Here is a 57,671-nt window from a genome sequence, read left to right as displayed (position 1 = left end):
CTGAATAACAATGTACCAATTAATAAACTTGAGAGAAATCCTTTGACTCTTTTTCGTTGCCACTTTTTAATCAATAAAATCAACTCCTGATCATTGGTACTCATTTAATTCGTAGATGATATGATCTAACTTTATTTTACAATATTTTTCATTAAATTAAATATTAATTACTAGATCCATTATCTTTAAATTCAATAAAATAAAAACGATCATCTATTTCGTTCGGATTTTCATATTCTATATACTCTTTAACAAAGTCCAATCTCACTTCTTGGCCCTAAGATTGATAGCAAAGCAATTTCATAAGTAATTGTCAATCTGCAAACAGCCCAAAATAGGTGCCCTCAGGTACAATGGGCAAACCCCCAACATAGCATATTACATAATCAGATCAAACAAAGGAGAAGATCCTTAATGTATCCTTATCATTGTGTACCTTCTAGCTATATCCCGAATGAGTATCGTCAGTTACTTCCATCCCAAACCTTAAATTTTCCATTTGGACAGCAGGACTTGGGGGTTGAGTGGCATGAGCAAGAGGGATCTTGGAGCGGCTTGTGGCGCCGGCGGGGAAACAGCAATATTTTTGACGCAAGATGGACGATGCCTGGTACGAATGCAACACCAATCACAGCAGTTTTGACAATTTATATCTTCGGTAATTTTGTGTATGTTCAGCGTCGGAACAGCAGTGATGGCAATAACTGTGACTACACCGGCACTCTCTCCTCAGATGGACGCAGGGTTTCCGGTACGTTTAGATGCAATCAAGGCGGAGGTACTTGGACCGCCACGATTGTAAGACGTGAAAGGCCCCGTCTAGGACGAGTTTGGTACGAACAAGAAGACGGCTGGAGCGGGGTATGGACGCGCCGAGGAAACAGCAATATTTTTGATGCAAGGTGGACGATGCAAGGTGCGCAGGATATTACAGCTGTACTGACGATCAATATATCCGGCAACAACGTGCAGGTGTTACGAAGAAACAGCAGCGATGGCAATAACTGTACCTACACCGGCACCCTTGCTGCAGACGGCAGAACCGTTACAGGAACCTATACCTGTACGCAAGGCGGCGGATCTTGGAGAGCAACGATCACTTTTTGATTTGTTGAATGGACTGAGACTGTCTGTAATTCTTCCAAATACAAAAAAGGACCCATTATTCGTTGGGTCCTTTTTTGTTAACCTCTGCCCTTTCCTGAAAATCTCACTTAAATGTATCCGGGTATTGGGCTAACGCTAACTGATCTTCGATCGGAAACACATCGCTTATCAGTTTATAGCTTAATTGAATGATCCTTTCATTATCCAATGTTGTATACGGTTTGAAATGACATTCGATAGATCCTTTAAGTGTATTATCCAGCGATAAGCAGCGAATCGAGGCGGCATGGGAAAAATCGAAGTTTTTGAAATCAATGGATTAGCGGATTTTTAGGTTTTTGATGTCAAACACAATACGCTTTAGAAGCAAAAATTTTACATACAAGCAGCTACAGAAGCAGACCGTGTGAATGAACCTTAAAAGTGATTGAACCCTTTAATTATAATTGTATAATTGTTATAACAGTTGAATAAGATGATAAGGAGGAATTCTAATGAATAGGATGATAGAGATGGAGCGAAAAGTAACGAAGTTCGGTAACAGCTTAGGTATCACCATGACGGATGCTTTGAAGCAAATTGGATTGGAGCAAGGCGATACAGCGAGTATTGATGTTAATCCTGCAACAGGCGAAATCCTCATTAAAAAGTCAACAAAGGTTTCTCTACCTGAAGGGATTAGTGTAGACTTCATGGATACTTTGACAGATGTCATTGAAGAATACGATCAGACATTACGAGGACTGAAAGACAGATGACGTCCACTCGTTATTTATCCGTTCAAGAAGTAATAGCTATTAACGTAGCTATGATTCAACGCTACAGCCCAGGTGAACAGATAGGAGTTAAAGAACCTGGGTTGCTTGAATCAGCAGTGCATCGACCTCAGCATTCCATTTTGGGCAAAGATGCATATCCTACTATAATGGAGAAGGCTTCGGCTTTATTTGAATCTTTGGGTCAGAATCACCCTTTTCACAACGCTTAAACGGACCGCTTTTACAGCACTGGTCATATTTCTGCGTTATAATCACCTGCAATTCAAAATGGGTCCCAAGCAAGCCGAAGATTTTACGGTTGACATGGTAAACCATCATATCGACCGTCAACAAGTAGTTAAGATTATCGAAGCTCATTCTATTAATCTACTAGAATCATAGAACACAAATCCCATCAGGATATCTGGTGGGATTCTTCATTACCTATAGGTGAATGATAATAGTGATTTTCCAGAATTAGCATCGATGACAACATTGAACTGGTTATACGTTGGGGCTTCCTTCCCTTTCATTGCGTGTCCTGTACCTTTTATATCGAAAAATGTAACAATGTATACAGGTGTATTTAACAAAAAACCATCCTTCTTTAATTGGCTGTTACGAATTAACGCTTCTTCGGTAAAGGCATTCATAAATGGATAACTAAAAAGCTGATATTCCGCTTCTATTGAGCTAGCTTCCTTAGCAAACTTGGGACTTTTAGCTGAAGCAATGTTGATCGCTTCTTCTACGCTTACTTTTGGAGCAAATAAAGGGGGACTTAGCTTCATTCCGAGAAACTTTAATCGATCCTTGTCATGGAGAGTTATCACTTCAGATGCTGTGGTCGCATCATATGTATTTATATCAAATGGAACGTCTACTTGCTGTATTTCCTCTACAGCTTGCAATGATATGTCACTGGTCTGAGCTAAAGCAGTTCCAGGTGCTTTTAATACAACAGCAGCTGAAAACAGAAATGCGAAGAATATATGGGTGCGTTTCATTATAATAACTCCCTCTGTAACCATGTACTGATGATCCAGTCTATTATAAACAACAGAAGAGAATCTCATTCTAATGCTTCAATACAAATGTCCCCGAGCAATCTGATCTGGATCAACAAGATTCCCCCAACCAATCCTTCACTTGCATACTTAGTGTGCTCTTTCCGGCACCATTAGTTCAAAGAAAACGGTCATAAGCGGTTTAATGTCATCAAACTTGTTTCCTTGCACGTCTTCTCGTATACGTTTGTTATTTTTTATATAGTAAATAGACGCACCTAAATCTTTAGCTTAACGTACATGTTGGTTTGCTTTTTTTTTAAAACTTCTTGGAGTTGTTCTCGATTAATAACCATCTAAAATTTCTGAAGATCTCACTTAAATGTATCCGGGTATTGGGCTAACGCTAACTGATCTTTGATCGGAAACACATCGCTTATCGGTTTATAACTTAATTGAATGATCCTTTCATTATCCAATGTTGTGTACGGTTTGAAATGACCCTCGATAGATCCTTTAAGTGTATTATCCAGCGATAAGCAGCGAATCGAGGCGGCATGGGAAAAATCGAAGTCTTTTAAATCAATCGAGCGAATTTCCTTATTGCCATAATCGTTATAGTGGATTATTAAGTTCTTGATGTCAAACACAATACTCCAATAGGTGAGTGTGGACGGAATTCCGTCACCGATCCAGCTCCAATCTACGGATGGCTTCACCGCAATATCTTCTAACACACAAAATGCTTCTTCTACCGAAAGAGGCGACGTGTTATCTAATCGGCACTTATCCTCCACAAGGCGATAACCTAAGGTAAAACGGTCAAGAGATGTGACCTTTCGGGATAATTGCGGAATTGGAATATCTTGAAATTGATTGGCGTACGCCAATGATTTCTCGAAGCTCGTATTGGTAAGTGAAAAATAGGGTGCATCCTGAGTTACATGTGCTCTTCCCTCAATAAATTCGATAATTGCTGTCTGACCCGTTGCATCTGCAATCATATAGTGGAGTTCATACAAGGTTTTTTCTAACCTGATGTGATCTAGATGATAAATTACTTCTTCTACGGAAGCATATTGATCTAGCTGATATTGTATCCATTGCAGTTCATTCAGGGCAGGTCTGCTGTCCGTTTGCGGATATAGCCCGTCTTCATGATACATCATCGCAATCGTGAGTCCCTTCTCATTCATCCCGTTCATCGGCAACTCACGGCCAAACTGCGTAAAGGTAATGTTTCCATACTTTGTTTTCCAGCGAACCCCTCTCGTCCCGTCAGCCTTGAAAGACTCTTTCATAAGGTCCCTCGTACTTACAACAATTAAGCCATGTCCATAGTAAAAATCGTAATTGTGCCCCAGTAACATCACTTCTTCATTTTTCATCGCAAATGTGGTACACATCTCTCGATTCCCTCCAATAAAAAAGCTTCCTGATCATCAAATTAACAGGTTGTTAACTTGAAATTTACCAGAAAGCCGTTATCGGTTTTTGATTCTGATTGCTACATTGTTATCGAATGGAGAATGATATTTCCATATGTGAATTTTCATGGAATGGTCCTTTAAAATCTGCTCCGTACCTTTCAAGAAGAAAGTCTTTTGTTAATTCATATGATTGATAAGGGATGCGATAACGATACAAAAAATGATATGTATTTATAATTTTCTCTTCTTCCCCCATGAACAATCTGCCCTTATGTGAATAGGTCACTACTTTTGCATACTCAATACACTTTGCTGTCATTCCATTCGGCACATAAGCCGTGTCATAAACCTCCACTGCGATTAACTCTTTATATTTGGGAATATCTCCGGAATAATCTATTCCATAACAGATGCGAAATATGGTTTCGTTTACGATGTTACGTATTCGCTCTGCTTCCTTTAAAAAAAGCTCCATTGCGTCAACGACACTATACGCCTGCTCATCTGTCATTTCCCGTTCTATTCCTATCAGCTTGAGGTCCTGTATGATCTCAACCTTCTCGTTTACAACAATTTTTCCGTTCATACTCTTAATATCAAGTCTGAGAGAATCCACATTCATCTTGCCTGTTGCGCGCAGCGCCCAATCCACATTATTGGTTTTTCGAAATGCAGCTGGGGTACAGTGGAACAACTTTTTGAAATTACGCGTGAATACTTCCTGTGAGTTAAATCCATATCTTGTCGCTATGGTTAATATATCATCATTTGTGGTACAGAGGTGCTCTGCGGCCTTGCTCAACTTCCTCTCCTTCATATACTCATGAACTGTCATACCCACAATTGCTTTGAACAGACGATAGAAATGAAACTTAGAAACGTGAGAACTGCGAATTGCCTCATCGACATCGGTATCATCTTCAATATGTGTCTCGATATATTCAACAACTTTTTGAATACAATGAAAATAATCCAATGATCGTTCTCCTCTCTCACTGTACGTCTGCTATATATGTAAATACAACAACAATTCAACTTAATATAGCCCATGTCAATACTACTACTATACCGGTGTAGAAAAAGGCTGAATACAACTTGTCTAAATGCCTGTACGTTTCCTTGAGGCTGCTCAGCACTAGAAATAGTATAGATAACAGTAGAAGTATAATCCCTAATATTCTTAGAAGTTCGATCAATGTATGCAAAAGAATCATTCCTTCGTATCGTCATTAATTCCTGTTAATCCTGTTATGATATCCTAACAATAGAAATAGGAGCCGTGCTGAAAAGAGCGTATGAATGACACTGCATATCTTAATCGGTAATAACAAATTCACACTAGTCATCAGACTGCCTCAACAGAATTTCTTCCCACTCGCCATTTAAAGTTTCTTTGAAGATATGAAGATTACCCTCATGCTCTCCCATAATAAAGTTGAATCCCGTTTCTGTCCAATCTTCAATAACGGATAGACTACCATTTGATTTAGCTGAATACATAAAACTATACTTTCCATGTACTAATGTAATGTCACGTGCAACTGGATAAAAATCGTACCAGAACAGCTCATCTGTTTTCTGCCCAAGAATACCTGCATCCCCACCTCTTGAAAAATGGGAGCTGCTAATTTCAAACCTGAAATCCAACCAATGTAAGGGGTTTAACGGGAATTCATAATGATGATCAGGTTCCACTGTGATATATGACTTTTCCCAAACAGGATACTGAACCCGCACTTTTTCTTCGATGATCTCTTTTGCCGTTACTCGAAATACTAGGTATATTAGTACGAATAGTATTGAAGTTATTACAGGTGATTTAGATTTATTGCTTAAAAGCAAACTCCATACAAGGCCGATAACCAATGGAAACCATATCCACGGATCACCTAAAGTAATAGCTCCCATAATAAAGGACTTATCGCTAACCGGATAAAATGCTGGTATATCATGCCCCATGTAGTCTAAAAACAAATGTCCAAATAAGACAGACAAAATCGAAGATCCCCAAATTAATTTAAATGATGCCTTTTTATAGAACTGTTTTGTCAAATAAGCCACACCTAACGCTAGAAAAGGGGCAATCAGTACCGAATGGGACCATGGAGCTGTACTTCTATCCCCCAAAAAATCAGGAATTATCCCACAAAGGGCACCTGAACAGAGGCATACAACACGGTCTTTCCAATTGTTCTTTGGCAAAAAGCAGTATGCAATAATTGCCCCCAAAAGTGCATGTGATAAGACATGAAAAAACAAATATAGATAAGGATCCATTGGAACTGCACCTTCTTTGATTTACTGATTAGCATTATGCATACCACTTTCATCTTCTATATGCTCTATAACATAGAAGATATTTCCTACTATATTATTTTTTCAGCATATCCTCTTTTCCTTCAGAGCTGTCAATGAAACATCATTCAGAAGATGTTCACCGTCTATTTCTTTGTCTTCTAACGTTACCATTAAAAACTCCATCAACAAAACCAAAAACCACCAATCAGAACTTCTGGTTGGTGGTTCTTTAAGCACTTTAAATGAAGTCGAGGGGGAGTCGAACCCCTGTCCGAAGGTAAGCTTCTTAGCGTGCTACTTCTAGCACCATTAGTTCCAGCGAAACTATCATAATCGGTTTAATGTCATTCATGGTATTCAAATTCCTGACGTTGTCCGGATTCATCAAACACAATTTCAAACTTGTTTCCTTGCGCGTCTTCTCGTATACGTTTGTTATTTTTTATATAGTAGATAGAAGCACCTAAATCTTTCGCTTGCTTACGTGCATGTTAGTTTGCTTTTTTTAGAACTTCTTGGAGCTGCTCTCGATTAACAATCGTCTGAAGTCCCTCCGTTCCCATTGAGTTTCAACGATTATATCACAAACTAAAAAACCACCAACCAGAAGATCTGGTTGATGGCCTTTGAGTACTTAGAAAATGGAGGCGAGGGGAGTCGAACCCCTGTCCGAAGATAACGCCACATAAGCTTCTACGGGTGTAGTCACAGTTTTGATGTCACCCGAGTAGCGCCCCGTAACCGGCTCTACGTTGGGTCAGCCTGTTTGTCTTCTTCAGCTAGCCGCAGGCGGAGACTAGACAGCGTATCCCACTAAAGTTGGGCCCTCATCCCGGTACATGGGCGATACAGAGCGAGAGCACGCACGCAGGTTATTAAGCTGCGAAAGCGTAGTTGTTTTGTTGTTTGCCGTTTAATAGGCTTTAGCGTTGATGAAGCGGACGCGTCCCCACTACCCGCTACTCATGCTCGAACTATCCCCGTCGAATCCAAAAACGCCCCCTTGTTATAAAGGGCCTCCTGGATAGATCGGATCAATAAGAGCACCAGTAGATCTATTCCGCATCCTTCCCCTCCATGGTAAAAGGATGACTAGAAGCAATTGGTTATACCAGAGCACTTGTTCTCTCTCGTACATCCTTAGTATATCACAAAAGTATATATAATGCGACTTACTCCAATCTATAACTTGCAGGTAAACAAGGAGAGAGTTGGAAAAGCGCGTCATACCTAACCTATTCTGACCAGCTGCAACAGAGCTAACTCAGACATTAAATGTCACTTCATTCGTTCAAAAGCACCGCTAAATCAACTTACCGAGCAACCTTCTGCTTCTCGCGCAGTGCACGCTGGATATCACGCTGTGCATCCCGCTTCGCGGCGGTGTCACGTTTATCATATTGCTTCTTACCTTTACCCAGTCCAAGCAGCAGCTTCGCATATCCATTACGAACATAAATCTTCAGCGGTACGATGGAGTATCCTTCCTGTTTCGACAGACCCAGCAGCTTGTTAATCTGTGCCTTGTGCAAGAGCAGCTTACGCGTACGTGTAGGATCATCCGGGTTATTGCGGTTCCCTTGCTCGAACGGGCTGATATGCATGTTATGAATATGGATCTCGCCGTTCCGAATGGTCGCAAACGCATCTCCAATATTCGCACGCCCATTCCGCAGAGACTTAATCTCTGTCCCAGTCAGCACCATTCCTGCTTCATACGTATCCTCGATGAAATAGTCATGGGAAGCCTTCTTATTCTGCGCTAATACCTTGCCGTCATTCTTCTTCGCCATGTTCTCTTCACCTCTTCGTATCGTATTGTAGCAAGCACTGACGGTCATTTTGTCTATAAGACTGCGGGAAATAACAATCATTTCCGGACTTCATTGTATCAAATTCTATGATGAGAAATCAAGGTAACAAACCCCTATATGCGTTGTACCCCGCTGCCAACGGTTTGAAGCACTTGCACTTCCCCATCTCGCATTGTAAAAAGAACACTCGGCTCAAGCTCCGGCTGAGCTTCACTGTACTTATTTAGCAGTCTCCAAGGTTGAACAGACCCCATATTCCACGCTTCCTCGAGCGTACACAACCCCTTGCGAACCAATCGGCTGATTCCTTGAATCAGCATTTGAGCCGATCCGGCAAGCAACTCCGGCTGAGCGGTCAAATGAAGCTTTCCTAATTCCGTCAGTGTTACTCTTCCACCAATATGCGTCTTATAATCCCCTGCCGGTAAACCCGCCAAATGGGCCGCATCGCTGACAAGTATGGCCTTTTCCTTTTTTACGCGCATAATGACCTTCTGGACCGCATCCGGCAAATGAAATCCATCCGCAATAAAGCAGGTGTATAGCTCATCAGCGGCTAGCTGCTCCCATATGTAGTTGGGATGTCTTGGAAGTATCAGATGTGCGCCATTGCCAAGATGAGTAGACATGAATGCCCCGGCTCTTACGGCCTCAACAATCTGCTCACTGCTCGCCGCTGTATGCCCTACGGATACAATGATTCCTTCCTGCACACACTGTTCTATAAACAGCTGGCTCCCAGCCCACTCGGGTGACATCGTCACAATCCGGATCATCCCTTTGCCAGCACTCTGCAGGCGCTGAAACAGATCTATATCCGGTGCAATCACACATTTCGCTGGGTGTGCTCCCCTGGGGCCGTCCTCCCGTGAGATAAAAGGACCTTCCAAATGCACCCCCGCTATGCTCCTCCTTGTGATCTCATTTACTGAACAGGCTGCCGCAATTATTCGCAAGGACTGACTCATTGCTTCTTCACGGTTTGTAATTACAGTCGGGCAGTATTTCACGACACCAACGGCTTGTAACAGTCTAGTTACTTGGTGAACCTGCTCCACCGTAAGATCTGGGCTATTAAAATCAATACCCATGTATCCATTTACCTGCAAATCCACAAGACCTGGCGCGAAATAGACTGTTTCACTATTAATACCTGCGAGAGCAGTATTGTTATCTTCAGTTATCTCCACCTTGATTCGTTCCCCAGTGGCATAATGCACAGCTTCCGTATATCGCGTGTTAACCATCTAGACTAACCTCCTTCTCATATAAAAAAGCGTCTTAACGACGCTCGATAACATGGAAAATTAGCTGTAAAAGGCTACGTCTCTGCTTAAATACACTCTTTTATTTTAAAGGGGGTTCATGTTCATTCATTTCACCCCAAGCTGCCAAATCTACATACAAAGTACACCTCGGATGTGTTCTTAAAATGCTGGCCGGACAAGCTTCGCTAATCTTACCGTTCACCGTGTTATATACCGCCTGCTTCTTTGTCGGTCCTGGCACCATACAGAACAGCTCTGTTCCGGACATGAGTGCGGGCACCGTCAATGTAAGCGCATGGGTGGGTACTTCGTCGAAGCTCGGAAAGCAGCCATCATTCACCTGCTGCTGCCTGCACGCCTCATCCAGCTCCACCGGCTTCACCCAAGCCTGATCTGCAAAATCAGCCACCGGAGGATCGTTAAAGGCAATATGGCCGTTCTCACCAATCCCCATAAATACAAAGTCAATCGGTCTCTCCCTCAAGAGCTCCTCATACCTGCGGCACTCCACTGCCGGTTCTGCCTTCCCGTTTAGTGGGTGCCATGCGTTTAGCCCCGGTTCTGCCGCCTGTATGACCCGCTCCTCTACAAATCTGGCAAAGCTTTGTTCTGCCGTCCGGGACAACCCGATATACTCATCCATATGAAAAGCCTCTACCCTGCCCCACTCCACATCGGCTGCTTCCATAAGCGCTTGCAAAAATTCATTTTGCGATGGAGCTGCGGCAAAAATAACTCTCACCCGCTCCTGTGTGCGTAGCCGCTGCTGTAAAGAACGAACGGCCTCTGCGGCAGCCGCCTTCCCCATCTCTTCGCGTGTTGCATATACGCTGACCTTCAGCTGATCTGCATGTGTTTGAAATACTGGTGTAATCATGAGCTCACTCACCCTCTCACCCGCCTTTCTTCCTAACAGCCTATTTCGGATTCCATCTCAATTTTGCATTCCTGCTGCTCCCCTACACCATTGAAAAATGCTCTTTGAGCTTAATCTCCTGCTTCAGACGTGAGGATGCATACGTCCCCAAAATGATCTCCAGCGAATGCCTTCCCTCTGTCCCCGGTACCACCGGTGCACGTCCTTCACGCACTGCATAAGCCAAATCGCGAAGCTGCTCCCGATGCCCGTCTGGAATGACGGCAAAAGGGGCAAACTCCGGCAGTGTAACCTCTGCTCCATCCAGTTCAAGCATCACGATATCATCCTCTTCAATGATCAGTGTGCCCGTTTCTCCATATAGCTCTAAACGCTGACCCTTCCCTTTATAAGCGGTTGTCGTAATCTCCAGTACACCCATCGCACCATTTTCATATTGGAGCAGTGAGGTTACCGTGTCCTCCACCTCAATATCTCGCAGTACATTTCGGGCTCTTCCCTCAAGCGAAGCAACTGGGCCTGCCAGCCACTGGAGCATATCCACGGTATGTATGCCCTGATTCATCATGGCTCCGCCTCCGTCCATCGCCCATGTTCCACGCCATCCCGCACTGTCATAATAAGCCTGACTCCGATAGATCTTCACGTAGGCGGAACAAAGACTCAGCTTGCCAAGCGCGCCAGAGGCAATGAGCTGTTTCGCGTACTGTGCTTGCGGTGACATGCGGCGGGGAAATACGGTAGCAAGCAGAACTTCCTCCTGTTCACAGGCTTCAATCATGCGCTCTACGCCTTCCATCTGGATCGCCATCGGCTTCTCGACAAGGATGTGTTTACCCGCTCTTGCCGCTCGAATGACCTGCTCCTCGTGCAGTCCACTGGGTGTGCAAATGGATACCACTTCGATGTCGGGCCTTGCTAATAACTCATCCAGATTCGAGTATGCTGCTGCGCCATATTGTGCAGCGAATCGAGCGGCTTGATCCGGGTTCACATCACATACGGCCACAAGCTCTGCCTCCGGTAGTTTTGCGATCTCACTAGCATGAACCTCCGCAATAATTCCGCAGCCCACAATCCCATATCTCACAGGTATTATTCCTGCTGACATAACCCGCTCACCCTTTCCTTATATGTTCCTTTTTAGAGTAAACAAGGACCCGCTCTGCCTGCTCATCTGCCATTAATGTGGCTCTTGTAGCTGCCAAGAGATCCTCATGCGTAAATTCATGCGGCTTCCCCTCAATCCGGTTTATAAAATCCTCCACGATACGAACAGGAGGCATACGCAGCGGCACTTGCTGCAAGGGCTCCTCATGGGTCATCATGAGCAGTAGCTCCTCTTCACCATCCAGCTTCGCTGCCGGATCACCTGCGAGCCTAATTTCGGCGCTCCCCAAGGTGCCCGTCACGAAGATGCGTCCATCTCCCCAAGTCCAGCATTTTTCCGGGGCATGCCAATCCGCATACAGCTGAGCGCTGACTCCGCCATCCAGTACGATTTGAACAGCGGCCGTATCGTAGAAGTCTGGATACTGTGACAAGATTCTTTTGCCCATTGCAGCCTGGATGCTGTGAATCTCTTGACCGGTCAGCCAGCGCAGCAGATCAAAGTCATGCACCAGCAAGTCAACAATAATGCCTCCCGACTCCTGCTTGTTGAAGTGCCATGCAGGACGGGTCTCCGGCCGCAGCCGATGCGGCTTCCGCATGGTGATACTCATGATCTCTCCCAGCTCACCATTCAGCACCATTTCGCGCAGCGTATATAATGAAGGGCGATAACGCTCTGTTAACAGTATTCCTAGCTGAATATTCCCTCTATTGATTAGCTCCTCAAGCTCGTTATACCCCTTCCAGTGAACAACCGCTGGCTTATCCAGCATCAGATGCTTGCCGTATTTCTCACATTGGAGTGCGATCTCCAATTTGAGGTTATTCACGGCAGAGCTCCCTATGATTTGAACCTGCTCTTGCTCAAGCAGCTCCTTACTGCTGTCTACAAGTTGCAGCTGATACTTGGCCGCCAGCTGAGTGGCCAGTGCCAGATCACCTGGTTCACATATGCCCGCACACGCATAACCCAGCTCCAGCATCTCCTCGATAAAAATCGAGATATGCGGATGCTGACAGCCGATCACCGCAAACTTCTCTGCCTTTCCTGATCCAGGCAAGCCTCTTACAGATGACATCATACCTCTCCTTTCCGCTAAGAGATCTTTACAAAATGTCATGCTCCAATACGCGTAACTCTACTGAATGCTCCCCGTCCTCGCCCTCTACCTTTAGTTGCACTTGCTTTTTACCAATATAAACTGCAGCTTCACTTTAGCTCTTTTAACTTCCCTATGCTGCTGCTACTGCTGAATCCCTCATCTCACCTGTGCTACTTCCCAAGTGACTCCTGAATCTAGCGGCTTTAGTAATTTCTCCTCAATATTCGCACTTCTTCTTCAACCCTGATTCTGTGCCTTCACCTCTGCCATCAATCTTTGAATCTCCTTCAGGTCATAAGCGAGGCGCTCGACCGCAGGATAAGGCGCTGCACATTCCAGCGTAATCCACCCGCTATATCCGCTCTGATGCAGAGCCCCCAGCAGCGGAGCGTGATCTACCTCGCCTTCTCCCAGCCGGCACTGCATGAATGCCTCATTCCCATGGCGAGTCAGATTGACAAACGTCCCTTCCTCACCCGCAGCCGCCATTCTCCGCTCATCCTTTACATGGACATGGCAGAGAGAAGCACCGAGCTGCTGAACCGATTCAGCCCCATAATCAACATCGGAGATGTACATATTGCCTGCATCATGGATGAATCCCAGCCTGTCATCCCCTGTTAATCCCTGCAGCTTCATGGCGCTAACGGCGTCCTCTATCAGCGTTTGGTTATGAATTTCAATGAGGATTTGAACCCCAGATTCCGCCGCCTCTTCTACGCAGGCTCGCAAATACCGGGCTGCCTGCTCATAATGATGCTCCTCTGCCTTAAATGCATTGGGGGCACCCGGAAACACACGAACATAAGGGACACCCATTACACTTGCGATCTGAATAAGCTGCCGAACATCTTCTAAAGCAGACTTACACTCCTCCTCCGTCAAGTTAGAGAAGTATCCGACATATCCTGCTAAGGCTGGAATGGCAAGTCCCAGCTCCTCTGCCCGCTCTCTCACTTTCCTGACTTCCTGAAGCGGCACATCCAGCGGAAGATGAGGTGATCTGCAGGCAATCTCAATACCATCAAAACCAAGTTCAGCCGTAATTCTCATTGCTTCCGGAAGGCTGTACTCGATCAGGGTCCCACTGAAAGCCGCGACGGGAAATAAACGGTCGTGAGACACAATGCCATCCTCCTGCGTGTCAGTACGCAGCTGCGAGTGAGCACGCGGTGGTGGACTATGATGAGATGATTTTGTCTTGTCCTGACCGTCTCGGCTAATCTCGTTATGATCCAACCTTTTTTTCCTCCTTACGGGGCAACATTCAATCCCGCATTATTTAATGCCTGAAGCCGTATGGTTCTGCACGAAGTACTTCTCCGCAAACAGGAATACGAGCAGAATCGGCAGCAAACTCATCAGCGCCGCAGCGACCATCAGCTGCTCATTGCCGACCCATTGCCCTTTGAGACCCAAGATGCCGATCGGCAAGGTAAACTTATCGCTGGAGCTCAAATAAATGGACGGTGCCAGGATCTCATTCCATTTGGTCATGAATGTAAAAATGGAGAGTGTCGCGAGCGACGGCAGACTCAGCGGCATATAAATGCGCCAGTAGATCCGCAGCGGGTTGGCTCCTTCCATCTTGGCAGACTCCTCATACTCTCCCGGTATGCTGAGGAAAGCCTGCCGCATCAGAAAGATGCCGAACGGCTGGGCAAGCCATTCAATTACCCACAGCGGTGTAAGTGTATCCAGCATGTTCATCGAGTTGAAGATGATAAAATGCGGAATGATGATAACCACTGGAGGGATCATCATCGTGCCGAGTACAAACATGAACAGAACGTTTTTAAAGGGAAAACGGAGCCTGGCAAAGGCATAACCCACCAGTGAGCAGGACAGTAAGGTTCCGACCACAGACAGAATGGCAACAATGAAGCTGTTCATCGTCTGTGTGCCGAAATCGCCCAGCTTCAGTACCTCCGCATAGTTGGACCACTGAAAGTCTTTTGGGAACCAGGTCGGCGGTACGGCGGTGTATTCTGCATATGTTTTTAATGAATTCAGAATCGCCTTAACAAAAGGCACCAGCATAATGAGCGAGCTGATCATGATTGCGATATAAGCAATGATTTTACCTGATTTCTTACGAGAGGTTTTCATGGGTTGACCTCCTTCCTATAGGAAGACGCTTCTTCTCATTTAAATAAGACCTTATTAGCTGCTAATCTGATTAGATCAGTTGTAATGCACCCAGCGGTTCTGCAGCTTCATCTGCACCAGCGTCAGGCTGAACAGGATTACGAACAGCACCCAGGCAATAGCCGAGGCATATCCCATATGCAAGAACGAGAAGCCCTCACGGTATAGGTAGAGCATAAGCACAAGACTGGAATCACGCGGGCCTCCTGCTGCTGCAATGTCCCCGCCGCCTGTCATGACATAGATCTGCTCAAATGCCTGAAACGTGGAGATTGTACTGAGTATGATGACTAGAAACGTCGTCGGCGAGATCAGCGGCACGGTGATGCTCCGGAATTTGCGAAGCACACCTGCACCATCCATCTCAGCAGCCTCGTACAGCTCATTCGGGACATTTTGCAGACCTGCCAGGAACAGCACCATAATGTACCCTATACCTTTCCAAACGGCAATAATGACGAGCAGCGGAATAACCCAGTTTTCACTGTTCAGCCATTGCTGCGGCTCAAATCCCCACTTCACCAGCAGGGAGTTGGCAAATCCGAACCGAGGATTAAAAATCGCATCCGCAACATACAGGATGACCGTCCACGAGGAGATAACCGGGATAAAATGTGCCATTCGGAACCATTTGAGTCCTTTTAGCTTCTGATTCAGCATCACAGCCAGAACCAGGGCGAGAATCGTCTGCAGCGGCACAAATAAAATGGCAAAATAGATCGTATTCCACAGCGACTTCCAGAACAGCGGCTCGTTAAACAGCTTGTTATAGTTCTCTGTCCCGATCCACTGCGGCGGGGTCAGCATGTCATAATCGGAAAAGCTGAAATACAGGGAGACAAGTAGCGGGCCGGCGACGAACACGACGAAATGAATAAGATACGGGGACACCATCAGGAGTCCCCATCTTCCTTCCGATCGCAAGTAGCGGCTGCGGCCCGCGGACTTTAGCTTATGCCCTCTCTTGGGCACGGCTCTCGTCGATTTGCTCAGTGTCATCCGCGGCAGCTCCTTTGGCTTCGTTATTTCTCATAAAATGCATCCAGCACATCCTGAATTTCTCCATTAGCCTTCGTCAGTGACTCATCCACCGTAGCATCACCAAGGAAAGCACGCTCTGCATTCTCATTGAATTTGGATACCCACTCTTCCCATACCGCATTGGTATCCAGTGTCCCTGCAAATTCAAAGCTGTCGAGGAACGCCTGACGATTCTCAGGCTTCTCCCCAGCGGTTAAGAACACGTCGGAGTTAGCTACTGACTTCTTGACCGGAACGGCCTCCCCAAGCGCTGCCCATTCCTTCTGCACCTCATCCTCCGTAGCCCAGAACTTCATCCATTCCCATGCTGCAGCAGCCTTAGCCTCATCGGCTTTCGCACTGATGACCCATGAGTTCGCGATAACCGGAGCAAAGCGTTTGCCGTCCGGACCTGTCGGCAGCACGGTGACATCATAATTCAGTCCCGCTTCATTAGCTGCCTGAACACGGGCATAAATGCCGATTCGCATCGCGGCTGACCCGCTCGGGAACACAGCCATCGCACTTTGGAAGCTCTTCAGATCCACGGGATCGGTGAAGATGCCTTTTTGCATACCATCGACGATCCAGTTCATCGCCTCTTTGTTGCCATCGGAGTCTACAATTGACTGTGTGCCGGTCTCGTCGAGAATGCCGCCGCCGTACGATTTAAGTACCGTGAACCAGCCCTCGGTTATGCTGAAAAAAGTAAGTCCGAACTGACTAACGGTATTCGCATCGAACCCTTCCTCTGCAGCAGCCTTTCCGCTTCCATCTACCGTCAGCTGAGTCGCAGCTGTCTTCAGATCTTCCCAGCTCCACTCCTCTGTCGGATATTCGACTCCGGCTTTATCAAACAGATCCTTGTTATAATACAGGACCCCGATTTGAATGCCTTGCGGAATGCCCCAGTATCGTCCATCTGCATCCTTGTTGAACTCCAGTCCGTAATAGTCATCCTTGTTCAGATCACGGTCAATCCACTCGGTTACGTCCTTCAGCGTGCCTCTCTCGGCATACTTCATGACGAGCGCTCCGTCCGACAGCCAGACATCCGGTGCTTTGCCTGCGGCAATCTGTGTGTCGAGCTTCTGATAGAACTGACCATACGGCGCACTCTGCGTATCTACTTTAATATGCGGAAACTTGGCAGTGAACTTCTCGATCAGTTCCTTCATCTTGGCGTCGCTCTTGCCATCAGAGTAATATCCCAGCGTGATGGCTACCTCTTCCTGTGCCGTTTGCCCATTGGTCTCTGGATCTGTGCCAGCTCCTTCACTGCCTCCATTCGTGCCTCCTCCACTGCAAGCTGCCGCGAATACAGAGAACACAAGCAGCATACATACGAGTACGGACACCTTCTTACGCTTGACCATTTAACCGCCCCCCGCTATAGTAATTCCATCCACATCTTATATTGTAAATATTGTAAGTGAGGGAGGAATGGTTAATTCTACTCTAGTTGTCTTTTCCTGCACTCACCTGATTCACATCGCAAAGAGAGGTGGTTCATATCTTATCCAGCCTGTCTATTAATAAGAGACTGATTGCAATCAGCCTGATCTTTGTCTGTCTGCCTGTAATCATCCTCGGCTCCTATTGGTACAATGCATCAACCCGCACCATTGAAGAGTCTGCCATCGCATCCAACGAACGAATCGTGACTCAAACCAGCGAATATCTGAATCTATATATATCTAATCTGGAAACTTCAACCTACCCCTTTCTATCGAATCCGCATATCCAAACCCTAATCAATCGTTCCAGCATGACCCCTTATGAGTACTTGAAGCTATCTGATGCCATCGAAAAAGGACTGTTCGCCCAAATGCTATATGGACGTGATGATCTGGTCGGGCTCTCCGTTCTTGCCAAGAACGGCATGCAGGTCAGTGATTACAGCCGCTCAGAAGAAATGCTCGATATGCGGAGCATCAGGCAGCGTAATCGGCTGCTGTTAGCGGACATGGATCAGATGGATGATTTTCATATGACGGGGATCCGCTATATTGGTTCAGAGCCCGTGCTGACATTAATCCGAAAAATACCGAGCAGTAAAAGCTACCTCTATGAGGGACTGCTCGTGGTTGATCTGAATCTCGATCAGATTGCCGGTATTTGCAGCAACGTATCCAGGGAGGACCTTCACCTGTGGATTGCCGATATGCAGAATAACCGCATCCTGTATCATCCGGACAAGGAACGAATTAACGATCTCTTACCTGCGTCCCTTGCGGAGAAATTCTCAGCTGAGCCTGCCGGCTTAATACATGAATACGAAGGCAACAGCGAAAATATTTTATTATATGAGGAGGCCACTCTCTCCAAATGGGCGGTGGCACTGGAACAGCCTAAGAATGCTATCGTGTTTGAGCTCCTTAATCTAAGATCAACTACCGTATATTTGTTTGTCGTTATTATGCTGGTGACACTTCTCGTTATGGGCGGATTCTCCTTACAGATCAGCCGCGCCTTATCACTGCTCCAGCATTTCATGAAACGCATACAATCCGGTGATTTTTCTACCCCTATCACCCGTATGACTGGACGCAAGGATGAGATCGGCGGGCTGTTCCGCAGCTATTCCCATATGGTGGGGGAGCTCAAACGACTCGTGAGCGAGGTTCAATCCGCCAAGCTCAAAGAGCGTGAGCTGAGTCTGAAGCAGAAGGAATCGGCGCTTCACGCGATGCAATCCCAGATTAATCCTCATTTTCTGTACAATACACTTGAAGTCATTAATGCCCATGCCATCCTCGACAACCAAATGGTGATCAGCCGAATGACAACCTCCCTCGCCGATCTGTTCCGCTATAACCTGAAGAATGCTCATCAGATCGTTACACTTCGGGAGGAGATCGGGCACTTAAGGGCGTATTTGGATATCCAAAAGGCGAGGTATCGAAAATTAACGGTCGATATCTGCATTGAAGAGTCAGTAATGGATCAAATTCCGCTGGTTCGGCTGACACTGCAGCCGCTCGTTGAGAATGCATTTATTCATGGCTATCAGCACCACCGTCTGCCGCCTTCCTATATCGGTCTGACCGGAACAGTGGATACGGACGGGAATTATATACTGCGAATTACGGATCATGGTAAAGGAATGGAAGAGAATCGAATGGAAATGCTGAATCAGTACTTCCGTAATGGTGAGGAATCCAGGGTGGAATGGGAACCACTGCAATCCAGCGGAATCGGGCTCACCAGTGTTCATGAGCGGCTTAGGCTGTCCTTTGGATGTGATTACGGGTTAACCATTCATTCCTCCGGTCCTGCCGGTACCGTCATTGAGATTAAACTGCCACTCCATCTACAGACGGCCCGTCCATAACAAATAAGGAGGGATCTTGAATGTATAAAGTCATTATCGCGGATGATGAGTACATGATTCATGCCAGTCTTGCGAAGCAGGTGGAGTCCTCTGGACTCCCGTATCAAGTTGTTGGTGAGGCTGAGGATGGACAGGAAGCACTCCTGCTGTTATCTGAGCAGCCTGATCTGATTGTAACAGACATCTGCATGCCAGCGATGGATGGACTCACGTTCATCGAGCAGGCCAGAGCAGCTAACCCTCATGTGGTGTTCCTCATTATTTCTGGCTACAGTGATTTCGAGTATGCCCGGACTGCACTGCAGCTCGGTGTGGAAGATTACCTGGTGAAGCCGGTAAGCCCTGACAAATTCAAAGCAGCACTTGAATCGATCCTTCACAAAATCGAGTCCCGCAAACAGCAGCTCCTACACCAGAAGCAATGGGTTGTTCATCAGCTGGAGCTGCTGAAGAAGCTTGAGAACAGCATATGGAAACTGGATGAGACAGCCGCTCATCAAGCAGCTGTCCACCTTCTGGATCAAGGACTGCTGCAGGATGCACCTGCTGTACCTCCGAACATGATCATCGATCAGATCAAATCAGACCTGAACGATATGCTTAAGACACGGGGAATTGATGTAACTTATCTTCTTTCAAACAAAAACGCAGCGATTCAGCTGGATTCCTCCGAACCCGAAGCCGCCTTTCTTCAATATGTATCACTTCTCTTAGACCAGATTAAGCAAGAACGTAATTTTGGCTCACGTAACCAGATTCTAAGAGCAATTGCTCATACGCGGAAGCACCTTCATGCAAGTGACCTCTCCGTACAGCAGGCTGCAGATATGGCGGGTATGTCCACAACCTATTTTAGCAGGCTGTTTAAGGAGGAAACAGGGGTGAGCTATGTACAGTATGTCATCAAGCTGCGAATGGAGGAAGCTAGAATACTGCTTGAGCAGCAGGCCTGCAGCGCATCCGAAGCGTGCGAACGAACGGGGTATACGGATTATCCCCACTTCAGCAAGACGTTCAAACGGCATTATGGGATTGCCCCCGCCGATTATATGAAGCATCACCGCAGTTTATAACCGCAAGGGGAAGGCTCTAGCATAATCCCTGCCTACAGGAACCTATAAAAAAAGGCCAACCAGATATCTCTGGTTGACCTAATCATAGCTTATACAGATTCCCTATTTCTTTTTCTTACGGACAAATGCGGCCATGCCGTTTCCGCCGCTTTTCCCTTTAGGCTTACGCTTGCGCTTGCCGGAGCCTTCTCCACCATTAGCTGGATTGCCGCTTGGCGCCTGTGCAGCTTGTTCACCAATGAACACGCCGCTCTTCGACGTTTTTTTCTTGCGGCCTTTACCCTGGCCTGAATGTCCACCACGTCCGCCTTCTCCGAAGCCGGTAGAGGATCCGCCTGGTGAGCTGTAGCCGCCTTTACCGGAGCCAAAGCCAAAGCTCTGTCCTCCGCGCGATTCCGTACCGGAAGCTCCCTGCTGTCCGCCTCTGCCGCCATTTTTGCCGCGGTTTCCACCGCCGCTCTTACCGCCGCGGCTGTCTCGTCCGCCTTGATGACCGCCCCGGCTGTCTCTGCCTCCGCGGCCCTCACGGCCTTCACGACGGGAGCCTCCGCCAAATCCCGAACCTGGACCGCGCTCCTGCCGAGGCTTCATATCTACCATTTCAAAATCAATGGTGTACTCATCCATATTGACCCGTGCTACACGGATCTTCACTTCATCCCCGATACGGAATATCTTCGAGGTCCGCTCGCCGATCAGAATCATGTGCTGATCATCAAAATGATAATAATCATCGGTCAGCATGCTGAGTCGAATAAGGCCTTCTACCGTGTTCTCAAGCTCAATGAACATGCCGAAGCTGGTCACACTGCTGATCATGCCGTCAAACTCTTCTCCGACTTTATCCAGCATGTACTGTGCCTTCTTCATCTTCTCGGTGTCACGTTCGGCCTCAACGGCTACACGTTCCCGCTCTGAGGACTGCTGAGCAATGTCGGGCATGCGGCTCGCCAGGTACTCCTGTCGGTTCTCTGGAAGCGCGCCGCCATTCTCGAACACTTCTCGCATGACACGGTGAATTACAAGATCCGGATAACGACGGATCGGTGACGTAAAGTGGCTGTAGAATTCCGCAGCCAGACCAAAGTGTCCGGACATTTCCGAATCGTATTTCGCCTGCTTCATGGAACGAAGCATCATCGTGCTGATAACCGTCTGTTCCTTCGTACCTTGAATATCTTCAAGCAAAGACTGAAGCGCTCTTGGATGAATGGAGTTGCCACGACCCTTAACGTGGAATCCAAAGTTCGCAGCGAAGCCCAGGAAGTTCTGAAGCTTCTCCTGATCCGGGTCCTCATGGACACGGTAGATGAACGGCACCTTCAGCCAGTGGAAATGCTCTGCTACAGTTTCGTTAGCCGCCAGCATGAATTCCTCAATGATCTGCTCGGCCACCGTACGCTCTCTCTTGACGATATCAACCGGCTTGCCTTCCTCATCCACGAGAATCTTGCTTTCTTCAAAATCAAAGTCTACCGCGCCCCGGCGCATACGCATGTCACGCAGCTTCATCGCGATTTCCTTCATCAGCTTGAAGTCGTCGACCAGCTCGCTGTACCGCTCGATCAGCTCAGGATCTTCTTCCTCCAAGATTTTGTACACATTCTTATAGGTCATACGTTCTTTGGTTTTGATCACACTGGTGAAGACCTCATGGTTTACGACCTTCATCTGCTCATTGAATTCCATCACACAGGACATGGTGAGCCGATCCACTTGGGGATTCAAGCTGCATATTCCATTGGATAAACGGTGCGGCAGCATCGGAATAACCCGGTCCACCAAGTAAACGCTGCAGCCCCGGTTATACGCTTCCTGATCCAGCTTGGAATTCTCGCGTACGTAGTAGCCGACATCCGCAATATGAACACCCAGACGATAATGACCGTTTGGCAGGCGCTCTACGTTGACCGCATCATCCAAGTCCTTCGCATCTTCTCCGTCAATGGTCACAATATTCAGTCCACGCAAATCTCTGCGGCCCTGCTTAATAATCTCATCTTCCGTAATGGAATCAGGGGCCTGTTCTGCCTCTTCTAAGACTTCGTCCGGGAATGCCTCAGGCAGCTGGTGCTTGCGAATGACGGACAAAATATCGATGCCCGGGTCATCTTTATGACCTAGAATCTCGATGATTTCTCCTTCTGCAGCAGCCCGTCCCTCGGGATAGCTTACAATATTGACGACGACCTTCTGGCCATCTACCGCATTATTAAAGCCCGTCCTCGGGATAAAAATATCACGATTGATACGTTTGTCATCTGGAATAACAAACCCATATACCTCCTGGCTCTGAAACACACCCACGACTTGTACTACGGCGCGCTTGACGACACGAACGACTTCACCTTCAAGCCGCCCGCCTTCAGGTCCCTTGGAGGTTACACGAACAAGCACGGTATCTCCATTCATCGCACTCTTCAGGTCATTTGCATGAATATAGACATCCGGGTGCTCACGATCCTCGGGTATGAGAAAAGCAAAGCCCTTCGCGTGAGCCTGCAATCTTCCCTTCACCATCTGCATGCGTCCTGGCACACCGTAACGGTTCGTACGGGTCAAGACAATTCTTCCCTCGTCCTCCAGCTGATTCAGCAGCTTCAAGAACGCTTTGAACTCAGCCGCATCTTCGATGCCGAAGTGCTGCTCCAGTTCTTGATACGTCATCGGTTTATAGGCCGTCTCCAGCATAAAATCAAGTAATTGTTGTTCAGTTATCATTTAGTTCACCTCTAGGAAACATAAGAGTAGGCCTTTATGTACTTTGTCAGTCTTGATATCATTAGTAAAATCTTACCCTAGTATACACGAATTTAATCCAAGTATGGATTTCTCATATACTCAAATGTGCACTTTGGTCGAGAAAGCTCTTAGATCAGGCGAATAGCCCTAATTACAAAAAACCTTCGTTCCTCTGAGGAACGAAGGCTCTAAACGTCCAAGTGTTGAATTATTCAAATACAGCTACGAGAATCGCAAGGATCATAAACCCTGCTGCGAGACCAACTGTAACCCGTTGCAATACAAGTTCCAATCCGCGTGCTTTGGTTTTGCCAAATAGATGTTCCGCACCGCCGGAGATGGCACCGGAAAGACCCGCACTTTTACCTTGTTGAAGAAGAACGACGACGATTACACCGATGGCGAAAATAACGAGAAGCAATTTCAAAACGATATCCATAACTTCCACCTCCTATACGAAATGTGCGTAACTCCACGCAGTAAACAATATTTTTATTGTACCATACGCTCTGCACATATACAATCCGAAAAGTCCTTAAGCTTTCAGATCAATCGAATGACCTGAGGTCGGATGCGGAGCACTCTGAGAGAGCATCTGTGCCATTTGTGTGCCCATCACTTCCGCTTGACTCTTCGCCATATTCAGCACCTGAATGGATGCTGCCTGCTTCACGGCTGTCATAGACATAACTGTAGACATTGCTGCGATATCCATTACGCACCTCCTTTCTCTCCTCTATATCGGCAGAACGAACATTAATCTGCAATCGTGCAGCATACACTGGGGTGTAAGCAAAAAAGAGCCGCCCCGATGGGCGACTCTCTGTAATAAGCTGAAAAGCTTATTATTTTTTCAGGTTGTAGAAAGAGCTCAGGCCGTTGTATTGAGCGAGTTCACCCAATTGATCTTCGATGCGAAGAAGTTGGTTGTATTTCGCGATACGGTCTGTACGGGAAGGTGCACCCGTTTTGATTTGGCCTGCGTTTGTTGCAACCGCGATGTCAGCAATTGTGCTGTCTTCGGATTCACCGGAACGGTGGGAGATAACTGCTGTGTAACCAGCGCGTTTCGCCATTTCGATTGCATCAAATGTTTCAGTCAGTGTACCAATTTGGTTAACTTTGATAAGGATCGAGTTACCGATCTTCTCGTCGATACCTTTGGACAGACGCTCTGTGTTAGTAACGAACAAGTCGTCACCAACGAGTTGGATTTTGTCTCCCAGTTTCTCAGTAAGGAGCTTCCAACCTTCCCAGTCATCCTCGGAGCAGCCATCTTCAATGGTAACGATTGGGTATTTATCAACCCAAGAAGCAAGAAGGTCTACGAACTCAGCGGAAGTAAAGGATTTGCCTTCACCAGCGAGTGTGTACTTACCATCTTTGTAGAACTCAGTGGAAGCAACGTCCATACCAAGAAGAACGTCTTCACCTGGTTTGTAGCCTGCTTTTTCAATAGCTTCCATGATCGCGCCAAGAGCGTCTTCGTTGGAAGTGAAGTTAGGAGCGAAACCACCCTCGTCACCTACAGCTGTGTTCAGTCCTTTTGCTTTCAGAACGGATTTGAGGCTGTGGAAGATTTCAGCACCTGTACGAAGAGCTTCCTTGAAGGAAGGAGCGCCTACAGGCAGGATCATGAACTCTTGTACGTCCACGTTGTTGTCCGCATGCTCACCGCCGTTAACGATGTTCATCATTGGAACTGGAAGCTGTTTCGCGTTGAATCCGCCAAGGTATACATACAGTGGAAGATCAAGAGCGTCTGCAGCTGCGCGAGCGACTGCCATGGATACAGCAAGGATTGCGTTCGCACCGAATTTACCTTTGTTTGGCGTACCATCCAAAGAGATCATCAGTTTGTCGATACCCAATTGATCAAGAGCGTCCATACCGATAATTTCTGGAGCGATTTTTTCGTTTACGTTCTTAACTGCGTTCAGGACACCTTTGCCAAGGTAACGGTCTTTGTCGCCATCACGAAGCTCAACCGCTTCGTGTGCACCCGTGGAAGCACCGGATGGAACGATTGCGCGTCCGATTGCACCGGACTCTGTATATACTTCAACTTCTACTGTAGGATTACCGCGGGAGTCAAGGACTTCGCGTGCGTATACGTCAGAAATAATTGTCATGAGTAATTACTCTCCTTTATTCTTCGATTCATTTTTGCTAGCTAGCATAGCATCTTCTATCATTAAACCCTATACGCGCATAGGATTGCAAATCGGTTCGTTTAACAGCTTACTTGCGTCCTGAAATAACGGAATGTCCGGTCATTTCCGCAGGCTGCGGAAGTTCCATCAAATCAAGGATCGTTGGAGCGATATCTGCCAGAATTCCGCCATCACGGAGCTCTACGTTCTCAGATGTCACGATGAATGGAACCGGATTGGTTGTATGTGCTGTGAACGGTCTGCCGTTCTCATCAAATACCATATCCGCATTACCATGGTCCGCTGTAATCAGTGCGACGCCGCCTTTTGCAAGAACAGCCTCTACCACACGGCCCATGCACTCATCGGTTGCTTCTACTGCTTTGATCGTTGGCTCCAGCATACCGGAGTGACCCACCATGTCCGGATTTGCAAAGTTCAGAATGATCGCGTCATGTTTGTCTGCCTCGATCTCCTTCACACAAGCATCCGCTACTTCATAAGCGCTCATCTCAGGCTTCAGGTCATAAGTTGCCACCTTCGGCGAATTGATAAGAATGCGAGTCTCGCCAGGAAGCTCAACATCGCGGCCGCCGCTGAAGAAGAAAGTAACATGCGGGTACTTCTCTGTTTCCGCAATACGAAGCTGTTTCTTGTTGTTCTGAACAAGCACTTCACCAAGCGTATTATCCAGGTTCTTCGGAGAGTATGCTACATATCCTTCAACGGTTTCGCTAAAGAGTGTAAGACATACAAAGTGAAGTCCTTCAGGGAATTTGTCTCCACGATCGAAACCGCGGAAATCCTGGTTAGTAAACACTTGAGACAGCTGAATTGCACGGTCAGGACGGAAGTTCAGGAATACGACAGAATCGCCGCTTTCCACGAGTCCAACAGGTTGTCCATCTTCCTTCACGATGACCGTTGGTTCAACGAACTCGTCGAATACGGATTTCTCGTAGGATTCCTTGACAGCCACCATCGGATCCGTATATACCGGTCCGTCTCCATACACGATCGCACGATAAGACTTCTCTACACGTTCCCACCGTTTGTCGCGGTCCATCGCATAATAACGTCCTTGAACGGTTGCGATTTTACCAATGCCCACTTCCGCAATTTTTGCATTCAATTGCTCTAGGAACTTGATACCGCTGTCTGGGGATACGTCGCGTCCATCGAGGAATGCATGGATGTAAACATCGTGCATATCTTCTTTTTTGGCAAGATCCAGCATAGCGAACAGGTGATTAATATGGCTATGAACGCCACCGTCGGACAATAGTCCGTACAGGTGAAGCTTTTTACCCGTTGTCTTCGCAGCACGAACTGCGCCTACGAGTGTTTCGTTATCGAAGAACTCGCCTTCACGGATGGACTTGGAGATCCGAGTAAGGTCCTGATATACGATACGACCTGCACCGATATTGAGGTGACCTACTTCCGAGTTCCCCATTTGCCCTTCCGGCAGTCCAACCGCTTCACCGCAAGCAGTAAGGGTTGTATTCGGATATTTTGCCATGTAACGATCATAATTCGGCTTCTTCGCTTGAGCTACTGCGTTACCCACTTCTGTGTTGCGCAGTCCGAAGCCGTCCATAATAATCAGAGCTACAGGTTTTGGTGCCGTCATCTTACTTCGCCCCCTGAACGAGCGCGATGTAGGATTCAGGCTCCAGGCTTGCTCCGCCTACCAATGCACCGTCAATATCGCTTTGTCCAAGATATTCAGCTACATTCGCTGGTTTCACGCTTCCGCCGTATTGAATAACAACGGCATTCGCTACATCTTCGTTATACAGACCTTTGATGATGCTGCGGATGTAAGCAATCACTTCGTTTGCATCTTGTGCAGTCGAAGATTTGCCTGTTCCGATCGCCCAGATTGGCTCGTAAGCTACAATCACTTGAGCTGCTTGGTCAGCAGCAAGTCCTGCAAAAGCCGCTTCTGTTTGCACTTTGCAAACGTCCTTCGTTTGATCTGCTTCACGCTCTTCCAATTTCTCGCCTACACATACGATCGGTGTAAGACCATGACGGAATGCAGCGTGAACTTTCTTGTTCACGGTCTCGTCTGTTTCGTTGAAGTACTGACGACGCTCGGAATGTCCGATTACCACGTAATCCACACCCAGATCCTTCAGCATCGAACCGCTGATTTCACCTGTGAATGCGCCGTTGTCTTCAAAATGAAGGTTTTGAGCACCAATCTTGATGTTCGTGCCTTTAACCGCTTCTACCAAAGCCGGCAGGTTCGTAAAAGGAGCACAAATTACGCTCTCCACGCCTTCTGCTTCGACTTTGCCTTTTACCGCTTCGATAAACGAAGTGGCTTCCGGTACGGTTTTGAACATTTTCCAGTTACCTGCGATGACTTTTGTTCTGCTCACCGTTTATCGCCTCCTCAAATCTAATCCATTATTTATCGTTCAATGCCACAACACCTGGGAGTGCTTTACCTTCCATGAACTCCAGGGAAGCACCACCACCTGTAGAGATGTGGTCCATTTTATCCGCAAGATTGAATTTCTCTGCTGCTGCTGCAGAATCGCCGCCGCCGATTACAGTGTAACCTTCCGTTGCTGCACAAGCTTCTGCAACTTCACGAGTACCGTGTGAGAATGGCTCAATCTCAAATACGCCCATTGGTCCGTTCCAGACTACCAGCTTAGAGTTCTTGATCACTTCAGCATATTTCGCACGTGTCTTCGGTCCGATGTCAATGCCTTCCCAGTCTGCAGGGATTTCATCGATGTTAACGATCTTCGTTTCTGCATCTGCGCTGAATTCTTTCGTAATTACGATATCTTCAGGCAGAAGGAAGTTTTTGCCCAGCTTTTTCGCTTTGTCGATGAAGCTAAGAGCAACGTCCATTTTGGATTCATCCAGAAGGGAAAGTCCAATTTCATGACCTTGAGCTTTGAAGAATGTGTAAGTGAGACCTCCGCCGATCAATACGTTGTCTGCAAGGTTCAACAGGTTGTCGATCACATCAATTTTGTCTTTTACTTTAGATCCGCCGATAATGGCTGTGAAAGGACGCTCTGGGTTGGACAATGCTTTGCCAAGTACAGACAATTCTTTCTCCATCAGTAGGCCAGATACAGCTGGAAGATGATGTGCGATACCTTCTGTGGAAGCATGAGCACGGTGTGCTGCGCCAAATGCATCATTCACGAAAAGGTCAGCCAGTTCTGCAAATTGTTTTGCGAGTTCTGGATCGTTCTTCTCTTCTCCAGGATAGAAACGGACGTTTTCAAGCACAAGCACGTCGCCATTGTTCAATTTCTCGATTTCTGCTTTTACTGCTTCACCGACAGCTTCATCCGCTTTTGCAACCGGTTTGCCAAGCAGCTCGGACAGACGGTTTGCAGCAGGTGTCAGACGAAGAGAATCAACGAATTCACCTTTTGGACGACCCATATGGCTCGCAAGAATGACTTTTGCACCGTTCTCAATCAAATACTTGATCGTTGGCAGTGTTTCACGAATACGAGTATCATCCGTAATCTTTCCATCTTCGAGCGGTACATTAAAATCGACGCGAACAAAAACGCGTTTTCCTGTTACTTCTACATCACGTACACTTTTCTTGTTCATCTCCACGTTCCTCCTAAGCGCTATCTACCAAAGCCAATCACCGGCATCTTATGTGCAGTTACCGTCCGGCCTTAAGGTGGACAGCCCATTTTTATTAAACAGCAGCATGATATAAGTAATAATCTCTATATAATGTAATCTTCTATATCCGGTATCCCCGGTTCTCTGGCATTAAAGATAAAATCATGGTGAAGAGGAGACCAAAAGCCTTGTTCTCCTCTTCACCTTATTTTAAATTCCTATCGTTGGTCTTACAGACCTTTGCTTGCAATGTAAGCAGCGAGGTCTACGACACGGTTGGAGTAACCCCACTCGTTGTCGTACCAAGAAACCACTTTAACCATGTTGTCGCCTACTACCATTGTGGAGAGAGCGTCAATTGTGGAAGAAGCTGGGTCGCTGTTGTAGTCGCTGGATACAAGCGGCTCGTCGGAGTAGTTAAGGATGCCTTTCAGCGGTCCGTTAGCTGCTTCTTTAAGCGCTGCGTTTACTTCGTCTACAGTTACGTTTTTGCCAAGCTCTACAACCAGGTCAGTTACGGATACGTTCTTAGTAGGAACGCGCATTGCCATACCGTTCAGTTTACCTTTCAGTTGCGGCAACACAAGGCTAACAGCTTTAGCTGCACCTGTTGTAGAAGGAATGATGTTCTCAGCTGCTGCACGAGCACGACGAAGGTCTTTGTGCGGCAGGTCAAGTACTTGCTGGTCGTTAGTGTAAGAGTGAACAGTTGTCATCATACCTTTAACGATACCGAAGGACTCGTCAAGAACTTTAGCAAATGGTGCCAAGCAGTTTGTCGTACAAGAAGCGTTAGAAATCACTGTATGGTTAGCTGGGTCGTATTTCTCTTCGTTTACGCCCATAACGATTGTAATATCTTCGTTTGTAGCTGGAGCAGAGATGATAACTTTTTTAGCTCCGCCTTTAAGGTGAGCTTCTGCTTTTTCTTTCGCTGTGAAGATACCAGTGGACTCAACAACGATTTCAACACCGTTAGCTGCCCAAGGCAGGTTCTCAGGGTTGCGCTCAGCAAATACTTTAACTTCTTTGCCGTTAACGATCAGCGCGCCTTCTTTAGCTTCTACAGTTGCATTCAGACGACCATGAGTTGTGTCGTATTTGAGCAAGTGAGCCAAAGTGCTTACGTCTGTCAAATCATTGATTGCTACGATTTCTACATCGCTGTTGTTCAGCGCTGCGCGGAATACGTTACGTCCAATACGTCCAAAACCGTTAATACCTACTTTTACCATGAGTAAGTTCCTCCCAAGTTTTGCTTTTATTTTATATATTCAAGACAAGCCTGTTAGGGCCCGTCAAGACAACGAATCAGTGAATCAAATTCTATAAATCTTTAACAATTTCAGCTGCCGCCGCTTCATCAATGACAAGAATATCTTCCTGCCCGAAGCGCAGCACTGCCTGTATCGAAGCTGCCTTACTCTTACCGCCTGCAATGGCGATAACAAGCTCAGTGTGTCTAATGTCCTCCAAACGCATACCTAGTGTCAGCATCGTATGGACGACCTCTCCCTCGTTATTGAAATAATAACCGAAGGATTCTGCCACCGCACCTTCATCACGAATTTCAGTAACCGTCTGAGGCGCCAGCTTGCGCCGTTTGGCCATTTCCATCGCACCGCCTATTCCATGAATCACGATGCGTGCCTTACGGATCATATCCAGAATTTCCTGTATGTTGGAGTCTTGTATAAGTGAATCATAGGCATGATTGCTTAGTAGATCAGGTACGTGCAGCAGCCGATATTGCGCTCCTAGCTTCTTGGCCATCATGGAAGCAATCGTATTTGCCTGAAGCTCCAGACTTTCTCCAAGTCCGCCACGTGCAGGCACAAACCATACATCTCTCTTAGAAGATGACGGGGTCAGATGCTCTGCTATCGCTGCTGTCGTGGAACCGCCCGTTACAGCTACAACGTCTTCATCGTTCATGACGCTGAGAAGCGCCTTGGCACCGGCACGTCCAAGCTCACGCTTGGCATACTCCGAGTTCTCAGAATCACCTGGAACGACAATGACCTTACGAAGTCCATAAGTTCTTCTAATCTGCTCTTCCATCTCCGATAGTCCAAACAGTTCCTTGGCTACCGGTTCAAGCATTTCAAGCAGCTCTTCTCCAGCCTGGCTGATTCTCATTCCCACCGTCTCGATCTCGATGAGTCCTTGCGACTTCAGCAGATCCGTCTCTGCTCTGAGTACACGCTCCGTCATATCCATGGCGTTCGCAAGAGTTCTTCTTCCAATCACTTCCGAGATCATGATCTGGCGTAGAATGGTATACCTCTTCTTCATTACGTCCATGAGATCAGGTAGAAGCTGCTTCTGCACTTCTAATATCGTTCGCATGCTATCCACTTCCGCAAGCTCCTTCATTCCGGTCTCTGAGGTGGACTAAAAATGTCCCGGGTTAACTTTTTAAGTCCCACGTTTATTTTAACGAAATCTGACGTGTGATGCAAGGGGTCCAAAAGTATATTTTACAAAGCCTTTTCCCTTTATTCGCTTGTGTAAAATATCACAATTCAAAAGCTATACATTCATTCTCTCAGCCTTCATTTATTCCCTTCATCTATAGGTTGTACATATATGGCTCACATCAAACTCGATCAAGAGACTCTCTTGCAAATTTTTTTACATTCGGATATAATCAATATTGCTGTCACGGACAGTTACAATATGCGCCCGTGGTCCAACGGATATGACGTAGGCCTCCGGAGCCTGAGATCGAGGTTCGATTCCTCGCGGGCGCGCCATTATTATTAATGGTTCCATATACAATTAACCGATGAAACCGAGCAGGTTTCTTTTTTTATCAAAATAGTTTGACTTTCTTTGACTTTTTGTTTGAAATTGTTTATGATGTGGTTAATACGGAAACAGTGAGTATATGTAGATGTAGTTCCTGTTCTCGTGTCTCGTGAACTTAAACTCTAAATTTTTTTGAGGAGGTTTTTCGCATGAGTTATATTCCTATGGTCGTAGAACAAAGCAATCGCGGTGAACGCGCTTATGACATTTATTCCAGACTGCTGAAAGATCGCATTATTTTCCTTGGCAGTGATGTCAACGATGTCGTCGCTAATTCCATCATTGCTCAAATGCTGTTCCTAGCTGCGGAAGATCCAGAGAAAGATATTCATTTATACATTAACAGCCCAGGCGGTTCCATCACTGCGGGTATGGCGATATATGATACGATGCAATTTATTAAGCCCGATGTCTCCACAATCTGTATGGGTATGGCTGCTTCGATGGGTGCTTTCCTGCTTAACGCAGGTGCGAAGGGCAAGCGTTTTGCTCTCCCTAACAGTGAAGTCATGATCCATCAGCCGCTTGGTGGAGCACAAGGTCAAGCCTCTGATATTGAAATTCGCGCACGCCGTATTCTCAAAATGCGTGATAAGCTGAACCACATTCTGGCTGAACGTACAGGACAGCCGCTGGAGCGCATTGAGCGTGACACAGACCGCGATAACTTCATGTCCGCTGAAGAAGCGAAGGCATACGGTTTGGTTGACCAAGTTCTGGAGTCTTCCACACCTGAACAAGGTCTGTAAGACATAACAAAAATCCTCGATCCTGAAATTCAGGACCGAGGATTTTTTATTTTTCTAAATTCCATGGGGTAAAAAATTTTACTTCAGCTCATACCGAACCGTCAGCTGTGTAGACAGCTTGATCTCTCCGCTCTCAATTGCTGTATTGGCGCTGTCTTGACTCGAAGCAGCAGACTGCAGTTCCATGGATTCCTTGTAATAAGCTACCGGTTCATCAATACTTCCCTGGCTGACACTAAGAACGATACCCAGCTGACGCTGTGCGGCATTTGCGATCGCTCCCGCTTTAAGCTTCGCATTCGCCATCGCCTTGTCTATCACTTGTGTTTCAAACGCTTCTGTATCTTCGATGGAGAACACAACATTATCGATCTGGTTAGCCCCTGCATTGGTCGCAGCATCCAGCAGCTCACCGACTTTCTCTAAGTTACGATAAGACACTTTAAGTGTGTGATAAGCGGTGTAGCCTTTAATTTTCTGTCCGTCTTTCTCGCTGTAAGTATAATTGGGCTGTACGTAGAATTGATTCGTCTGAATATCCTTGCTGTCCACTTTCCAGGTATTTTTCAAGAGTGTAGTGATCTTTTGAATTTTGGCTGCATTCGCTTTTTGTGCCGCAGCGGCAGTATCCGCTTCCGATGATGCACCAATAGACAGATAAGCGATATCCGGTTTAACCGCGATTTCACCTTTTCCTGTAACCGATACGAAGTTCTGTGTTGCTGCTGCCTCCTGTGCCAGCGCTGTTCCGCCTGCAGACCAGCTCCATCCTCCAACCAGTAGTGCGCCAGCAAGGGCTGCGGCAGCAAAAGGTTTCATCCATTTCTTGTTCATCACTTCATCTAACCTCCTTGAATTTGCAATCTATACCATTGGACGCAGCATTCTTGAAAAAGGTTTCAATATCTACAAGCATGTCCAAAAAAACGAAAAAGCCCCGATTTCTCGCAGGTGTCATTAAGATCAAATCCAGCTTAATGACACCTGCAATTTCTCGAGGCTCTCTCTGTATTTAGGCGTTACAAAAAAGATGGTGGAATTATTGGTTCTCCAGTTCTTCTTTGCTTACGAGACTTACTAAAGCGTTTACAGCCTGTTCTGAATCCGCACCTTCTGCACTAATGACGACTTCAGTTCCTGTGCTGATTGCAAGGCTCATAATTCCCATGATACTCTTTGCATTTACTTTTTTATCATCTTTTTCCACAAAAATCTCAGACGAATACTTATTCGCTTCTTGTACGAATAGTGCGGCTGGTCTGGCATGAAGACCCGTCTTCAAACGGACTACTACCGGGTGCTTTGTCATGGAAACTTACCCCCTCTTCAAAATCTATACAACAATCAATACTTCATAATTATAAACATTATACCATTATAGCATGAATGAAACTAGAAAAAAAAAGAGTTATTGTCTACAAGTTTGAGTTCGTAAATAAACCCTTCTCTGTTCTAATTTTTTCAGCCATTTCATCAATTTTGCGCAGACGATGATTCACACCCGATTTGCTTACTGTCCCTTTTAGTAATTCCCCAACTTCCTTCAAATTAATATCGGGATGGGCAAGTCTTACTTCAGCGACTTCACGAAGCTTATCAGGCAGGGTATCCAGTCCCACTTCCTTATCCAGGAATTTGATGTTCTCAATCTGGCGGACAGCTGCACCAATCGTCTTATTCAAATTGGCCGTCTCACAGTTCACGATCCGGTTCACCGAATTTCGCATGTCCCGCATAATTCGAACGTCCTCAAATTTGAACAATGCCTGATGTGCACCGATAATGCTCAGCATTTCAATGATTTTCTCGCCTTCTTTGATGTAAAAAATAAAGCCCTTTTTTCTTTCGATACAGCGTGCATTCAGATTAAACTCATTTGCAAGATCAACTAAGGCCTGGCAATGCTCTTCATACATGGATGCAATCTCAAGATGATAGGAAGATCCTTCTGGATTGTTCACCGATCCACCAGCCATGAACGCCCCCCGCAGGTAAGCCCGCTTACAGCAATTTTTGCGGATAACCGCTTTTTCTATACCTGGTGTGAACAGAAATCCTTCCGAAACGATATGAAGCTCCTTCAAAATTTCCTGAACTCTTGCCGGAATTCGGACGATATATACATTATTCTTTTTGAGCCGCATTTTCTTACGAACTAACAACTCGGTGTGCACTTGAAAGTGTTTTTTGAGCAAAGAATAAATTCGCCTTGCTATCGCGGCATTCTCCGTAGAAACATCCAAAATAACCTTTTTGTTCGAGAGCTGAACCGCTCCAAGCATACGGATGAGTGCTGACAGCTCCGCTTTTTCACAGCAAGGCTCGCTTTCGATCATGGTTAGTTCTTTTTTGGTCTGTGCCGCAAACGACAAGGGTCTCACCTCTTTCGAATCATCCAATTTTGAACGAGTGTGTAGATATGATGACTGAGCTTATTCGCATCATGTCTTAGATAGGTCCTATACAGGACAAGCCGATCTGCAATACACTCGTTAGACAGCTTCAAAATTTCTTCCAGATCCATCTGTACAGGCTTAGCGCCTTGCTCCGCATACATCTCCTGCACCGGTTCTGGTATATCTCCATTATTTACAATAACGTAGTCAAACAATCTCGTCCCAATGTGCGCATCAATAGCTTTGAGATGGTCACTTACCGTATATCCGTCGGTTTCCCCAGGCTGGGTCATCACGTTACAAATAAAAATCTTTGCTGCCGGGGATGCAACCACAGCTTCTGCCAGTTTGGGAACGAGCAGATTCGGCAAAATACTGGTGTACAGACTGCCCGGACCTATAATAATGGCATCGGCTTGTTCAATAGCAGCCACAGCCTCTGGCAACGGCTCCACGTGGTCCGGCTCAAGAAACACTCGTTTAATCCGGCCGCCATGCTCAGGGATCTGTGACTCACCGGTTACGATTGTGCCATCTTCCATTTCCGCGTGTAAGACGACGGCCTCACCCGCAGCGGGAAGCACCTGTCCACGTACTGCAAAGACGCGGCTGATCTCCCGGACTGCCGTTACAAAGTCGCCCGTTATATCGGTCATACCCGCCAAGATAAGATTGCCAAGACTATGTCCTGCCAAACCATTACTTCCACTAAAACGATAATTAAGCAATTCTGACATCAGCGGTTCCACATCAGCAAGTGCTGTGAGTACATTACGGATATCGCCGGGAGGAGGCATCTGCAGCTCATCGCGCAATATGCCTGAGCTCCCCCCGTCATCAGCTACCGTAACGATTGCCGTGATATCAAGCGGCTTATTCTTTAACCCCCGCAGCATAACAGACAGCCCCGTACCCCCGCCCATTACGACGATATGCGGACGTTTCATTTGTTCAACAGCCACTTTCATCACTTCACCTTCTATAAGAAGTTGCTCAAGTTAAGCTATTTATCACCTAGGCGAATTCATTTCATACCTATCAGCTTTATGAATGGATTCGTCTAGGCGAATTCATTCCATACCTAACAGCTTTATGAAACTGATTCTGACAAGAGCGGATTATACAGCATATGCTATAACCTCCGCAATGGCTATTATTAGGATGAACTTTCATGCGGTATGCTCACCACAAATTTTATACAGTCATCCTCTAGATTGGTCATGCTCTGCCTTTACGATAAATGATGCCTAACTGCAACTTTTCTATACTAAATCTCTTGATTCGGACCATTAATGACGGTCTCGATCCGCATCCCGATGCGTTACAGATACAGATTCCGTCTCACTGGCTCCAAGCATCTTGCCCAGATATTCTGATATGGCAACCGAGCGGTGCTTGCCGCCAGTGCAGCCAATCCCAATGATGACTTGGCTCTTCCCTTCCTTCCGGTACTGCGGAATAAGAAAATGCAGCATATCCAGGAGCTTCGTCAAGAAGGACTGTGTCTCCGGCCATTTCATTACATATTCATAGACATCACTGTTCTGTCCCGTGTTTGGACGCAGATGCTCCACGTAATGAGGGTTCGGCAAAAACCGTACATCAAATACAAGATCAGCATCAATGGGAATACCGTATTTGAATCCGAACGACGTTACATTGACCGACAGCATATTCGCCTCGAGATGTGAGAAGCGGGAGATGATGCGCTCCTTCAGCTGTGCAGGCTTCATATTACTCGTATCGATGACCTGTGTGGCTGAATTTTTGAGCTCCTCCAGCATCTTGCGCTCCAGTCTTATCCCATCGAGCGGCATACCATCCGGTGCAAGTGGATGACGGCGTCTGCTCTCCTTATAACGCTGTACCAATACGCCATCCTGGGCATCCAGGAACATGATTTCACAATGGATGGTGAAGTGATCCTTGATGTAGTTTAAAGATTCCGACAATGCCGTAAAAAATTCACGTCCCCGCAAATCGATGACGAGCGCCACTTTCGAGATCTTCCCGTTAGACTGTACAATGAGCTCCGCAAACTTAGGAATGAGAACCGGTGGCAGGTTATCGACACAGAAGAAGCCCAGATCTTCAAGACTTTGCACTGCAATCGTCTTCCCTGCTCCTGACATCCCTGTAATGATAATAAGGGTTGCTCCTCCTGCTGGTGATTTTTCACCTTCTGACATGAATATCCCCCCTATCAATTTCAGTTCGTCCCGTATAATTTCTTGTATAATTTAAGATCGAATTAACAGTCCAGCGGCTCCGACGATTCCTGCATCATTGCCAAGCGTAGCGGGTACAATAGATACCCCTTCTTGCAGTGGTTCAGGGGTGTAGCTCGCGAACACGCTGCGCACTTCATCGAACAGAAATTCTCCTGCCTTCGATACGCCCCCGCCGATGATATAAGCCTGCGGGTTCAGCACAGCTGCTACTGCAGCCAGTGATTTACCGAGATAGAAGGCTGCACGACGCACAATACGAAGGGCTACCTCATCTCCTGCTTTTGCTGCATCGAACACATCCTTCGCCATAATCGATGGCACAGTGCTGAGGCTCGTGTGATCTCCACGTTCTACAGCGTCCTTCGCCATACGAATAATACCGGTTGCGGATGAGACGGTTTCCAGACAGCCCATCTTGCCACAGCCGCACTTAATCGCCTCAAGATCCGGGACAACGCTGACATGACCGAGCTCTCCAGCCATACCCGAGAAGCCTTGATAGATCTTGCCATTAATAATAATTCCGCCGCCAACGCCTGTTCCAAGCGTATAGCACACACAATTGTCAACACCAGCTCCTGCACCAGCCCATGCCTCACCAAGTGCTGCTACATTCGCATCATTATCTATTTTGACAGGCTTGCCAAGTCTTTCTTCGAGAATGGAACGAATCGGAACATCTCGAAATCCTACGTTAGGTGCCAGAATAATAATTCCTTCGCGCACATTAGTGAATCCGGCAACTCCTGCACCAACTCCTGCAAGCTGGTCCCAACTGTATGGTGACGCCTCTACGATATGACGGACGTACTTCTCGATGTTGTCAATAACAGTATCTACACCTTTATCCACTTCTGTAGGTCCTTCATAGGTATGTAGAAGTTTTCCTTGCTCATCGCAGATTCCGACTTTGATTGCGGTTCCGCCCAAATCCACTCCAACGTAGATATTTTCAGACATTGCTAGCAAGCCACCTTTATCATCTGTAATATTTATTCTTACGTTATCACTATAATTGAAGGAACAAAGTCGGTCAAGACGAAGAAAGTGCTAAAACACCTTGTAAAAAGCGACCTGTAACAAAAAATTCTTGAATGCTCTCCGCAGAATTTCAGCGAGTACAGACGCCCATAAAATCAGCCGGGCACAATACAATCGTGCCCGGCTGGTCAGGTGAATCTTATATTCATTTAAGGATTGAGTGTCTCGCTCCAGTCATGTGTCATGCTGCCTTCCAAATACTTCTCACAGTCCATAGCCGCCATACAGCCGGACCCTGCCGCTGTAATCGCTTGGCGATACTTCGTATCCTGTACGTCACCGCAAGCAAACACACCTGGAATGTTTGTTTCCGTTGTTCCTGGATGAACCGCAATGTAACCGCCGGCATCGAGCGTAATCTGTTCTTTCAGGAACTCTGTATTCGGACGGTGTCCAATCGCGACAAATACACCGGAAGCTTCAATCAGCTCTTCTTCGCCCGTTTCGTTGTTCTTAACCTTGAGACCTTTGACCCCTGACTCCTCCACTACGACCTCAAGCGGTGTGCGGTTAAGAGCCCACTCCACTTTTTCATTCCCACGTGCACGGTCCTGCATAATCTTAGAAGCACGCAGCTCCTCCCGACGGTGTACAACGGTTACACTGGAGGCAAAGCGAGTCAAGAAATTCGCTTCCTCCATCGCTGAATCTCCTCCGCCAATGACGACAATTTTCTTGCCCCGGAAGAAGAAACCGTCACAAGTCGCACAGGTGCTGACACCGCGGCCTACGTTTTCCTTTTCTCCTGGAATACCCAGATATTTGGCAGAAGCTCCAGTCGAGATGATAACGGCATCAGCGGTTATTACCTCCCGACCCTCCACTTTAATGCGGAACGGCTTCACAGACAAGTCGATGTCATCCACCCAACCGCTCTTGAATTCCGCCCCAAAGCGTTCAGCCTGCTTGCGCATGTTGTCCATCAGCTCAGGACCTAGAATACCTTCAGGAAAGCCCGGGAAGTTCTCCACCTCAGTTGTGGTCGTCAATTGTCCACCCGGCTCAAGTCCCTCGATCACAAGTGGATTCATATTCGCTCGAGCCAAGTATATGGCTGAAGTCAGACCTGCGGGTCCTGTTCCAATAATAACCGATCTATAGTGAGACATATGGATACCTCCCTAGCGTTTATTGTGGAATGCTACGATTTCTTCTCCTTCAGAGCCTGAAAGATGTGTTCGATTCGATGCTGAATATCGCATACGCGATCAATTTGTTTCACGTATCTGCTTACGGTTGATGCAGAAATCCCGTATCTTTGGGCCAGTTCTGAATACGTTATTCCCTTAGACACATACTTCATTGTCAAATATTCCAGAGCAGCTGACCATCCTTCTACATGCTGAATGGCTGGCATTTCAGGAGACACTCTCATCAGATAGTCTGCCCATAAATGCTGAACACCTTCACGCAAATGCTCAGATCGTTTGTGCATTTTCTCGAGAGCCATGTCAATGACCGCCTGCTGCCGATCATCCAGTACAGGAGATGGCTCCTGGCCCTGTTCGCTCCGGCCATAACGATATTGCGTCAGTACCGGTGTGCCTTGACCGTAAGGATTCGCCAGAGATTCCGAAGCACCATGATCCATATCGGGTTCGTTCAAATCTCCAATCTCACGAAGTACAGACAGCGCCATTTGCTTCAGCTCCAGACTCTCCCCTTCCTCCTCCAAAAAAGAAGTAAGGGCCTGCCGAACCTCATAGTCCCCAATAATCCGAAGCGCCCTAATTACATTAGCCTTCGTTGCGTCATCGCCGTGATGAAGAGCCCAGAAGAAGGAAGAACGGATCAACGGATCTTTTTTGATATCATCCGGCACATGGCTTCCATACTTCTCCCACAGACGAAATTGCTCTTCAAACGGTAAATGATAGTGATAGCTTACAGGACCTACGCTTTGATCCTCTTTTCTCGAATGGAGCTGGTCCAAATAAAACTTCGGTACCTCTGACTCCGGATCCAGCTTACTCACCATTTGCCACAGTCGTTTCGCCGTATCATACCTTTCGGTATTGCATGCGGCGACAGCCGTATAATGCACGAGCGAAGGATCGTTCGCAGCCTCTCCGCTCTTCATCAGCCGGCGGAAATGCATATAGGCAGCTTCGTGCTGACCTAATATCCCCATCGTAGTGCCCAGCTTAAATACATGCTCTTGTTCAAAAGGAACCAAGGTCAACAGCTGCTTCAGGAGAACTTCCACTTGCTCTCTGTCTCCTTCATTCTGATAAAAAATCGCCAGATTGCACAGTGCATGCAAATTGCCGGGCTCCTGCTCTAGCAGATCGTATATCGTTTGCTTGGCCTTCGGGAATCGTCCCATATAGTAGTAAGCTAGAGCTAGATTGTTGCGTGCCGATACAAAATCAGGATGCTCGGAAGCGATGCTCTCCAGCATTTCTGCTGCCTGTGCAAACTTGCCTTCCTCCAGCAAACTGCGTGCATAATCATGCTCTGCAACGCCTTCTCTTGCTTTAATTCTTTTGACATGAAGCTTGCGTTTGAGCTCGTGAGATAGAAGATCCATCATTTCTTCTGCTTCTTCGAGAAAGTGCCCTTGCTCATCCTCCTCCAAATAGGTCACCAGTGCTTCCTCAGCAGATTCAAACTGCTCCATGTTGGCATAGTTATTGGCCATATAGAAGTAGCATTCTGTCATCCCAGAATCAACGTGCTTCATGATATGCTCCAATACTTCATTCGAGCCGGCATAATCACCCATCTCTGATAATATACCCGCCATATTACAATGATTCACCGGATTGTCCGGTTCATATTCAACAGCTTTGCGAAAATATTTAAGCGCCTTGTCATAATGATTGCGATCCAGCTCGCGGACGGCTCTTTCAAAGAAGAAAGAAGCATCGAGATGAACCTGTATAACATTATTAGAAGAGCTGTCAGTCCGCTGTGGCTTGCTTTTCATATGTGCCAAGGCACCTCCCTATAACATACAATTTCATACTCTCCAGTATAACATAATCTGAGCAAGTCTTCGCCGGTAATGCAAAACTATGCACTCAATGAAAATTTATACTATCCATCTTCATGGGAGTGGTAATAAAAAAAGCCCTCCCTATAGACGGGAGAACTTTATACACCAGCATCCTTAAACAACGTGGCAATTGAGCCGCCATCAAGAATAATACGAATTGCTCTCGCCAGCATCGGTGCAACCGACAAGACCGTGAAGCAGGACGGATTACCTGATTCGGGCAATGCTATGGAGTCGGTAACTACAATTTCAGCGATGTGAGGGTGCGTAAGCCTTTCCAAAGCAGGCCCTGAAAAAAGACCATGTGTCGCGCATACAATAGCAGGGCCTGCCCCTCTCTCCTTAAGCCCTTCCACCACATTTACAATAGTCGTACCAGTGTCAATTAAATCTTCTATTATAATCGGTGTCCTGCCATCTACATCCCCGATGACATGAGTAATAACCGATTCATTATGATTGGGACGCTTCTTGATCATGATGGCGAATGGTGAATCCAGTCTGCTGGCCAGCTTCTCCGCCATGGAGGCCCTGCCTGCATCCGGTGACACAATAACCGGATTCACAATATTTTTACTCTTCAAGTAGTCACATATCAAATCAAGAGCCGTCAAGTGATCAACGGGAATATTGAAGAAGCCCTGAATTGCGGCAGCATGCAGGTCAATCGTTACGACTCTGCTCGCACCCGCTGTCGTCAGTACATCCGCCAGCAGCTTGGCAGAGATCGGCTCTCGTGGTGCAGATTTGCGTTCCTGCCTTGCATAGCCATAATAGGGCAAGATGACATTAATCGTTCGTGCAGAAGCCCGCTTGGCGGCATCAATCATCACGAGAAGCTCCACGAGCAGTTCATTGATCGGTCTCGACAGTGATTGTACTAGAAACACATCACAATTTCGGATCGTTTCCTCATAGTGCACATAAATCTCACCACTCTTGAAGCGGGATATCTTGATCTTACCCGATTCGACTCCAAGCTTGCGGCAAATATTTTGTACAAGCTGAGGGTTGGACGATCCCGAAAATATACGGAGAGAATGCTGCATACATGCCTCCCGGAGCTAAATTTTTGACTGATCCGTAATAAACCTTATATTTCCATTATACTCCTAGACGAGCGGATTACAATGGAACAGACGAGCGTTTTCGCTGCTCGAATACGGCAAGCTCTGTATAGCCAATTTCCCTTAGAAGTTCTCTTGCCTGATCGACATGCTCGCCTACTTTTGCCGGATCATGCGCATCAGATCCAACCGTGATCGGAATGTTCAGTTCACAGGCTTTCTCAAGTATTCGCCGGCTAGGGAACATCTCCGCACAAGGCTTGGATAGACCAGAGGCGTTCAGCTCTATTGCCATCCTGCTTGCTGCAATCGTCTCAAGGACGGAGGCCTCCAGCTGCAACCATTCCTCTGCTTCCGCTGGCTTGGGTGTATAGCCAAAACGCTTGATCACATCGATATGCCCGAGAAAATCATATAGCCCTGAGCGTGCCGCCTTCTTCACCGCATCGTAATACGTCTTGTACACTTCAAGAACATCCTTGTTCTCCCAGTTGTGCACCTGCCGATAATCCGAAATGTCCCATTCCTTCAGGAAATGAACGGAGCCGATGACATAATCAAAAGGATAGGCATGAATGATCTGCTCAATCTTCTCTTCCCATCCCTCGATGTAGTCACCTTCAAGACCAACACGGACCTCGATCTGTCCCTTGTACTTCTCCTTCAGCGATAAGCACTCCTCCACGTAGCGGGGAAGCTCCTCCATTGGCATGGCCATTTCAGGATAATACGATGCCGGATCGACGTGGATCAGCGGCATATGATCGGACAGTCCAATTTGGCTGTAACCAAGCCGAACAGCTTGCTGCACATAGGCTTCCAGCTCTCCAACAGCATGTCCACAGCGGGCATGATGAGTATGAAAGTCGATTAGCATAGGCATAGGGTTCTCACCTGCCTTAATCCCGGCGTGGACGTTCATGACGAAGACTGAGCTCCTGCATGATTTCATCCAGCGGCAGCTTCCGCTCTTCAAGAAGAACGAGCAAATGATAGATCAGATCACTGACCTCAAGTCTGAGCTCCTGATTATCCTTGTTCTTGGCAGCAATGATCGTTTCTGACGCTTCTTCACCGATCTTCTTGAGGATCTTATCTACGCCTTTATCGAACAAATATGTCGTATATGCGCCTTCAGGACGCTCCTTCTCACGCTCTGAGATGACACGCTCCAGCTCAGCCAGTACTTCAAACCGGCCTTCTGAAGCAGGACCAGCCTTACTAGTACCGGGTACAGGCACAGAAGCACTCGTTCGAGCCAATCCACTAATCTCACGATAAAAACAGCTGTTCTCACCCGTATGGCAAGCCGGTCCTTTTGGCTCTACGAGCACAAGCAGCGTGTCTCCATCACAATCATATTTCATGGATACGATCGACTGAACGTTACCGGATGTCGCGCCCTTATTCCACAGCTCATTCCTCGAACGGGACCAGAACCAGGTCTCTCCCTTTGAGATGGACTTCAGCAGCGACTCTTCATTCATATACGCCATCATCAGTACTTCTTTGGTATCCGCATCCTGAACGATGGCAGGGACAAGACCCTTTTCATCAAAACGGACGGCTTCTATTGCTAGTTCTGTACTCATCGAATTTCAACCCCTTTGGATTTCAGCTGCTGTTTGAGATGCGGTATCGCGATCTCTTTATAGTGGAAGATCGTTGCAGCTAGCCCCGCATCTGCTTTGCCTTCTGTGAACACTTCTTCGAAATGCGCTTCTTGCCCTGCACCGCCCGAAGCAATAACGGGAATGCCGACGGCTTCACTGACAGCCTTCGTCAGTGCGATATCAAATCCGTCCTTCGTTCCGTCTGTATCCATGCTCGTTAAGAGTAATTCTCCAGCTCCAAGCTGCTCAGCTCGTTTGACCCAATCCAGTGCTCGAATCCCCGCAGCCTTTCTCCCGCCGTGTGTGTATACCTCCCAATCGCCAATGGACTCGTTCCACTTGGCATCGACGGCAACCACAATACATTGAGAACCGAACCGCTGTGCACCTTGAGTAATTAAATTCGGGTTCAGTACAGCGGCTGTATTAATCCCGATCTTGTCCGCACCCGCACGCAAAATTCTCTTCATGTCATCGACATGTTTTATTCCCCCGCCGACTGTGAAAGGAATCGCAATTTCTCCAGCCGTTTGACGGACGACCTCAATCATCGTCTCCCGTCCTTCTGCTGAAGCCGAAATATCCAAGAAGACAATCTCGTCTGCACCCTCCTTATCATATAAGGCGGCCAGCTCTACAGGATCACCGGCGTCTCTCAGATTGACGAAATTGACTCCCTTAACTACTCTGCCGTCCTTTACATCCAGGCATGGGATGATTCGCTTGGCCAGCATAGGTTCACCTCTTCCCTCGCTCTTTCGTCTATACTCGTTTACGTCAATTACGTCAAACCACTGTTATTCATCGTTTCGATCGCCTGTCTCAGATCAATCGCACCTGTGTACAAGGCCTTTCCAACGATCGCGCCGCTGACACCCTGATCTCTGTATCTGTGCAGACGCACCAGGTCCTCCATTGTGCTGACTCCACCGGATGCAATCACCTGCTGTCCGCTGACCTCAGCCAAGGAGACGATGGCTTCTATATTTGGCCCCTGCATCATTCCGTCTCTTGAAATATCCGTGAAAATAAAAGTCTTCGCTCCGTATGCAGCAAGCTCCTTGGCAAGCACCTCTGCTTTAACCTGAGAAGTTTCAAGCCAGCCTCTTGTCGCCACATAGCCATCTCTTGCATCAATGCCAATAGCTACCTTATCACCATAGGAAGCAAGCACCTTCTCTGTAAACTGTCGATCCTCGATTGCCGCAGTACCGAGAATAACCCGGCTGACGCCAAGAGATAGAAGCTGCTTTACATCCTCAATCCGGCGCAGCCCGCCTCCGACTTGCACAGGAACATTTACAGCGGAAGCAATTTTTCCGATGACATCTGCATTCACCGGCTTGCCTTCCTTTGCCCCATCAAGATCGACCAAATGGATGAAGGAGCCTCCTTGTGCTTCCCACTCCTTGGCAGCTTCTACCGGGCTGTCGTTGTACACCGTCTCTTGGTTATAGTCTCCTTGCACCAGCCTTACACATTTGCCGCCTCGAATATCAATCGCCGGATATATAGTGAACAAAGACATACTAATTCAGGCCTCCCCCATCATCTCTCTGGATTCTCACACCAATCTTGACTCCATCATTCAAGAGAGCTATAGCTATAAGCTCCTCGCTTCAATAGAGCCATAAGACTTATTCAGCCTCTCATTTAGAGGCTTCCGCTAAACGCAAGAAATTGTTTAAGAGCTGCATTCCAAGCTCTCCGCTCTTCTCGGGATGAAACTGCATGCCATATACAGAGCCTTGGCCGACAATCGCTGTCACTGGATACCCATAATCCGTAACCGCCAGCAGATTTGATTCAACTTCCGGCTTCACATGATAGGAATGGACAAAGTACACATGCCCTTCCTCCAGTCCATCAAACAGAGGGCTATCCTGCTGCTTGAATTCAAGCTCATTCCATCCCATATGTGGAACCTTATACTCCGCTCTCTCTTCAAATCTCACAACATCCCCTGGCAAAATACCGAGACCTTCATGACTCCCATACTCTTCACTTCGGCTGAAGAGCAGCTGCATCCCCAGACAAATACCGAGCAGCGGCGTTCCGTTCTCGCTTACCTGCTTCACGACGGTATCGAGCTTCGTTTCTCGAAGATGCTGCATCGCATCTCCGAATGCCCCTACACCCGGCAGGATGACGCCGGAAGCCCCTAGAATCTCCTGTTCATCCCCTGTTACGAGTGCTGTATAACCCAGTCTTTCGACGGCCTTGCTTACGCTGTGCAGGTTCCCCATTCCATAATCAACAATGGCTATGGTCATAAGGCTACAGCACTCCCTTCGTTGATGGGACACCGGTAACACGCGGATCGACTGCTGTTGCTTCGTCCAGCGCTCTGCCGAGCGCCTTGAACACAGCCTCGATCATATGATGGGTGTTTTGTCCGTAATGAACAATAACGTGAAGCGTAATTCGCGCTTCGAGCGCGAACTTCCATAAGAATTCCTGAACCAGCTCTGTAGAGAAGCTTCCTACCTGCTGGGAAGGATACTGCGCCCGATATTCGAAGTGCGGACGATTGCTGATATCGATCACGACCTGTGCCAGCGCCTCATCCATCGGTACAAATACACTTGCATAGCGCTTGATCCCTTTTTTATCACCTAATGCAGTATGCAGCGTTTGGCCAAGACAGATGCCGATATCCTCCACAGTGTGATGATCGTCAATTTCGATATCTCCTTTGGCGACGACTTGGAGATCAAATTGACCGTGCTTGGTGAACAAGTCAAGCATATGATTCAGAAAAGGCACATCCGTCTCAATCTCAGATCTTCCTGTTCCATCTACACCAAAGGCTAGCTGAATGTCTGTCTCATTCGTTTTTCGGCTTACGCTCGCTCCGCGGCCTTCTTCAATAAAGCTGTTGTCCTGATTTCCCATTTTTACCCCTCCGCTCTCCAAACATCTCACTCTTATTTCGTTATAGTTAATTGATATTTATACGCTTGCTAATGCAAACATAGGTATTTTGAAGTATTCGCCATCCAATTAATTGCGTTCCTGCTGTAATCTAATTTCAATCGCTCGGGCATGCCCCTCTAATCCCTCATGACGAGCCAGCTCCATAATGGCCTCTCCGTTCTTGAGGAGCGCTTCCTTGCTGTAGTAGATAAGACTCGACTTCTTCGTGAAATCGTCCACATCGACCGGCGATGCATATCTTGCCGTCCCATTGGTCGGAATAATGTGATTGGGTCCTGCAAAATAGTCCCCGACCGGCTCCGAGCTGTACGGTCCAAGAAAGATCGCCCCTGAATGACGGATATAGGACACATAAGCCATTGGCTCTTGCACCATCACTTCCAAGTGTTCCGGTGCCAGCGTATTCACAACCTCAATGCCTTCCAATATGGAATCGACAACGATAATCGCTCCATGCGCCTCTACCGAAGCTCTAGCGATAGCTTCTCTCGGCAGCTTCCGGAGCTGCTCCTCTATCTCCTGCTGTACCTCTTCAGCCAGCTGCTGGGACGTCGTCACAAGAATGGCGGAGGCCATTTCGTCATGCTCCGCCTGAGATAACAGGTCGGCGGCAACATAGTCCGCTTTCGCGGTTTCATCCGCCAGGACCACAATTTCACTCGGGCCTGCAATGCTGTCGATATCGACGGCCCCGAACACCTCCCGCTTCGCGAGCGCCACATAAATATTACCCGGTCCACAGATCTTGTCGACCTTCTGTATACTCTCCGTGCCGTAAGCCAGGGCGGCAATCGCCTGCGCGCCGCCCACCCGGTACATCTCGTTAACGCCTGCTTCCGCAGCAGCCACGAGAATGTACGGGTCAATACCCTCACCGCCGCTCGTTGCCGGCGGCGTCACCATCACAATCTCGCGCACACCGGCCACCTGTGCTGGAATGACATTCATCAGCACAGAGGATGGATATGCCGCCTTACCACCCGGCACATAGACACCCACACGGTCCAGCGGCCGGATAATCTGTCCAAGCAGACTACCATCAGGATCAAAGTCCATCCAGGAGCTTCGTTTCTGTTTTTCATGAAATTTACGTATGTTGTGTGCAGCTGCCCGAATTGCGGTAATAAATGAAGGCTCCACTACAGCATAAGCGGCCTTCATCTCCTCCTCCGTCACCTTCAGCTCGGCTGCGACTAATTCCGTCCGGTCATGGAGAGCAGTATACTTCAGCACAGCTGCGTCTCCATCGCTCCGGACATCCTGAATGATTTGACGAACCGCTTCATTCTGTTCCTTCGTTCCATAATCCACATCACGCTGCAGACGAAACTCCTTAGCCGGTACGATTCTCATCTTTCGAATCCTCCTTATTGACACACTTTCAGGGCTAGCATTCTTCTTTATTGATTTCGTTAAGTATTCAACTGCTTAATTATTCATTCCATGAAGCACTTTCAGGTTAAACCTTATATTGTCAGGGGTCGCACTTATATAGCTGCTCCAGCATTTCATGTCATGAACCATTTATCCTCTATTCTGCAGGTGCTGCAGTTACCTTCTGCAAGGCATCACATAAACTCTGAATCTGGGCATTCTTCATCCGGTAGCTTACCCGGTTCGCAATCAGTCGGCTGGTGATCTCGAACATGCTCTCGAATTCAATAAGCCCGTTCTCCCGAAGCGTCTGACCCGTCTCCACCATATCAACGATCCGGTCAGCCAAACCGATTAATGGAGCAAGCTCAATGGACCCGTTCAGCTTAATGACCTCTACTTGCTGACCCTGCTCTCTAAAATACTGTGAAGCCACATTCGGATATTTCGTGGCCACCCGTTGTCTGATGCCCGGCTCCCAGTCCGGCAGTCCGATGACAGACATCCGGCAGCGAGCGATCCCTAAATCAAGCAGCTCATACACGTCTTTGTTTTCCTCTAACAAAACATCCTTGCCGACAATACCGATATCGGCTGCTCCGTACTCTACATAAGTGGGAACATCCACCGGCTTGGCCATGATGAATTCGAGCTGTGCCTCCGGCAGTGGAATGACCAGCTTGCGGGATTCATCGATATCGGCTGGAATCGCAATGCCTGCCGCACGAAACAGCTCAGAAGCTTTCTTATATATTCTTCCTTTTGGCATAGCTACCTTCAAAATTTCGCTCATATTTGACACTCCCTCCTTCTAGCCTCCTGCTGACTTAGATAGAATTACTGTAAGTATACACCTTCTCATACTTTCCCTGGAGCATAGACACCGCATAGTTAGAGCCCTGTTCACCCATTTCTATGGCCTGATTATAACGATCGTCATCTCTTGCCATCAGTCTGGTTACAACAATCCTTCCTTCGCTTCTCAGCTCGCCTGCCCGTGACAAGGCCTCTGCCCGGTGCTCCTTGGTATATTCAATAAGTACAGGCAGCGGCTGCTCCACACGGATTCCTCTTACTCCGTCGACAATTCGGTTTGTCTTGAGAGCAAAGCCGGTAGCATGCACGTCTTTACCAAACTGCTTCAGCAATTTGTCATATCTGCCTCCACTGCATACGGGCGATCCAAGCTCGGCTGCATATCCCTCGAAGGTCATACCTGTGTAATAGGAGAAGTCACCGATCATCGTCAGATCAATCAACACATGCTGTGACACCCCGTACGCTTCAAGCACTTCCCATACACTGCAGAGATGGTTCATCGAGCTCCGAGCTTCACGGCTTGCACTCAGCTGCTCTGCCTTGCTGCAGATCTCCTTTCCTCCCCGCAGACGCAGAATCGCGCTCATCCGTTCCTTCTTATCATCCTCAAGAGGCAGCGCATCAATCTTCTCCCGATAACCGACATAATCGCGCTTCAACAGAACTTCCTTAAGCTCCTCCTGCAATTCCTTCTGGCCTGGAACAATTTCTTCAAAGAGCCCGTTCAAGAACCCCACATGTCCCATCGCGATCTTGAAGGACTGAACTCCAGCCGCTTTCAATGAAGCAATCGCCAGAGCAACCACCTCCGCATCGGCTTCAGGCGAGTCGTCTCCAACCAGCTCCACACCTGTCTGAAAAAATTCCGCTTCCCTTCCGGCTTCCTCTTCAATGGCTCGGAACACATTCGCATGATAAGACAGACGCAGTGGCAGCTTCTCCTCCTTGAGAAGTGATGATACAACCCGTGCGATCGGTGCTGTCATATCAGAACGAAGGACAAGCGTAGTACCGCGATTATTGAGCAGTTTGAATAGTTTCTTATCCGAAGTAGAGCTGGCGACACCCACCGTGTCATAGTATTCCATGGAAGGCGTTATAATCTGGCGATATCCCCAGCTGCCCATGCACTCCAATACCCGATGCTCGATGCGGCGCAGTTTATCAACCACATGAGGCAGATAGTCGCGTACACCAGCTGGTTTTTCAAAACCCTTTGGTTTAGACATTTGAATTTCTCCTCATTATCTATATTGGAATTGTAATCCCGATCATCATCTTTATCGCGTTAAAGTGCTACCAATCTAACAAATTAAAGAATTATTCGATATAATATCACGTCTTCCATAACACGTCAATTCATCACGAGCTTTAGGGAGCATCCTGTACTCATAATATTGGAGCTTTTTATAAGAAAAAAGGACCTCATTGGGGCCCTTTTTCTTTTCTATCCTAGTCATAACCTATTTACGTTTCTATCGACTCACTTTGACTACTTATCGACTCATTATCAGTGATGTTATCCGCTTTGGACTTCAGCTCTCGAAGCGGATTACCGCCAACAAAAGCCCCCGGTGCAACATCTTTATGAACAACAGACCCGGCAGCAACAACCGCGCCATCTCCAATGGTCACTCCAGGCAGAATCGTTGAGTTTGCTCCAATCAGCACATGATCACCGATCACAACATCCCCAAGCCGATATTCCTTAATGAGATACTCATGCGCAAGAATTGTCGTGTTGTACCCTATAACGGAGTTGGTGCCAATCTTGATCCTTTCCGGAAAAAACACATCCACCATCACCATAAGTCCAAACGCCGTGTAATCTCCTACCTGCATTCGCAGCCGGCTTCGGTAGATCCAATTCTTCAATGGCAGAATAGGGCAGTATCTTGCAAGCTGAATCCAGATGAAATTGCGAACCCCCTTGAGAGGACTCACCGTACGGTAAATATGCCACAATGCATTGTGCCCCTCGACAGGATAACGCTCCACCTTTCTCACGATTACTGCTCCTTCTGGATTATAGTCAATATATCGTTCATGTCATGCAAAATATAATCTGGTCCGTACTCCCGCAGCTTCGCCTCACCCTTCAGTGACCAGGCAACACCTGCTGCTAAGACTCCCGCTGCTTTCGCAGACTGGATATCGACAGGACTGTCACCAACCATTAAAGTACTGGCTGGATCGGCTCCAAGCTCCTCGACTGCCTTCTGAACCGGCTCCGGATGCGGTTTAGGATGCGTCACATCTGTAACGGTAACGATGACCTCCATATACTTCTTAAGATCATACATTTCCAGCACCTTCAGTGTACTTGGCCGAATCTTTGTCGTAACTACACCCATTCGAATTCCTTGCTTACGAAGCTCCTCACAGACCTCTGTAACATTTGGGAATGGATTCACCATGGCATCATGATGGATCGCATTGTACGCACGATAGCCTGTAACATATTCAGCTACATCCGTCTTCCCTGTAAAAGCCTGCATTTGCTGCTCTAGTGTTCCACCCATATGCGGAATGATCTCTTCACGCGGGAGTGCTCCTGGGCCAAGCTGCTCCAGGACATGCAGAAACGAGCTGATAATCAGCTCGTTCGTATCTATTATTGTTCCATCTAAATCAAATAAAACGGTGTTAATCATGCTGGACTACTCCTTTTTCTGATCAGAGCTCCCCTTGCTGCTGTGAGAAGCGTCTTTGTTGTCCTTTTCCTTATCCATACTTGTCAGCTCGTCATCTGCCTTCACTGCCGGTGTCTTCGTGGACACAATCGGATCTGAATAACGTTCCTTAGAGGCACCTGTCACTCGGCGGACAACAATCAGTGCGATTGCAATCAATATAATAACGATCGCCAGTAGCTGCGAAATTCTTATATTCCCATATGCAGGGTCCAAATAACCCATTTCGAAGCCCATAGCAGTCATCGGTGACCACATACCGTGGATCATTGATGCAAGCCATTCAGGACCTTGGAATGCCAGACTGTCCGTACGGAGTCCTTCAATAAAGAAGCGTCCAATAGAGTACCAGATGAAGTAGGACATGAACAGCTCACCAGCGCGCATGAACTTCTGACGACGCAAAATGAACAGGATCAGCAAACCTACGATATTCCAAACCGATTCGTACAAAAATGCCGGATGATGATATGTACCTTGTACGTTCATCTGATTAACTATAAAGTCAGGCAGATGAAGGGTATTTCTTAAGAAGGATTCTTCGACAGGCCCACCATATGCTTCCTGATTCACGAAGTTCCCCCAGCGGCCGATCGCCTGACCAATAAGTAGTCCTGGGGCACAAATGTCTACAATTCTCCAGAAGTTATATCCCTTATGTCTGAAATAGAAAAATGCACAAATGATGGCCCCTATTAGCGCACCATATATGGCAATACCACCCTGCCATATCTTAAATACATCCCAGAAGTTGTCCTTGTAGTCATCCCATTGGAAGGCAACATAATAAATTCTTGCCCCGATAATGGCCGAAGGGACACCCAGCAGTAATAAATCCATAAAAAAATCAGAAGGTATACCGAAACGTTTGCCTTCCTGCATAGCCAGCAGTAAGCCTACAATGGCTGCGGTCCCTAATATAAGCCCATACCAATGAACATTAAGAGAGCCAATGGAAAAAGCAATAGGATCAAGTAATAAGGTGCCCATTTGTCCACTCCTTAAATTTATCATCACTTTTGTTAATTATATCAGTCCATATCATCATTATCTTCCGCGATCGTTGCCGTCAGCTTGTTCGTAAACTGAAGCGCAGCATTAACACCCATCCGTTTCAAGCGGAAGTTCATTGCGGCCACTTCAATAATAACCCCCAGGTTACGACCAGGACGGACCGGAATCGTCACGAGCGGTACATCTGTATCAATGATTCGAGTCGTCTCCTCGTCAAGCCCAAGACGGTCATACTGCTTATCCTGCTGCCATGCCTCCAGACGCACAACCAGCGTAATTCTCTTGTGATTCCGAATAGCACCTACACCAAAAAGGGTCATGACATTGATAATCCCCACGCCGCGAATCTCAAGCAAGTGTCTGATGAGCTCAGGTGCAGTACCATGTAATTGATTATCTGCCGTTTGGCTGATTTCGACTGCATCATCTGCGACGAGACGATGGCCTCTTTTTACGAGTTCAAGAGCTGCCTCACTCTTACCAATCCCACTGCTTCCCGTGATGAGAAGACCGATGCCATATACGTCACACAAAACCCCATGAATGGTTGTCGTCGGTGCAAGCTTACCTTCCAAGAACCCCGTAATGCGGCTTGATAAGATCGTTGTCGACATTGGGCTGCGCAGAACAGGCAGGTCACGCTCATTACTGATATCGACCAGCTCCTGTGGCACATCAAGACCACGTGTCACCACAATACATGGTGTTTCCTCATGACATAGACGGCTCATTCGATCACGACGCTCTTCTTCAGGCAGCATCCGCAAGAAAGCTAGCTCTGTTTTGCCAAGCAGCTGTACCCGTTCCGTCGGATAGTATTCAAAATAACCTGCCATTTCAAGGCCTGGTCTGTTCAAATCATCTACTGTAATCGGCCGCTTAAGTCCTTTTTCACCCGATACAACCTCAAGCTGAAATTCGTTAGCCAGCTCTGTTACCTTTACTTTTTTAGCCATGTTGGATTCTTCCTTCCATTACAATCAGGATGACTCCTGCGAATTATATTACTGTTGAATCCACTTCATAATACTTTAGTTTATGAGATAGATTCGGTTAACGTATGTTATGTACATCTCTTTACCTAGCTTCAATGTCATTATCGTATAGGAAATTAGTGCTGAATGCAATGTTCATGCCATGGCAGGACAATCTAGCACCGATAAAAAATGAAAAGGGCTGCCCTGGCGCTAAGCCAAGACAACCCTCTTTATACTGTCCAAAGATCTTAGTCTTGAACAAGTACATTAGCTTCTGTTTCTTTATCGAAGATATGAACTTTGTTCATGTCGATTGCCATTTTTACAGTGCTGCCATCACGAGTATTGGAACGTCCATCAACACGGGCAATGGTAACATCGCTGCCTACACCGCTCAGGTACAAGAGCAATTCGTGACCAAGGTTCTCACTTACGTCTACTTTTGCAGTAAACACGGTGTGTGGGGAAGCTTCCAGGAATACTGGCTCTTCATGAATATCTTCTGGACGAACACCCAGAATCACATCTTTACCAGCATAACCTTTGCTCTTCAGAATTTGAGCTTTCCCTTGTGGAATTTCTACATCAAGACCGGTAGCTGTAAAACGAAGTGTGTCTCCTTGTTGAGACAGCTTACCGTTGATGAAGTTCATTGTTGGAGATCCGATAAAGCCGGCAACGAACAAGTTCGTCGGATTATTGTACAGCTCTTCCGGAGAAGCTGCTTGTTGAATATATCCGTCTTTCATTACTACGATACGATCACCCATCGTCATCGCTTCGATTTGGTCATGCGTTACGTAGATAACGGTTGTTTCCAAACGCTTAGCCAGTTTAGTAATCTCTGCACGCATCTGTCCACGAAGTTTAGCATCCAAGTTGGAGAGCGGCTCATCCATCAAGAAGACTTGTGGATTACGAACGATCGCACGTCCCAAAGCAACACGCTGACGCTGACCACCGGACAGAGCTTTTGGTTTACGATCCAGCAAATGCTCGATATCGAGAATTCTCGCTGCTTCGCGAACGCTCTTATCGATTTCTTCTTTTTTCACTTTACGAAGTTTCAAACCGAATGCCATGTTCTGATACACGTTCATATGCGGATACAGGGCATAGGATTGGAATACCATCGCGATATCGCGGTCTTTTGGAGCCACGTCGTTAACGACACGATCACCAATATATAGTTTACCGTCGGAGATTTCCTCAAGGCCGGCAATCATTCGAAGTGTTGTGGATTTACCGCAACCGGAAGGACCTACAAGTACCAGAAACTCTTTATCCTTAATGTCTAAGTTGATATCAACTACCGTCGCCTTATCTGAACCTGGATATTGTTTGTAGATATGTTCTAAGCGTACACCAGCCATGATTATTGCCTCCTCAGCATAATTTCATTAATTAATGTAAACGAATACACACAGCAGTATCAATAATGTAATCGAATTCATTTCCTGCTCTTATATTAACCTAGTTAGGTCTCTTATGACTATGCACAATTCATACAAAAAAATCAGAGCCTTTTCGTCACTTTGTACAAGAGCAGTGTCAGCTTCACCAAAACGGCGTCTTTAAAGCTTCGAACATCTAGACCGGTCTCCTGCTTTATCTTGTCCAGCCGGTAGATCAGCGTATTTCTGTGAATGTAGAGACGTTTCGCGGTTTCGCTGACATTACAATCGAGCTGGAAGAAGATCTCTAGTGTTGATATTGTTTCTTCATCAAAAAGTATGGAGGACTCCTTCACCTCATCCAAATAGCCCGATCTCTGCTCTTCAGGTATTCTGGATACCAAGCGCTCAAGTGTAAACTGCCAAGGAAAGTACACATGCTCACTCATTCTAAAAATTTTTCCCAGCTGAATTGTCTGCATGAGCAATGAGGTTACACTTGGCAGGCTTTCCAAAGTATACAGCGGAGAATGAACCGATAGATTAAATACGCCTACCCATTCATTAGCTACTACTTCATATAGACCTTCGGCAAATGCCATCAGCTCGCTCTCAAGTGTAAATTCTGTTCTATCAGTGCTCTGGTCCATATCTTTGAGCTCTGTTCGATCCAGTACGATGGCTTCTTCTGCAAGCACAAGCCATTTATCCTGTTGCAGTAGCACAAGTATGATCTCTCCGCCAAAGTAAGATTGAAGCAGCTTGTACATTGATTTTGGAGCAATACCCGAATCATGGCCGCCCTCATAAGTTATGTAAAAGGGAACGATCCCTTCGCTAAAAACGGGCGTAAGCTTTTCCAGACCTTCAGGTATAGCGAGCAGCTCGGAGCTATTCATCTGCTCAAGAATCCAGGCACCTAGCAACTTCATATTCGACTGCTCTGTTGTTTGATCCGCTTGCAAGGGAGGGACAGACTGCATCGAAGTAATGATCCATTCTATTAGAGCCCTTTCTGACGCACTGACTCGATGAGCAGGGACAGATAGGACAAGCGGAAGTTCCTCATTTTCATTATTCAAATGAAAGTATAGCTGATCATGGACGACAAACGATGCCTCTCCTAGCCTTTGTTCGGCAATAGATTTAGTATCATCTATACTTTGGAGCTCATTAATCTCAAATGAGGTGTCCATAATTTGCTGCAGCTTCTGTATTAACAGTTTATAATCCATTACCATCTCTCACCACTTTGCGACTTGATGTTTAAACCAATAAATAAGCAGGTAAGCCAGTATTCATGAGACTGTTAGACATCTAACAATCTCAGCGTAGTCAGATTATAAGTATGACGATTACATATTATATCATGAGTGATTTAATATCATCGAATGGTTCAATAATTATAAGCACAGCTATATTATACAACAAAAAAAGCCATCAGTATGAAACTGATGACTTTAGTGATGAGCCATGAAGGACTCGAACCTTCGACACCCTGATTAAAAGTCAGGTGCTCTACCAACTGAGCTAATGGCTCATAAAAACTGGTGGAGGATGATGGATTCGAACCACCGAACCCGTAAGGGAGCAGATTTACAGTCTGATGCGTTTGGCCACTTCGCTAATCCTCCAGGAATAAAAAAGTGGCTCGGGACGGAATCGAACCGCCGACACGAGGATTTTCAGTCCTCTGCTCTACCGACTGAGCTACCGAGCCAAGGTATTGTGGCAAAAAAAATAAAGTGTCGGGCAAACCCCTTCCCACTTTATACGTGGAACGTTTACTTTATTGACTTTTCTCAAAAGTTAAATGGCGGAACTGACGGGATTCGAACCCGCGATCTCCTGCGTGACAGGCAGGCATGTTAGGCCTCTACACCACAGTTCCTAACTTTTTGAAAAATGGTGCCGGCGAGAGGACTTGAACCCCCAACCTACTGATTACAAGTCAGTTGCTCTACCAGTTGAGCTACACCGGCGTATATGGTGGAGACTGAGGGGATCGAACCCCCGACCCTCTGCTTGTAAGGCAGATGCTCTCCCAGCTGAGCTAAGTCTCCAGGATAATATGGTAGCGGCGGAGGGGATCGAACCCCCGACCTCACGGGTATGAACCGTACGCTCTAGCCAGCTGAGCTACACCGCCATATTTTCATCACACAACTTGTCCTATGTTATCATAGCCGATTATAAAAATCAACTAGATAATTAGTGGCGGAGAGAGAGGGATTCGAACCCTCGCACCGCTTACGCAGTCTAACCCCTTAGCAGAGGGTCCCCTTATAGCCACTTGGGTATCTCTCCAAAAGATGTGTAATTACCTTCAAGGATTTACTCCCTGAAAACTAGATACGAAACAATGTGCGATGTTAGAATTTTTGTTTACCCGGTTTTGTTCCGGGCCCCGAGAAAGTATTCGGATTCACCTTCGAAGCATTCGCTTCACTTTCTTGGGTATCTTTTGGATAAGCCCTCGACCGATTAGTACTGGTCAGCTCCATGCATTGCTGCACTTCCACCCCCAGCCTATCTACCTCGTCGTCTTCAAGGGGTCTTACATACTGGGAAATCTCATCTTGAGGGGGGCTTCACGCTTAGATGCTTTCAGCGCTTATCCCGTCCGTACATAGCTACCCAGCGGTGCTCCTGGCGGAACAACTGGTACACCAGCGGTACGTCCATCCCGGT

At 47.0% G+C, this 57,671-nt stretch carries 52 protein-coding genes, 9 tRNA genes, 1 rRNA gene, 1 other RNA gene and 1 pseudogene (1 of these 64 running past the window's edge); 7 read left to right on the top strand and 57 right to left on the bottom strand.

What is annotated here, in order from left to right:
* Positions 1-74 carry the 5' portion of a hypothetical protein gene (locus BK126_RS27065; RefSeq protein WP_076315576.1) on the bottom strand. 958 nt of this gene lie to the left of the window's left edge, so the window shows 74 of its 1,032 coding nt (coding positions 1-74); the start codon lies at positions 72-74; the stop codon falls past the left edge of the window.
* A 340-nt stretch (positions 75-414) separates the two neighbouring features.
* On the opposite strand from BK126_RS27065, the gene BK126_RS27060 reads away from it, so the two are divergent.
* The 3 genes and pseudogenes from BK126_RS27060 to BK126_RS27050 all read left to right on the top strand — a co-directional run bounded on the left by BK126_RS27060 (position 415) and on the right by BK126_RS27050 (position 2,267).
* Complete coding sequence (locus tag BK126_RS27060; RefSeq protein WP_076315575.1) at positions 415-1,107, top strand: hypothetical protein; 693 nt, start codon at positions 415-417, stop codon at positions 1,105-1,107.
* Between the two features lie 494 nt (positions 1,108-1,601).
* On the top strand, positions 1,602-1,865 hold the full coding sequence (locus tag BK126_RS27055; protein WP_076315574.1) for an AbrB/MazE/SpoVT family DNA-binding domain-containing protein: 264 nt from the start codon (positions 1,602-1,604) through the stop codon (positions 1,863-1,865).
* A pseudogene (locus BK126_RS27050) lies at positions 1,862-2,267 on the top strand (type II toxin-antitoxin system death-on-curing family toxin). The gene BK126_RS27055 and the pseudogene BK126_RS27050 overlap by 4 nt, the downstream one beginning before the upstream one ends.
* A 38-nt stretch (positions 2,268-2,305) precedes the next feature.
* Here the strand turns inward: BK126_RS27050 and BK126_RS27045 are convergent.
* The 14 genes from BK126_RS27045 to BK126_RS26970 all read right to left on the bottom strand — a co-directional run bounded on the left by BK126_RS27045 (position 2,306) and on the right by BK126_RS26970 (position 17,319).
* Positions 2,306-2,872 (bottom strand): PepSY domain-containing protein, encoded by a 567-nt coding sequence (locus tag BK126_RS27045; protein ID WP_076315573.1) that lies wholly within the window; start codon positions 2,870-2,872, stop codon positions 2,306-2,308.
* 374 nt (positions 2,873-3,246) lie between these two features.
* Positions 3,247-4,278 (bottom strand): linear amide C-N hydrolase, encoded by a 1,032-nt coding sequence (locus tag BK126_RS27035; RefSeq protein ID WP_076315572.1) that lies wholly within the window; start codon positions 4,276-4,278, stop codon positions 3,247-3,249.
* Positions 4,279-4,387: 109 nt separating this feature from the next.
* A complete protein-coding gene (locus BK126_RS27030; RefSeq protein WP_076315571.1) occupies positions 4,388-5,278 on the bottom strand; it encodes an AraC family transcriptional regulator in 891 nt (296 codons plus the stop codon).
* Between the two features lie 362 nt (positions 5,279-5,640).
* Positions 5,641-6,579 (bottom strand): metal-dependent hydrolase, encoded by a 939-nt coding sequence (locus BK126_RS27025; RefSeq protein WP_076315570.1) that lies wholly within the window; start codon positions 6,577-6,579, stop codon positions 5,641-5,643.
* A gap of 660 nt (positions 6,580-7,239) precedes the next feature.
* Positions 7,240-7,603: a transfer-messenger RNA gene (gene ssrA / locus BK126_RS27015) on the bottom strand.
* 310 nt (positions 7,604-7,913) lie between these two features.
* Complete coding sequence (gene smpB, locus BK126_RS27010) at positions 7,914-8,393, bottom strand: SsrA-binding protein SmpB (RefSeq protein WP_076315569.1); 480 nt, start codon at positions 8,391-8,393, stop codon at positions 7,914-7,916.
* Positions 8,394-8,527: 134 nt separating this feature from the next.
* Positions 8,528-9,661, bottom strand: coding sequence for an N-acetylglucosamine-6-phosphate deacetylase (locus BK126_RS27005; RefSeq protein WP_076315568.1), 1,134 nt, complete (start codon positions 9,659-9,661; stop codon positions 8,528-8,530).
* A 100-nt stretch (positions 9,662-9,761) separates the two neighbouring features.
* The gene (locus BK126_RS27000) at positions 9,762-10,571 is read right to left on the bottom strand and encodes a glucosamine-6-phosphate deaminase (RefSeq protein WP_305954060.1); all 810 of its coding nucleotides are present in this window, start codon (positions 10,569-10,571) and stop codon (positions 9,762-9,764) included.
* Positions 10,572-10,641: 70 nt separating this feature from the next.
* Complete coding sequence (locus tag BK126_RS26995; protein ID WP_076315567.1) at positions 10,642-11,670, bottom strand: Gfo/Idh/MocA family protein; 1,029 nt, start codon at positions 11,668-11,670, stop codon at positions 10,642-10,644.
* Positions 11,671-11,677: 7 nt separating this feature from the next.
* Positions 11,678-12,754: a Gfo/Idh/MocA family protein gene (locus BK126_RS26990; RefSeq protein WP_256703069.1), complete on the bottom strand. Its 1,077-nt coding sequence runs from the start codon at positions 12,752-12,754 to the stop codon at positions 11,678-11,680.
* 258 nt (positions 12,755-13,012) lie between these two features.
* On the bottom strand, positions 13,013-14,014 hold the full coding sequence (locus tag BK126_RS26985; protein ID WP_256703068.1) for a sugar phosphate isomerase/epimerase family protein: 1,002 nt from the start codon (positions 14,012-14,014) through the stop codon (positions 13,013-13,015).
* Between the two features lie 39 nt (positions 14,015-14,053).
* On the bottom strand, positions 14,054-14,884 hold the full coding sequence (locus tag BK126_RS26980) for a carbohydrate ABC transporter permease (protein WP_076315565.1): 831 nt from the start codon (positions 14,882-14,884) through the stop codon (positions 14,054-14,056).
* Between the two features lie 75 nt (positions 14,885-14,959).
* Positions 14,960-15,922, bottom strand: coding sequence for a carbohydrate ABC transporter permease (locus BK126_RS26975; RefSeq protein WP_076315564.1), 963 nt, complete (start codon positions 15,920-15,922; stop codon positions 14,960-14,962).
* Positions 15,923-15,945: 23 nt separating this feature from the next.
* Entirely contained in the window at positions 15,946-17,319 is a 1,374-nt protein-coding gene (locus tag BK126_RS26970; RefSeq protein WP_076315563.1) for an ABC transporter substrate-binding protein, read from the bottom strand.
* 128 nt (positions 17,320-17,447) lie between these two features.
* On the opposite strand from BK126_RS26970, the gene BK126_RS26965 reads away from it, so the two are divergent.
* Both BK126_RS26965 and BK126_RS26960 read left to right on the top strand, forming a co-directional pair.
* On the top strand, positions 17,448-19,277 hold the full coding sequence (locus tag BK126_RS26965) for a cache domain-containing sensor histidine kinase (protein WP_076315562.1): 1,830 nt from the start codon (positions 17,448-17,450) through the stop codon (positions 19,275-19,277).
* A 20-nt stretch (positions 19,278-19,297) separates the two neighbouring features.
* Entirely contained in the window at positions 19,298-20,350 is a 1,053-nt protein-coding gene (locus BK126_RS26960; protein ID WP_076315561.1) for a response regulator transcription factor, read from the top strand.
* A 102-nt stretch (positions 20,351-20,452) separates the two neighbouring features.
* On the opposite strand, the gene rnr is transcribed toward BK126_RS26960, so the two are convergent.
* The 9 genes from rnr to BK126_RS26915 all read right to left on the bottom strand — a co-directional run bounded on the left by rnr (position 20,453) and on the right by BK126_RS26915 (position 31,215).
* On the bottom strand, positions 20,453-23,071 hold the full coding sequence (gene rnr / locus BK126_RS26955; protein WP_076315560.1) for a ribonuclease R: 2,619 nt from the start codon (positions 23,069-23,071) through the stop codon (positions 20,453-20,455).
* Positions 23,072-23,300: 229 nt separating this feature from the next.
* Positions 23,301-23,531, bottom strand: a complete 231-nt coding sequence (gene secG, locus BK126_RS26950) for a preprotein translocase subunit SecG (RefSeq protein ID WP_047913906.1) — start codon at positions 23,529-23,531, stop codon at positions 23,301-23,303.
* A 96-nt stretch (positions 23,532-23,627) separates the two neighbouring features.
* Positions 23,628-23,807 (bottom strand): putative motility protein, encoded by a 180-nt coding sequence (locus BK126_RS26945; protein WP_076315559.1) that lies wholly within the window; start codon positions 23,805-23,807, stop codon positions 23,628-23,630.
* 130 nt (positions 23,808-23,937) lie between these two features.
* Entirely contained in the window at positions 23,938-25,224 is a 1,287-nt protein-coding gene (gene eno, locus BK126_RS26940; protein ID WP_076315558.1) for a phosphopyruvate hydratase, read from the bottom strand.
* 109 nt (positions 25,225-25,333) lie between these two features.
* Positions 25,334-26,878, bottom strand: a complete 1,545-nt coding sequence (gpmI, locus tag BK126_RS26935) for a 2,3-bisphosphoglycerate-independent phosphoglycerate mutase (RefSeq protein WP_076315557.1) — start codon at positions 26,876-26,878, stop codon at positions 25,334-25,336.
* A 1-nt stretch (position 26,879) separates the two neighbouring features.
* Positions 26,880-27,635, bottom strand: coding sequence for a triose-phosphate isomerase (gene tpiA, locus BK126_RS26930; protein WP_076315556.1), 756 nt, complete (start codon positions 27,633-27,635; stop codon positions 26,880-26,882).
* 28 nt (positions 27,636-27,663) lie between these two features.
* Positions 27,664-28,845 (bottom strand): phosphoglycerate kinase, encoded by a 1,182-nt coding sequence (locus BK126_RS26925; RefSeq protein WP_076315555.1) that lies wholly within the window; start codon positions 28,843-28,845, stop codon positions 27,664-27,666.
* 251 nt (positions 28,846-29,096) lie between these two features.
* Complete coding sequence (gene gap, locus BK126_RS26920) at positions 29,097-30,101, bottom strand: type I glyceraldehyde-3-phosphate dehydrogenase (RefSeq protein WP_047913901.1); 1,005 nt, start codon at positions 30,099-30,101, stop codon at positions 29,097-29,099.
* 91 nt (positions 30,102-30,192) lie between these two features.
* Positions 30,193-31,215, bottom strand: coding sequence for a sugar-binding transcriptional regulator (locus BK126_RS26915; RefSeq protein WP_047913959.1), 1,023 nt, complete (start codon positions 31,213-31,215; stop codon positions 30,193-30,195).
* Positions 31,216-31,547: 332 nt separating this feature from the next.
* On the opposite strand from BK126_RS26915, the gene BK126_RS26910 reads away from it, so the two are divergent.
* Both BK126_RS26910 and clpP read left to right on the top strand, forming a co-directional pair.
* Positions 31,548-31,622, top strand: a tRNA-Arg gene (locus tag BK126_RS26910).
* A 204-nt stretch (positions 31,623-31,826) separates the two neighbouring features.
* Positions 31,827-32,426, top strand: coding sequence for an ATP-dependent Clp endopeptidase proteolytic subunit ClpP (gene clpP, locus BK126_RS26905; RefSeq protein WP_076315554.1), 600 nt, complete (start codon positions 31,827-31,829; stop codon positions 32,424-32,426).
* A 78-nt stretch (positions 32,427-32,504) separates the two neighbouring features.
* Here clpP and BK126_RS26900 read toward each other — a convergent pair whose 3' ends face one another.
* The 33 genes from BK126_RS26900 to BK126_RS26740 all read right to left on the bottom strand — a co-directional run.
* On the bottom strand, positions 32,505-33,260 hold the full coding sequence (locus BK126_RS26900) for an SIMPL domain-containing protein (RefSeq protein WP_076315553.1): 756 nt from the start codon (positions 33,258-33,260) through the stop codon (positions 32,505-32,507).
* Between the two features lie 205 nt (positions 33,261-33,465).
* A complete protein-coding gene (locus BK126_RS26895; RefSeq protein WP_047913898.1) occupies positions 33,466-33,735 on the bottom strand; it encodes an HPr family phosphocarrier protein in 270 nt (89 codons plus the stop codon).
* Between the two features lie 106 nt (positions 33,736-33,841).
* Positions 33,842-34,798: a DNA-binding protein WhiA gene (gene whiA, locus BK126_RS26890; protein WP_076315552.1), complete on the bottom strand. Its 957-nt coding sequence runs from the start codon at positions 34,796-34,798 to the stop codon at positions 33,842-33,844.
* A gap of 5 nt (positions 34,799-34,803) precedes the next feature.
* Positions 34,804-35,790, bottom strand: a complete 987-nt coding sequence (locus BK126_RS26885; protein WP_076315551.1) for a gluconeogenesis factor YvcK family protein — start codon at positions 35,788-35,790, stop codon at positions 34,804-34,806.
* A gap of 321 nt (positions 35,791-36,111) precedes the next feature.
* Complete coding sequence (gene rapZ / locus BK126_RS26880) at positions 36,112-37,011, bottom strand: RNase adapter RapZ (RefSeq protein ID WP_047913895.1); 900 nt, start codon at positions 37,009-37,011, stop codon at positions 36,112-36,114.
* Between the two features lie 51 nt (positions 37,012-37,062).
* The gene (locus BK126_RS26875; RefSeq protein ID WP_076315550.1) at positions 37,063-38,013 is read right to left on the bottom strand and encodes an ROK family glucokinase; all 951 of its coding nucleotides are present in this window, start codon (positions 38,011-38,013) and stop codon (positions 37,063-37,065) included.
* A gap of 230 nt (positions 38,014-38,243) precedes the next feature.
* Positions 38,244-39,203 carry a thioredoxin-disulfide reductase gene (trxB, locus tag BK126_RS26870; protein WP_076315549.1) on the bottom strand — a complete coding sequence of 320 codons (960 nt, stop codon included), beginning with the start codon at positions 39,201-39,203 and terminating at the stop codon, positions 38,244-38,246.
* Positions 39,204-39,235: 32 nt separating this feature from the next.
* Positions 39,236-41,023, bottom strand: coding sequence for a tetratricopeptide repeat protein (locus BK126_RS26865; protein WP_076315548.1), 1,788 nt, complete (start codon positions 41,021-41,023; stop codon positions 39,236-39,238).
* A gap of 167 nt (positions 41,024-41,190) precedes the next feature.
* Complete coding sequence (locus tag BK126_RS26860; RefSeq protein WP_076315547.1) at positions 41,191-42,141, bottom strand: ribose-phosphate diphosphokinase; 951 nt, start codon at positions 42,139-42,141, stop codon at positions 41,191-41,193.
* A 76-nt stretch (positions 42,142-42,217) separates the two neighbouring features.
* Entirely contained in the window at positions 42,218-43,036 is an 819-nt protein-coding gene (gene hisJ / locus BK126_RS26855; protein WP_076315611.1) for a histidinol-phosphatase HisJ, read from the bottom strand.
* Positions 43,037-43,058: 22 nt separating this feature from the next.
* Positions 43,059-43,751, bottom strand: a complete 693-nt coding sequence (hisIE, locus tag BK126_RS26850; protein WP_076315546.1) for a bifunctional phosphoribosyl-AMP cyclohydrolase/phosphoribosyl-ATP diphosphatase HisIE — start codon at positions 43,749-43,751, stop codon at positions 43,059-43,061.
* Positions 43,748-44,506, bottom strand: coding sequence for an imidazole glycerol phosphate synthase subunit HisF (gene hisF, locus BK126_RS26845; protein WP_076315545.1), 759 nt, complete (start codon positions 44,504-44,506; stop codon positions 43,748-43,750). The genes hisIE and hisF overlap by 4 nt, the downstream gene beginning before the upstream one ends.
* Before the next feature lie 47 nt (positions 44,507-44,553).
* Positions 44,554-45,300 carry a 1-(5-phosphoribosyl)-5-[(5-phosphoribosylamino)methylideneamino]imidazole-4-carboxamide isomerase gene (hisA, locus tag BK126_RS26840; RefSeq protein WP_076315544.1) on the bottom strand — a complete coding sequence of 249 codons (747 nt, stop codon included), beginning with the start codon at positions 45,298-45,300 and terminating at the stop codon, positions 44,554-44,556.
* 121 nt (positions 45,301-45,421) lie between these two features.
* Positions 45,422-46,045 carry an imidazole glycerol phosphate synthase subunit HisH gene (hisH, locus tag BK126_RS26835; protein WP_076315543.1) on the bottom strand — a complete coding sequence of 208 codons (624 nt, stop codon included), beginning with the start codon at positions 46,043-46,045 and terminating at the stop codon, positions 45,422-45,424.
* 4 nt (positions 46,046-46,049) lie between these two features.
* Positions 46,050-46,667 carry an imidazoleglycerol-phosphate dehydratase HisB gene (gene hisB / locus BK126_RS26830; protein WP_047913887.1) on the bottom strand — a complete coding sequence of 206 codons (618 nt, stop codon included), beginning with the start codon at positions 46,665-46,667 and terminating at the stop codon, positions 46,050-46,052.
* Positions 46,668-46,775: 108 nt separating this feature from the next.
* A complete protein-coding gene (hisD, locus tag BK126_RS26825) occupies positions 46,776-48,062 on the bottom strand; it encodes a histidinol dehydrogenase (protein WP_076315542.1) in 1,287 nt (428 codons plus the stop codon).
* A gap of 178 nt (positions 48,063-48,240) precedes the next feature.
* Positions 48,241-48,876, bottom strand: coding sequence for an ATP phosphoribosyltransferase (gene hisG / locus BK126_RS26820; protein WP_047913885.1), 636 nt, complete (start codon positions 48,874-48,876; stop codon positions 48,241-48,243).
* Positions 48,877-48,910: 34 nt separating this feature from the next.
* Positions 48,911-50,131, bottom strand: a complete 1,221-nt coding sequence (locus BK126_RS26815; protein WP_076315541.1) for an ATP phosphoribosyltransferase regulatory subunit — start codon at positions 50,129-50,131, stop codon at positions 48,911-48,913.
* A 238-nt stretch (positions 50,132-50,369) separates the two neighbouring features.
* Positions 50,370-50,909: an acyltransferase gene (locus BK126_RS26810; protein ID WP_177178847.1), complete on the bottom strand. Its 540-nt coding sequence runs from the start codon at positions 50,907-50,909 to the stop codon at positions 50,370-50,372.
* Between the two features lie 2 nt (positions 50,910-50,911).
* Complete coding sequence (gene ppaX, locus BK126_RS26805) at positions 50,912-51,556, bottom strand: pyrophosphatase PpaX (protein WP_076315539.1); 645 nt, start codon at positions 51,554-51,556, stop codon at positions 50,912-50,914.
* A gap of 6 nt (positions 51,557-51,562) precedes the next feature.
* Positions 51,563-52,585 carry a prolipoprotein diacylglyceryl transferase gene (gene lgt / locus BK126_RS26800; protein ID WP_076315538.1) on the bottom strand — a complete coding sequence of 341 codons (1,023 nt, stop codon included), beginning with the start codon at positions 52,583-52,585 and terminating at the stop codon, positions 51,563-51,565.
* Positions 52,586-52,626: 41 nt separating this feature from the next.
* Entirely contained in the window at positions 52,627-53,565 is a 939-nt protein-coding gene (gene hprK / locus BK126_RS26795; protein WP_047913880.1) for an HPr(Ser) kinase/phosphatase, read from the bottom strand.
* A gap of 269 nt (positions 53,566-53,834) precedes the next feature.
* A complete protein-coding gene (locus BK126_RS26790; protein WP_076315537.1) occupies positions 53,835-54,959 on the bottom strand; it encodes an ABC transporter ATP-binding protein in 1,125 nt (374 codons plus the stop codon).
* Between the two features lie 143 nt (positions 54,960-55,102).
* Positions 55,103-56,215, bottom strand: a complete 1,113-nt coding sequence (locus BK126_RS26785; RefSeq protein WP_179085611.1) for a PucR family transcriptional regulator — start codon at positions 56,213-56,215, stop codon at positions 55,103-55,105.
* A 232-nt stretch (positions 56,216-56,447) separates the two neighbouring features.
* Positions 56,448-56,520 (bottom strand) — tRNA-Lys (locus BK126_RS26780).
* An 8-nt stretch (positions 56,521-56,528) separates the two neighbouring features.
* Positions 56,529-56,614 (bottom strand) — tRNA-Tyr (locus BK126_RS26775).
* 13 nt (positions 56,615-56,627) lie between these two features.
* Positions 56,628-56,700: transfer RNA gene (locus BK126_RS26770), tRNA-Phe, on the bottom strand.
* A 94-nt stretch (positions 56,701-56,794) separates the two neighbouring features.
* Positions 56,795-56,871 (bottom strand) — tRNA-Asp (locus BK126_RS26765).
* A 15-nt stretch (positions 56,872-56,886) separates the two neighbouring features.
* Positions 56,887-56,962: transfer RNA gene (locus tag BK126_RS26760), tRNA-Thr, on the bottom strand.
* A 5-nt stretch (positions 56,963-56,967) separates the two neighbouring features.
* Positions 56,968-57,043: transfer RNA gene (locus BK126_RS26755), tRNA-Val, on the bottom strand.
* A gap of 9 nt (positions 57,044-57,052) precedes the next feature.
* Positions 57,053-57,129, bottom strand: a tRNA-Met gene (locus tag BK126_RS26750).
* Positions 57,130-57,195: 66 nt separating this feature from the next.
* A tRNA-Ser gene (locus tag BK126_RS26745) sits at positions 57,196-57,287 on the bottom strand.
* A gap of 157 nt (positions 57,288-57,444) precedes the next feature.
* Positions 57,445-57,671, bottom strand: a 23S ribosomal RNA gene (locus BK126_RS26740); the annotation flags it as partial.

It is taken from the genome of Paenibacillus sp. FSL H7-0326, assembly GCF_001955535.1.
Classification (GTDB): domain Bacteria; phylum Bacillota; class Bacilli; order Paenibacillales; family Paenibacillaceae; genus Paenibacillus; species Paenibacillus shunpengii.
Note: the sequence above shows the minus strand (reverse complement) of the source record. Positions and strands in the feature narration are given on the sequence as shown.

Bases quoted from the DNA above. Each gene is read 5' to 3' on its own strand.
- hisG (WP_047913885.1), bottom strand. From the start codon at position 48,876: ATGAGCGAAATTTTGAAGGTAGCTATGCCAAAAGGAAGAATATATAAG.
- BK126_RS26895 (WP_047913898.1), bottom strand. From the start codon at position 33,735: ATGACAAAGCACCCGGTAGTAGTCCGTTTGAAGACGGGTCTTCATGCC.
- hisF (WP_076315545.1), bottom strand. From the start codon at position 44,506: ATGCTGGCCAAGCGAATCATCCCATGCCTGGATGTAAAGGACGGCAGA.
- trxB (WP_076315549.1), bottom strand. From the start codon at position 39,203: ATGTCTCACTATAGATCGGTTATTATTGGAACAGGACCCGCAGGTCTG.
- BK126_RS27005 (WP_076315568.1), bottom strand. From the start codon at position 9,661: ATGGTTAACACGCGATATACGGAAGCTGTGCATTATGCCACTGGGGAA.
- eno (WP_076315558.1), bottom strand. From the start codon at position 25,224: ATGACAATTATTTCTGACGTATACGCACGCGAAGTCCTTGACTCCCGC.
- BK126_RS26865 (WP_076315548.1), bottom strand. From the start codon at position 41,023: ATGAAAAGCAAGCCACAGCGGACTGACAGCTCTTCTAATAATGTTATA.
- BK126_RS26785 (WP_179085611.1), bottom strand. From the start codon at position 56,215: ATGGATTATAAACTGTTAATACAGAAGCTGCAGCAAATTATGGACACC.
- BK126_RS26885 (WP_076315551.1), bottom strand. From the start codon at position 35,790: ATGAAAGTGGCTGTTGAACAAATGAAACGTCCGCATATCGTCGTAATG.
- secG (WP_047913906.1), bottom strand. From the start codon at position 23,531: ATGGATATCGTTTTGAAATTGCTTCTCGTTATTTTCGCCATCGGTGTA.
- rapZ (WP_047913895.1), bottom strand. From the start codon at position 37,011: ATGTCAGAAGGTGAAAAATCACCAGCAGGAGGAGCAACCCTTATTATC.
- BK126_RS26970 (WP_076315563.1), bottom strand. From the start codon at position 17,319: ATGGTCAAGCGTAAGAAGGTGTCCGTACTCGTATGTATGCTGCTTGTG.
- BK126_RS26990 (WP_256703069.1), bottom strand. From the start codon at position 12,754: ATGATGTCATCTGTAAGAGGCTTGCCTGGATCAGGAAAGGCAGAGAAG.
- hisIE (WP_076315546.1), bottom strand. From the start codon at position 43,751: ATGAGTACAGAACTAGCAATAGAAGCCGTCCGTTTTGATGAAAAGGGT.
- BK126_RS27045 (WP_076315573.1), bottom strand. From the start codon at position 2,872: ATGAAACGCACCCATATATTCTTCGCATTTCTGTTTTCAGCTGCTGTT.
- BK126_RS26925 (WP_076315555.1), bottom strand. From the start codon at position 28,845: ATGAACAAGAAAAGTGTACGTGATGTAGAAGTAACAGGAAAACGCGTT.
- BK126_RS26860 (WP_076315547.1), bottom strand. From the start codon at position 42,141: ATGCAGCATTCTCTCCGTATATTTTCGGGATCGTCCAACCCTCAGCTT.
- BK126_RS26995 (WP_076315567.1), bottom strand. From the start codon at position 11,670: ATGTCAGCAGGAATAATACCTGTGAGATATGGGATTGTGGGCTGCGGA.
- BK126_RS26875 (WP_076315550.1), bottom strand. From the start codon at position 38,013: ATGTCTGAAAATATCTACGTTGGAGTGGATTTGGGCGGAACCGCAATC.
- BK126_RS26975 (WP_076315564.1), bottom strand. From the start codon at position 15,922: ATGACACTGAGCAAATCGACGAGAGCCGTGCCCAAGAGAGGGCATAAG.
- hprK (WP_047913880.1), bottom strand. From the start codon at position 53,565: ATGGCTAAAAAAGTAAAGGTAACAGAGCTGGCTAACGAATTTCAGCTT.
- BK126_RS26815 (WP_076315541.1), bottom strand. From the start codon at position 50,131: ATGTCTAAACCAAAGGGTTTTGAAAAACCAGCTGGTGTACGCGACTAT.
- BK126_RS26900 (WP_076315553.1), bottom strand. From the start codon at position 33,260: ATGAACAAGAAATGGATGAAACCTTTTGCTGCCGCAGCCCTTGCTGGC.
- BK126_RS27055 (WP_076315574.1), top strand. From the start codon at position 1,602: ATGAATAGGATGATAGAGATGGAGCGAAAAGTAACGAAGTTCGGTAAC.
- lgt (WP_076315538.1), bottom strand. From the start codon at position 52,585: ATGGGCACCTTATTACTTGATCCTATTGCTTTTTCCATTGGCTCTCTT.
- BK126_RS27035 (WP_076315572.1), bottom strand. From the start codon at position 4,278: ATGTGTACCACATTTGCGATGAAAAATGAAGAAGTGATGTTACTGGGG.
- hisJ (WP_076315611.1), bottom strand. From the start codon at position 43,036: ATGCTAATCGACTTTCATACTCATCATGCCCGCTGTGGACATGCTGTT.
- BK126_RS26915 (WP_047913959.1), bottom strand. From the start codon at position 31,215: ATGCGAACGATATTAGAAGTGCAGAAGCAGCTTCTACCTGATCTCATG.
- gap (WP_047913901.1), bottom strand. From the start codon at position 30,101: ATGGTAAAAGTAGGTATTAACGGTTTTGGACGTATTGGACGTAACGTA.
- hisB (WP_047913887.1), bottom strand. From the start codon at position 46,667: ATGGGAAATCAGGACAACAGCTTTATTGAAGAAGGCCGCGGAGCGAGC.
- hisD (WP_076315542.1), bottom strand. From the start codon at position 48,062: ATGAGAATCGTACCGGCTAAGGAGTTTCGTCTGCAGCGTGATGTGGAT.
- rnr (WP_076315560.1), bottom strand. From the start codon at position 23,071: ATGATAACTGAACAACAATTACTTGATTTTATGCTGGAGACGGCCTAT.
- ppaX (WP_076315539.1), bottom strand. From the start codon at position 51,556: ATGATTAACACCGTTTTATTTGATTTAGATGGAACAATAATAGATACG.
- BK126_RS26790 (WP_076315537.1), bottom strand. From the start codon at position 54,959: ATGGCTGGTGTACGCTTAGAACATATCTACAAACAATATCCAGGTTCA.
- BK126_RS27025 (WP_076315570.1), bottom strand. From the start codon at position 6,579: ATGGATCCTTATCTATATTTGTTTTTTCATGTCTTATCACATGCACTT.
- gpmI (WP_076315557.1), bottom strand. From the start codon at position 26,878: ATGACGGCACCAAAACCTGTAGCTCTGATTATTATGGACGGCTTCGGA.
- hisH (WP_076315543.1), bottom strand. From the start codon at position 46,045: ATGACCATAGCCATTGTTGATTATGGAATGGGGAACCTGCACAGCGTA.
- BK126_RS27060 (WP_076315575.1), top strand. From the start codon at position 415: ATGTATCCTTATCATTGTGTACCTTCTAGCTATATCCCGAATGAGTAT.
- BK126_RS26980 (WP_076315565.1), bottom strand. From the start codon at position 14,884: ATGAAAACCTCTCGTAAGAAATCAGGTAAAATCATTGCTTATATCGCA.
- BK126_RS26960 (WP_076315561.1), top strand. From the start codon at position 19,298: ATGTATAAAGTCATTATCGCGGATGATGAGTACATGATTCATGCCAGT.
- clpP (WP_076315554.1), top strand. From the start codon at position 31,827: ATGAGTTATATTCCTATGGTCGTAGAACAAAGCAATCGCGGTGAACGC.
- hisA (WP_076315544.1), bottom strand. From the start codon at position 45,300: ATGTCTTTGTTCACTATATATCCGGCGATTGATATTCGAGGCGGCAAA.
- smpB (WP_076315569.1), bottom strand. From the start codon at position 8,393: ATGGCGAAGAAGAATGACGGCAAGGTATTAGCGCAGAATAAGAAGGCT.
- BK126_RS26945 (WP_076315559.1), bottom strand. From the start codon at position 23,807: ATGGATATCGCAGCAATGTCTACAGTTATGTCTATGACAGCCGTGAAG.